This is a genomic window from Caulobacter segnis (assembly GCF_003243465.1).
GTDB classification, from domain to species: domain Bacteria; phylum Pseudomonadota; class Alphaproteobacteria; order Caulobacterales; family Caulobacteraceae; genus Caulobacter; species Caulobacter segnis_A.
In genome coordinates, this window is record NZ_QFQZ01000027.1 from 1 (window position 1) to 51,189 (window position 51,189).

At 68.8% G+C, this 51,189-nt stretch carries 49 protein-coding genes, 1 tRNA gene and 1 pseudogene; 24 read left to right on the plus strand and 27 right to left on the minus strand.

All coding sequences use genetic code 11. The features are described 5' to 3' along the window. From pnp to DI526_RS10415, 4 genes are all read left to right on the plus strand, one after another. Window positions 1–1,645 (plus strand): polyribonucleotide nucleotidyltransferase (gene pnp / locus DI526_RS10400; protein WP_304277322.1); only part of this gene is annotated, 1,645 nt, incomplete at its 5' end. A gap of 122 nt (window positions 1,646–1,767) precedes the next feature. Next, window positions 1,768–1,971, plus strand: a complete 204-nt coding sequence (locus tag DI526_RS10405) for a hypothetical protein (RefSeq protein WP_304277324.1) — start codon at window positions 1,768–1,770, stop codon at window positions 1,969–1,971. 17 nt (window positions 1,972–1,988) lie between these two features. Next, on the plus strand, window positions 1,989–2,837 hold the full coding sequence (locus tag DI526_RS10410; protein ID WP_304277326.1) for a DUF1206 domain-containing protein: 849 nt from the start codon (window positions 1,989–1,991) through the stop codon (window positions 2,835–2,837). Between the two features lie 128 nt (window positions 2,838–2,965). Further along, complete coding sequence (locus DI526_RS10415) at window positions 2,966–3,802, plus strand: alpha/beta fold hydrolase (RefSeq protein ID WP_304277328.1); 837 nt, start codon at window positions 2,966–2,968, stop codon at window positions 3,800–3,802. On the opposite strand, the gene DI526_RS10420 is transcribed toward DI526_RS10415, so the two are convergent. Both DI526_RS10420 and DI526_RS10425 read right to left on the minus strand, forming a co-directional pair. Then, window positions 3,799–3,942 carry a hypothetical protein gene (locus DI526_RS10420; protein ID WP_304277415.1) on the minus strand — a complete coding sequence of 48 codons (144 nt, stop codon included), beginning with the start codon at window positions 3,940–3,942 and terminating at the stop codon, window positions 3,799–3,801. The two genes, DI526_RS10415 and DI526_RS10420, sit on opposite strands and share 4 nt — an antisense overlap. A 2-nt stretch (window positions 3,943–3,944) precedes the next feature. Further along, entirely contained in the window at window positions 3,945–4,658 is a 714-nt protein-coding gene (locus DI526_RS10425) for a ribonuclease T2 (RefSeq protein WP_304277330.1), read from the minus strand. 236 nt (window positions 4,659–4,894) lie between these two features. On the opposite strand from DI526_RS10425, the gene DI526_RS10430 reads away from it, so the two are divergent. From DI526_RS10430 to DI526_RS10445, 4 genes are all read left to right on the plus strand, one after another. Continuing rightward, window positions 4,895–7,219, plus strand: coding sequence for a TonB-dependent siderophore receptor (locus DI526_RS10430; protein WP_304277332.1), 2,325 nt, complete (start codon window positions 4,895–4,897; stop codon window positions 7,217–7,219). Between the two features lie 145 nt (window positions 7,220–7,364). Further along, a complete protein-coding gene (locus DI526_RS10435) occupies window positions 7,365–8,048 on the plus strand; it encodes a Fe2+-dependent dioxygenase (RefSeq protein WP_304277334.1) in 684 nt (227 codons plus the stop codon). 87 nt (window positions 8,049–8,135) lie between these two features. After that, window positions 8,136–10,859 carry a PAS domain-containing sensor histidine kinase gene (locus DI526_RS10440; RefSeq protein ID WP_304277336.1) on the plus strand — a complete coding sequence of 908 codons (2,724 nt, stop codon included), beginning with the start codon at window positions 8,136–8,138 and terminating at the stop codon, window positions 10,857–10,859. A gap of 116 nt (window positions 10,860–10,975) precedes the next feature. Next, entirely contained in the window at window positions 10,976–12,628 is a 1,653-nt protein-coding gene (locus DI526_RS10445; RefSeq protein ID WP_304277338.1) for an MFS transporter, read from the plus strand. Here DI526_RS10445 and DI526_RS10450 read toward each other — a convergent pair. After that, entirely contained in the window at window positions 12,625–13,533 is a 909-nt protein-coding gene (locus tag DI526_RS10450; protein ID WP_304277340.1) for a bifunctional precorrin-2 dehydrogenase/sirohydrochlorin ferrochelatase, read from the minus strand. The genes DI526_RS10445 and DI526_RS10450 overlap by 4 nt on opposite strands. Before the next feature lie 13 nt (window positions 13,534–13,546). Beyond that, the gene (locus DI526_RS10455) at window positions 13,547–13,858 is read right to left on the minus strand and encodes an MliC family protein (protein ID WP_304277342.1); all 312 of its coding nucleotides are present in this window, start codon (window positions 13,856–13,858) and stop codon (window positions 13,547–13,549) included. A gap of 142 nt (window positions 13,859–14,000) precedes the next feature. On the opposite strand from DI526_RS10455, the gene DI526_RS10460 reads away from it, so the two are divergent. The 3 genes from DI526_RS10460 (at window position 14,001) to DI526_RS10470 (ending at window position 16,912) form a co-directional block, all read left to right on the plus strand. After that, entirely contained in the window at window positions 14,001–14,456 is a 456-nt protein-coding gene (locus DI526_RS10460) for a (2Fe-2S)-binding protein (protein WP_304277344.1), read from the plus strand. Next, on the plus strand, window positions 14,453–16,630 hold the full coding sequence (locus tag DI526_RS10465) for a xanthine dehydrogenase family protein molybdopterin-binding subunit (RefSeq protein ID WP_304277346.1): 2,178 nt from the start codon (window positions 14,453–14,455) through the stop codon (window positions 16,628–16,630). Before DI526_RS10460 ends, DI526_RS10465 begins: the two co-directional genes overlap by 4 nt. A gap of 66 nt (window positions 16,631–16,696) precedes the next feature. Next, complete coding sequence (locus tag DI526_RS10470) at window positions 16,697–16,912, plus strand: hypothetical protein (protein ID WP_304277348.1); 216 nt, start codon at window positions 16,697–16,699, stop codon at window positions 16,910–16,912. Window positions 16,913–16,930: 18 nt separating this feature from the next. On the opposite strand, the gene DI526_RS10475 is transcribed toward DI526_RS10470, so the two are convergent. Further along, a complete protein-coding gene (locus DI526_RS10475) occupies window positions 16,931–17,539 on the minus strand; it encodes a nucleotidyltransferase family protein (protein WP_304277350.1) in 609 nt (202 codons plus the stop codon). Between the two features lie 29 nt (window positions 17,540–17,568). Between DI526_RS10475 and moaA the strand changes: the two genes are divergently transcribed. From moaA to moaC, 5 genes are read left to right on the plus strand one after another with little or no spacing between them, the layout of a single operon-like run. After that, window positions 17,569–18,612, plus strand: a complete 1,044-nt coding sequence (gene moaA, locus DI526_RS10480) for a GTP 3',8-cyclase MoaA (protein WP_304277353.1) — start codon at window positions 17,569–17,571, stop codon at window positions 18,610–18,612. A gap of 3 nt (window positions 18,613–18,615) precedes the next feature. After that, complete coding sequence (locus DI526_RS10485) at window positions 18,616–18,855, plus strand: MoaD/ThiS family protein (RefSeq protein WP_304277355.1); 240 nt, start codon at window positions 18,616–18,618, stop codon at window positions 18,853–18,855. After that, window positions 18,852–19,295, plus strand: coding sequence for a molybdenum cofactor biosynthesis protein MoaE (locus DI526_RS10490; protein WP_304277356.1), 444 nt, complete (start codon window positions 18,852–18,854; stop codon window positions 19,293–19,295). The genes DI526_RS10485 and DI526_RS10490 overlap by 4 nt, the downstream gene beginning before the upstream one ends. A gap of 12 nt (window positions 19,296–19,307) precedes the next feature. Next, window positions 19,308–19,862 carry a molybdenum cofactor biosynthesis protein B gene (moaB, locus tag DI526_RS10495; RefSeq protein WP_304277358.1) on the plus strand — a complete coding sequence of 185 codons (555 nt, stop codon included), beginning with the start codon at window positions 19,308–19,310 and terminating at the stop codon, window positions 19,860–19,862. After that, window positions 19,859–20,332: a cyclic pyranopterin monophosphate synthase MoaC gene (gene moaC, locus DI526_RS10500; RefSeq protein WP_304277360.1), complete on the plus strand. Its 474-nt coding sequence runs from the start codon at window positions 19,859–19,861 to the stop codon at window positions 20,330–20,332. Before moaB ends, moaC begins: the two co-directional genes overlap by 4 nt. Here the strand turns inward: moaC and DI526_RS10505 are convergent. From DI526_RS10505 to tsaD, 5 genes are all read right to left on the minus strand, one after another. Further along, the gene (locus DI526_RS10505; protein ID WP_304277362.1) at window positions 20,329–22,128 is read right to left on the minus strand and encodes a methyl-accepting chemotaxis protein; all 1,800 of its coding nucleotides are present in this window, start codon (window positions 22,126–22,128) and stop codon (window positions 20,329–20,331) included. The two genes, moaC and DI526_RS10505, sit on opposite strands and share 4 nt — an antisense overlap. A gap of 138 nt (window positions 22,129–22,266) precedes the next feature. After that, window positions 22,267–22,632, minus strand: a complete 366-nt coding sequence (locus DI526_RS10510; protein WP_304277364.1) for a Rieske (2Fe-2S) protein — start codon at window positions 22,630–22,632, stop codon at window positions 22,267–22,269. Window positions 22,633–22,636: 4 nt separating this feature from the next. Next, complete coding sequence (locus DI526_RS10515; RefSeq protein WP_304277366.1) at window positions 22,637–22,918, minus strand: YciI family protein; 282 nt, start codon at window positions 22,916–22,918, stop codon at window positions 22,637–22,639. A gap of 21 nt (window positions 22,919–22,939) precedes the next feature. Continuing rightward, entirely contained in the window at window positions 22,940–23,938 is a 999-nt protein-coding gene (locus tag DI526_RS10520; protein WP_304277368.1) for an NAD(P)H-dependent glycerol-3-phosphate dehydrogenase, read from the minus strand. After that, entirely contained in the window at window positions 23,935–25,038 is a 1,104-nt protein-coding gene (tsaD, locus tag DI526_RS10525) for a tRNA (adenosine(37)-N6)-threonylcarbamoyltransferase complex transferase subunit TsaD (protein WP_304277370.1), read from the minus strand. Before tsaD ends, DI526_RS10520 begins: the two co-directional genes overlap by 4 nt. A gap of 71 nt (window positions 25,039–25,109) precedes the next feature. On the opposite strand from tsaD, the gene hemC reads away from it, so the two are divergent. The 5 genes from hemC (at window position 25,110) to DI526_RS10550 (ending at window position 29,336) form a co-directional block, all read left to right on the plus strand. Further along, a complete protein-coding gene (gene hemC / locus DI526_RS10530; RefSeq protein ID WP_304277372.1) occupies window positions 25,110–26,078 on the plus strand; it encodes a hydroxymethylbilane synthase in 969 nt (322 codons plus the stop codon). 3 nt (window positions 26,079–26,081) lie between these two features. Then, a complete protein-coding gene (locus DI526_RS10535; protein WP_304277374.1) occupies window positions 26,082–26,768 on the plus strand; it encodes a uroporphyrinogen-III synthase in 687 nt (228 codons plus the stop codon). Between the two features lie 43 nt (window positions 26,769–26,811). Continuing rightward, a complete protein-coding gene (locus DI526_RS10540) occupies window positions 26,812–27,687 on the plus strand; it encodes a COG4223 family protein (RefSeq protein WP_304277376.1) in 876 nt (291 codons plus the stop codon). After that, window positions 27,684–29,219, plus strand: coding sequence for a heme biosynthesis protein HemY (locus DI526_RS10545; protein WP_304277378.1), 1,536 nt, complete (start codon window positions 27,684–27,686; stop codon window positions 29,217–29,219). The genes DI526_RS10540 and DI526_RS10545 overlap by 4 nt, the downstream gene beginning before the upstream one ends. 41 nt (window positions 29,220–29,260) lie before the next feature. Then, window positions 29,261–29,336: transfer RNA gene (locus tag DI526_RS10550), tRNA-Thr, on the plus strand. A 192-nt stretch (window positions 29,337–29,528) separates the two neighbouring features. On the opposite strand, the gene DI526_RS10555 is transcribed toward DI526_RS10550, so the two are convergent. Genes DI526_RS10555 through DI526_RS10580 form a run of 6 tightly spaced genes read right to left on the minus strand, consistent with a single transcriptional unit; the run spans window position 29,529 to window position 37,002 of the window. After that, the gene (locus DI526_RS10555; RefSeq protein WP_304277380.1) at window positions 29,529–32,987 is read right to left on the minus strand and encodes a DEAD/DEAH box helicase family protein; all 3,459 of its coding nucleotides are present in this window, start codon (window positions 32,985–32,987) and stop codon (window positions 29,529–29,531) included. 25 nt (window positions 32,988–33,012) lie between these two features. Then, the gene (locus DI526_RS10560) at window positions 33,013–33,339 is read right to left on the minus strand and encodes a DNA-binding protein (protein ID WP_304277382.1); all 327 of its coding nucleotides are present in this window, start codon (window positions 33,337–33,339) and stop codon (window positions 33,013–33,015) included. 18 nt (window positions 33,340–33,357) lie between these two features. Further along, window positions 33,358–33,726, minus strand: coding sequence for a type II toxin-antitoxin system RelE/ParE family toxin (locus DI526_RS10565; protein WP_304277384.1), 369 nt, complete (start codon window positions 33,724–33,726; stop codon window positions 33,358–33,360). A gap of 25 nt (window positions 33,727–33,751) precedes the next feature. Then, complete coding sequence (locus tag DI526_RS10570) at window positions 33,752–34,285, minus strand: hypothetical protein (protein ID WP_304277386.1); 534 nt, start codon at window positions 34,283–34,285, stop codon at window positions 33,752–33,754. 3 nt (window positions 34,286–34,288) lie between these two features. After that, the gene (locus DI526_RS10575; RefSeq protein ID WP_304277388.1) at window positions 34,289–35,464 is read right to left on the minus strand and encodes a restriction endonuclease subunit S; all 1,176 of its coding nucleotides are present in this window, start codon (window positions 35,462–35,464) and stop codon (window positions 34,289–34,291) included. After that, entirely contained in the window at window positions 35,461–37,002 is a 1,542-nt protein-coding gene (locus tag DI526_RS10580; protein ID WP_304277390.1) for a class I SAM-dependent DNA methyltransferase, read from the minus strand. The genes DI526_RS10575 and DI526_RS10580 overlap by 4 nt, the downstream gene beginning before the upstream one ends. 311 nt (window positions 37,003–37,313) lie before the next feature. Here DI526_RS10580 and DI526_RS10585 point away from each other — a divergent pair, with 311 nt between their 5' ends. Continuing rightward, window positions 37,314–37,613 carry a hypothetical protein gene (locus DI526_RS10585; protein ID WP_304277392.1) on the plus strand — a complete coding sequence of 100 codons (300 nt, stop codon included), beginning with the start codon at window positions 37,314–37,316 and terminating at the stop codon, window positions 37,611–37,613. A gap of 40 nt (window positions 37,614–37,653) precedes the next feature. Here DI526_RS10585 and DI526_RS10590 read toward each other — a convergent pair whose 3' ends face one another. The 7 genes from DI526_RS10590 to DI526_RS10620 form a co-directional block, all read right to left on the minus strand. Further along, entirely contained in the window at window positions 37,654–38,295 is a 642-nt protein-coding gene (locus tag DI526_RS10590; protein ID WP_304277394.1) for a hypothetical protein, read from the minus strand. Window positions 38,296–38,425: 130 nt separating this feature from the next. Further along, complete coding sequence (locus DI526_RS10595) at window positions 38,426–40,627, minus strand: 3-hydroxyacyl-CoA dehydrogenase NAD-binding domain-containing protein (RefSeq protein WP_304277396.1); 2,202 nt, start codon at window positions 40,625–40,627, stop codon at window positions 38,426–38,428. Between the two features lie 132 nt (window positions 40,628–40,759). Continuing rightward, complete coding sequence (locus DI526_RS10600) at window positions 40,760–41,965, minus strand: acetyl-CoA C-acetyltransferase (RefSeq protein ID WP_304277398.1); 1,206 nt, start codon at window positions 41,963–41,965, stop codon at window positions 40,760–40,762. Window positions 41,966–42,031: 66 nt separating this feature from the next. Next, window positions 42,032–42,412 carry a hypothetical protein gene (locus DI526_RS10605; protein ID WP_304277399.1) on the minus strand — a complete coding sequence of 127 codons (381 nt, stop codon included), beginning with the start codon at window positions 42,410–42,412 and terminating at the stop codon, window positions 42,032–42,034. Beyond that, on the minus strand, window positions 42,409–43,572 hold the full coding sequence (locus tag DI526_RS10610; protein WP_304277400.1) for an acyl-CoA dehydrogenase family protein: 1,164 nt from the start codon (window positions 43,570–43,572) through the stop codon (window positions 42,409–42,411). Before DI526_RS10610 ends, DI526_RS10605 begins: the two co-directional genes overlap by 4 nt. A gap of 2 nt (window positions 43,573–43,574) precedes the next feature. Further along, a complete protein-coding gene (locus DI526_RS10615) occupies window positions 43,575–45,368 on the minus strand; it encodes an acyl-CoA dehydrogenase C-terminal domain-containing protein (protein ID WP_304277403.1) in 1,794 nt (597 codons plus the stop codon). A gap of 85 nt (window positions 45,369–45,453) precedes the next feature. Continuing rightward, complete coding sequence (locus DI526_RS10620) at window positions 45,454–45,933, minus strand: MerR family DNA-binding transcriptional regulator (protein ID WP_304277405.1); 480 nt, start codon at window positions 45,931–45,933, stop codon at window positions 45,454–45,456. Between the two features lie 198 nt (window positions 45,934–46,131). On the opposite strand from DI526_RS10620, the gene DI526_RS10625 reads away from it, so the two are divergent. After that, window positions 46,132–46,770 (plus strand): helix-turn-helix transcriptional regulator, encoded by a 639-nt coding sequence (locus tag DI526_RS10625; protein WP_304277407.1) that lies wholly within the window; start codon window positions 46,132–46,134, stop codon window positions 46,768–46,770. A 20-nt stretch (window positions 46,771–46,790) separates the two neighbouring features. Here DI526_RS10625 and DI526_RS10630 read toward each other — a convergent pair whose 3' ends face one another. From DI526_RS10630 to pgm, 3 genes are all read right to left on the minus strand, one after another. Further along, on the minus strand, window positions 46,791–47,000 hold the full coding sequence (locus DI526_RS10630) for a hypothetical protein (protein WP_304277409.1): 210 nt from the start codon (window positions 46,998–47,000) through the stop codon (window positions 46,791–46,793). 137 nt (window positions 47,001–47,137) lie between these two features. Next, a complete protein-coding gene (locus tag DI526_RS10635; RefSeq protein ID WP_304277411.1) occupies window positions 47,138–48,796 on the minus strand; it encodes a lysine--tRNA ligase in 1,659 nt (552 codons plus the stop codon). 263 nt (window positions 48,797–49,059) lie between these two features. Then, complete coding sequence (pgm, locus tag DI526_RS10640) at window positions 49,060–50,700, minus strand: phosphoglucomutase (alpha-D-glucose-1,6-bisphosphate-dependent) (protein WP_304277413.1); 1,641 nt, start codon at window positions 50,698–50,700, stop codon at window positions 49,060–49,062. 153 nt (window positions 50,701–50,853) lie between these two features. On the opposite strand from pgm, the pseudogene DI526_RS10645 reads away from it, so the two are divergent. Continuing rightward, window positions 50,854–50,974: pseudogene (locus tag DI526_RS10645) on the plus strand (hypothetical protein); the annotation flags it as partial. A 1-nt stretch (window position 50,975) separates the two neighbouring features. Here DI526_RS10645 and DI526_RS10650 read toward each other — a convergent pair. Further along, window positions 50,976–51,189: hypothetical protein (locus DI526_RS10650; RefSeq protein WP_304277417.1), on the minus strand; the 214-nt coding region annotated here is incomplete at its 5' end.

Consider the following 51,189-nt stretch of genomic DNA (forward strand, 5'->3'; position numbering starts at 1 on the left):
GCTCGACGAGCTGAAGGACAGCAAGATGGACCTCGTCGTGGCCGGCACGTCCGACGCGGTGATGATGGTCGAAAGCGAAATCAAGGAACTCTCGGAAGAGATCGTCCTGGGCGGCGTCAACTTCGCCCACAAGGAAATGCAGCCGGTGATCGACGCGATCATCGAGCTGGCCGAGCACGCCGCCAAGGAGCCCTTCGCGTTCGAGCCGGAAGACACCGACGCGATCAAGGCCAAGATGAAGGACCTGGTGGGCGCGGACATCGCCGCCGCCTACAAGATTCAGAAGAAGCAGGACCGCTATGAAGCGGTCGGCGCGGCCAAGAAGAAGGCGATCGAAGCGCTCGGCGTCTCGGAAGCCAATCCGGAAGGCTATGACCCGCAAAAGCTGGGCGGCGTCTTCAAGGAACTGGAAGCCGACGTCGTGCGTCGCGGCATCCTGGACACCGGCCTGCGCATCGACGGCCGCGACGTCCGCACCGTCCGTCCGATCCTGGGCGAAGTCGGCATCCTGCCGCGCACCCACGGTTCGGCCCTGTTCACCCGCGGCGAGACCCAGGCGATCGTCGTGGCGACCCTGGGCACCGGCGACGACGAGCAGTTCATCGACGCCCTGGAAGGCACCTACAAGGAATCCTTCCTGCTGCACTACAACTTCCCGCCCTACTCGGTCGGCGAGACGGGCCGCATGGGCTCGCCGGGCCGTCGCGAGATCGGTCACGGCAAGCTGGCCTGGCGCGCGATCCGTCCGGTCCTGCCGGCCAAGGAAGACTTCCCCTACACGATCCGCCTGGTCTCGGAGATCACCGAGTCGAACGGCTCGTCCTCGATGGCCACGGTCTGCGGTTCGTCGCTGGCCATGATGGACGCCGGCGTGCCGCTGGCCCGTCCGGTCTCGGGCATCGCCATGGGCCTGATCCTGGAAAAGGACGGCTTCGCGGTCCTGTCGGACATCCTGGGCGACGAGGATCACCTCGGCGACATGGACTTCAAGGTGGCCGGCACCAGCGAAGGCATCACCTCGCTGCAGATGGACATCAAGATCGCCGGCATCACGCCCGAGATCATGAAGCAGGCCCTGGCCCAGGCCAAGGAAGGCCGCGCGCACATCCTCGGCGAGATGAACAAGGCCATGGAAGCGCCGCGTGAAGATGTCGGCGAGTTCGCCCCGAAGATCGAGACCATCACCATCCCGACCGACAAGATCCGCGAAGTGATCGGCTCGGGCGGCAAGGTGATCCGCGAGATCGTCGCCACCACCGGCGCCAAGGTCGACATCAACGACGAAGGCACGGTGAAGGTCTCGGCCTCGGACGGCGCCAAGATCAAGGCCGCGATCGACTGGATCAAGTCGATCACCGACGAGGCGGAAGTCGGCAAGATCTACGACGGCAAGGTCGTGAAGGTCGTCGACTTCGGCGCCTTCGTGAACTTCTTCGGCGCCAAGGACGGCCTCGTCCACGTCAGCCAGATCAGCAACGAACGCGTCGCCAAGCCGTCGGACGTGCTGAAGGAAGGCCAGATGGTCAAGGTGAAGCTCCTGGGCTTCGACGACCGCGGCAAGACCAAGCTGTCGATGAAGGTCGTCGACCAGGAAACCGGCGAAGACCTGTCGAAGAAGGAAGCTCCGGCCGCTGAAGAGGCGTAAGCCTTCGAAGCGTCGGTCTTTCCGAAGCGAACATGGCGGGCGGCTCCGAAAGGGGCCGCCCGCTTTGCGTTTGGAGCGCGTGGCGGCGTCGGGCGTTGTCCCTTCGAAGAGGGAGCGCCGCCATGGACATCCGCCAGCAAGCCGACCGCGAGATCGACGCCGCGCCGGACAAGACCGTGGGCTTCCTGCTGCCCGAGGATGAGTGGGAGGCCTTCTTGGCCGCGACCGGCGGCGAGGTCCGGGGTGATCCGCCCGAGACCGTCTATCGCGGCGCGCGGTTCCGGCGCGCCCCAGTCACCATGATCACCCACGAGGAAGGGTTCTAGACGCCTTGGTCGGATTGTTGGCGCTTCCTCGACGGCTGCTGGGTCTTCGCCGACTCGATCTCCCGCGTCTGCTGGAATGGGCGGCGCGCCTGGGCTACGCCGCGCGGGGCTTGGTCTATTGCGGACTGGGCGCGATCGCCTTGTTGGCCGCCCTGGACCTGATGCCCCAGGCGAGAGGCGCCAAGGGCGTGCTGGAGACATGGGCGGGTTGGCCGCTGGGGACCGTGCTGATCGGCGCCGTCGGCTGCGGCCTGACTGCCTTCGCCGCCTGGCGAGCGATCGAGGCGGTGTTCGACGCCGACCGCCATGGGACCGCCCCCAAGGCTTGGGCGATCCGCGCGGGCCAGGCGATCAGCGGCCTGGTCTATGGCGGCCTAGCGCTGTCGGCCTTCGAGTTGCTCGACGTCTTCGAGGACTTCGGCGAGGCGGACGAGACAGAGGATCTGCGCCAGACCAGCGCCGCGGTGCTGAGCGCCCCGCATGGTGATTGGCTGCTGATCCTGGCCGGACTGGTGGTCGTAGGTTTCGGGGTGGGAAACGTGATCCAGGGCCTGGCGCAGGATTTCGGCCACCGTCTCGCTTGCGACAAGGTCCTGCGCCGGCGCGTCGAGCCGCTGGCCAAGGTGGGCTATGCCGCCCGCGGCCTCGCCACCTTGCCGGTCGGCGTCTTCCTCGTCCTGGCCGGGCTGCAGGCGAGGGCCGACGAGGCCCGTAGCTGGGGTCAGGCCCTGCAGACCGTCGAGCAGCAGCCGTTCGGCGGCTTCGTGCTCGGCGCCCTGGCGGCCGGGCTGATCGCCTTCGGCCTGTTCGGCTTCGTGGAGGCGCGCTACCGCCGCATCTCGCCGCCACAAGATCTGGTGACTTGATTTAGATCAAAAGACGAAACCATGGGTTTCGATCATTTCTATATCTGCGACCCTGCGGCGAGAGCATTCTGTCTTCATCGGAACAGCGGGACGGGCCGGACGGCCTCCCCAGGCGAGGGATCAGGACCATGAGCAGCGGCTTCTTCACCACTAACGACGGCGCGCAGATCTTCTTCAAGGACTGGGGCCCCAAGGACGCCCAGCCGGTCGTCTTCCACCATGGCTGGCCGCTCTCGTCGGACGACTGGGACGCCCAGATGATGTTCTTCCTGCTCAAGGGCTATCGGGTCATCGCCCATGACCGCCGAGGCCATGGCCGCTCCAGCCAGACCGACACCGGCAACGAGATGGACACCTACGCCGCCGACGTGATCGCCCTGGCCAAGCACCTGGACCTGAAGAACGCGGTCCATATCGGCCACTCGACTGGCGGCGGCGAAGTCGCCCGATATGTCGCCCGCGCCGAACCCGGCCGCGTCGCCAAGGCGGTGCTGGTCGGGGCCGTGCCGCCGATCATGCTGAAGACCGAGGCCAACCCGGGCGGCCTGCCGATCGAGGTCTTCGACGGCTTCCGCTCGGCCCTGCTCGCCAACCGCGCCCAGTTCTTCCACGACGTGGCGGCCGGGCCGTTCTATGGCTTCAACCGCGAAGGCGCCAAGGTTTCGCCGGCGACCGTCGAGAACTGGTGGCGGCAGGGCATGATGGGCGGGGCCAAGGCCCACTACGACTGCATCACCGCCTTCTCGGAAACCGACTTCACCGAGGACCTGAAGGCCATCGACGTCCCGGTTCTGATCCTGCACGGCGAGGACGACCAGATCGTCCCGATCGCCGACAGCGCCGAACTGGCCATCAAGCTGGTCAAGAACGGCAAGCTGATCACCTATCCGGGCTTCCCGCACGGCATGGCCACGACCGAGGCCGAAACGATCAACAAGGATCTGCTGGCCTTCATCGAGGGCTAAGGCTGGTGGGTGTTTCCCTCTCCCCACGCGGGAGAGGGTGGCCCGCGAAGCGGGTCGGGTGAGGGGGCGCTCGGAAATGGCCGGCGCGACCCCTCATCCGTCGCCTCCAGCGACACCTTCTCCCGCAAGGGGAGAAGGATTTTTACCCCCGCCTCGGCGTCACCTTCACGATCGCCATGTCCGGCGCGCCATTGCCGCCCCGGCAGGCGGCCCATTTGAACTTCAGGTCCATGCAGACCCAGACCTCGGTCAACCGCCCGTCCTTGACCCGGACGTTCAGGTCCTCCGGCGCGAGCTTGCGGTTGCGGTCAAGGAAGGCCTTGCGGATCTCGCCGGCTGTCATGACGCCGTCAACGCCGGGATCCAGATCCGGCACGTTCAGCTTCTCGCGGATCTTCCGCGCCTTCTTGAAATAGGCCTCGGGCGTGTCCCACTGGCAGGTCCCATGCGCCTGCCACTCATGCTGCAGCAGCCAGGGCGACGGCGTCATGCACAGATTGGCCTTCACCGTCGCCGGGCTCATCGGCGGGCTGGGCCGGCAATAGCGCGGGTGGACCTTGTCCGGCCCGTTCGGCCACAGGCCATGCACCGTGAAGCCGAAGCGGTTGGCCTGGCACTGGATGGCCTTGTCGGCCTCGGGGATGCCGGCGCGGCACGACTCCGGCGACCAGAACAGCGCCAGCAGATAGGCCGCGATCGGCACGTCGGTGTGGATCTCGTTCGGCGGCGGAACCTCCGAAGGCGCGGGCGACACCGACACGGGGACCGCGCAGGACTTCAGGTCCGAGGCCTGGGCGCCACCCGCCAAGGCCAGCAGGGCGGCGGCGATGAGGGCGGTCTTCATAAGCGGCTCCACAGGGGCTTTCGGCGCGGATAGGGACCCGCGCCGCCTTCGGCGTCAAGGCGGGTTCCGCAGCCCTTGGGCGCGGTCATTCGGCTGGGCTGACGGGCGAGACGCGCCACAGGCCCGACTTTTCAAAGCGAACACCGCTATTGCGAACGATTATCATTGCGACTGCGTCTCAAGGTCGCTAAGAACGCCTCGCAATTTCAGGAAGGGCGAGCAAGCGCCCTCTGGGGAAAGACCAAAATATGCGTAATCCGACCTTCGCCGGCATTGTGAGCCGGCCTCGTCGCGCCCTCGGCGCCGCCGCCGTCGCCGGCCTCGCGGGCCTGAGCCTGGCCCACGCCGCAGGCGCTACGGAAGCGGACGCCGCCGCGCCGATCGCCACGGCGCCGGCCGCCGACAGCACCGAGGTCTCGTCGGTCAAGATCGACGCCAAGCGGGTGGCCGACCCCTCGTCGAGCAAGTTCACCGCCCCGCTGGTCGACACGCCCAAGTCCGTGACGGTCATCCCGTCGAAAATCATCGAGCAGACCGCCGCGACCTCGCTGCAGGACATCCTGCGCACCTCGCCCGGCATCACGTTCGGCGCGGGCGAGGGCGGCCAGCCCCTGGCCGATCGTCCGTTCATCCGCGGCCAGTCCAGCGGCAACAACGTCTTCGTCGACGGCGTGCGCGACAGCGGCGGCCAGGTCCGCGAAGTCTTCAACCTCGAGCAGGTCGAGGTCGTGAAGGGCCCCGACAGCGCCTATAGCGGTCGTGGTTCGGGCGGCGGCAGCATCAACCTGTCGTCCAAGACGCCCAAGGCCGACAGCTTCGCGCGCGGCTCGATCGCCATCGGGACCGACGAATATGTGCGGGCCACCGCCGACGCCAACTACGCGGTCAACGACAGCGTCGCCCTGCGGATCAACGTCATGGGCTCGCAAGGCAACACGCCGGGCCGCAAGTCGGTCGACTTCGACAAGTGGGGCGTCGCGCCTTCGCTGGCGGTCGGCCTGAACGGCGACACCCAGCTGACGGTCAGCTACTACCACCTCGACAGCAACCAGACGCCTGACTACGGCATCCCGCTGATCAGCAAGACGACCCAGCCGCGCACCGAGTCCGGCATCCTGGCCGTCGATCGCCGGAGTTTCTACGGGATCAAGTCGCGCGACTACCAGAAGACCAAGTCCGACATCGCGACCTTCGCCATCGACCACGCGATCAGCGACGCGCTGAGCGTGCGTCAGGTGGTTCGCTATTCGAAGTCGCTGAACGACTACATCGTCACCAATCCGGGCGATGGCGGCGCGGCCCAGCTCGTCAACGGCCAGTGGTGGATGAAGCGCGGCACCAAGACCCGCTGGAACCCCACCGAGAGCGTCGCGATCGTCAGCGACATGCACGGCAAGAAGACCCTGTTCGGTCTGGAACACAGCTTCGACGTCGGCCTTGAGCTGAGCCGCGAGGAAAACCGCAACGCCACCTATTCGACCTACACCACCTCGGGCGCGGCCTGCCCGACCGGCTTCACGATCGCCGCCAGCACCCTGGCCAGCCTGGGCGCCGGCGACTGCACCCTGGTCTACGCGCCGAACGACAAGGACAGCTGGACGGGCGTCGTCAATCGCAGCCCGGCCTCGCGGAACATCGCCAAGACGGCCGCCGTCTACGGCTTCGACACCATCAAGTTCGGCGACAAGTGGCTGCTGAACCTGGGCCTGCGCCACGACAGCTACGACAGCTCGGGCGTCGACGTTTCCACAACCCAGTCGCAAGGCGTCTTCACCTCGGCGACCTACACCCCGCGCAAGGGCTCGTGGGACTTCACCAACTACCAGGCCGGCCTTGTTTACAAGCCGACCGCCAGCTCCAGCCTCTATGTCTCGTACGGGACGTCCTCGACGCCGCCGGGCATCTCGGCCGGCGACCAGAACGGCAACACCGCCACGGGGACGGGCAACCTGGCCACGGTCCAGCTTGAGCCGGAGGACAGCGAGAGCTTCGAGCTTGGCGCCAAGGCCAATGTCTTCCATGACACCCTGGCCCTGTCGGCCGCCGCCTTCAAGACGACCCGCAAGAACGCCCAGATCCAGATCGACGCCAACACCTACGCCCAGGTCGGCGAGGTCGAGGTCAAGGGTTTCGAGCTCGGCTTCTCGGGCAATGTCACGCCCAAGTGGCAGGTGTTCGGCGGCTATACCTACATGGACAGCGAGCTGGTCCGCGGCGCCTACACCAGCGTCAACCAGGGCGATCCGCTGGCCAACACGCCCAAGCACAGCTTCTCGACCTTCACGACCTACAAGGTCACGCGAGACATCTCGCTGGGCGGCGGCGCCTACTATGTCTCCAAGAGCTTCGGCGGCAACCAGGGCGGCGCCGGCGGCGGGACCAACCGGATCTACGCCCCGTCCTACTGGCGCTACGACGCGTTCGCCTCGTGGGCTATCAACAAGACGGCCGACCTGCAGCTCAACATCCAGAACCTGACCGACGAGCGCTACATCGTGCGGACCAACGGCGTCCACCACGCCGACCCGGCCCCCGGTCGCCAGGCCCTGTTGACCCTGAACGTGAAGTACTGATCCTCCCCTCCACGGTGCTTCACGCCAACGCCCCGACCTCGCCGGTCGGGGCGTTTTTCCTGTCTCTCCGGGCGCTGATCTGATCCGGATCAAAGGAAAGTTCGGCCCATCCATCTAGGAACGGTTCGCAAATAGGATGTCCCTGATGATGCTGCAGATCCCAGAGGTTTTGACCAAGGCGCAGGTCGCCGAATGCCGCGCGATCCTCGACGCCGGCCCCTGGGTCGACGGCAACGTCACCTCCGGCTTCCAGGCGGCGATGGCCAAGAACAACGAGCAGCTGCCGCAGGAAAGCGCCGAGGCCAAGCACGTCGGGGCGATCATCGTCCAGGCGCTGGAGGCCAACCCGCTGTTCGTCTCGGCGGCCCTGCCGCACACCATCCTGTCGCCGATGTTCAATCGCTATGGCGAGGGCATGGGTTTCAAGGACCACGTCGACAACTCGATCCGTCGCGATCCGGTGACCGGCCTGAAGCTTCGCACCGACCTGTCGTGCACGCTCTTCCTGGCCGAGCCCGAGGACTATGACGGCGGCGAGCTGGTGGTGAACGACCTTTATGGCGACCACGTCGTCAAGCTAGGGGCCGGCGACGCCATCCTCTATCCCAGCACCAGCCTGCACCACGTGACGACCGTCACCCGCGGCGCGCGGGTCGCCAGCTTCTTCTGGATCCAGAGCCTGGTGCGCGACGACGCCAAGCGCAGCCTGCTGCTGGACATGGACGTCGCCATCCAGCGCCTGTCGCGCAAGACCGGCCAGGACGAGGAGGGCATCCTGTCCCTGACCGGCGTCTACCACAATCTTCTCCGCCAGTGGGCCGAGGTCTGACCGCGTTGGCTTCCCGCCACCCGTCCGGGCGCCAACACAAAGTTTACCGCGCGTACCGCACGATCCGCTAAACCTTGAGGGAAGCGAATGCCGGACTCGGCGGGCAATGCGGGGCTAGGCGATGGGACGACGATCGCCCCGTCGTCCTTCGACGACGCCGCGCGCTGGTTCTTCGACAACGCCCACGATCTTTTCGCCGTGGTCTCGCCCGAGGGGCGCTTCGTCACGGTCAACGGCGCCTGGACGACCCTCACCGGCTGGTCCGCGGAGGACCTGATCGGCCAGCCAACCATCAAGTTCGTCCACCCCGACAGCCAGCCTGAGCTGCTCGACTATTCGCGCCGCCTACGCGAGACCGGCGCCGCGGTCGGCGAGCTGCGCGGACTGTGCAAAGACGGGCGCTGGATCTGGCTGCAGGGGCGAACACGGCTGGGACCGCAGGGCGAGATGATCGGCCTGATGCACGACGTCTCCGCGGAGGTCGAAACCCGCCAGCAACTGGAGGCGGCCCGGCGCACCCACGAGATGCTGGCGGAGGCGGCCGGCATCGGCATCTGGAGCTACGAGCCGGAGACCGGCCTGATCGACTGGACGCCCGACGCCGTCGCGGCGCTGGGCCTGCTGCCCGCCGATATCGGCACGCCGCCGCTGTTCTTCGAGCGGATCGCGCCCGAGCAGCGCGCCAAGGTCGCCGACACCTTCCGGCGCGCGGTCGAGACCGGCCAGGGCGGCGCCATGGAATATCGCCTGCGCGGCGATCACGGCCGCTGGCTGACCTTCCGCAGCACCTTCCGCGCCGAGGCCCGGCCGGGCGGGCGCCATGCGCTGAAGGGCGTGGCCCAGAACATCACCGACGTGGCGCTGATCCGGGACAAGGCGATCTGGAGCGAGCGCCGGGCTCGGCGGCTGGTCGAGGACGCGCCCTTCGCGGTGGCCGTGTACGACGTCGATCTGCGCCTGCGTCTGGTCAGTCCCAAGTTCCTCGAGATTTTCAAGGCGACGGAGGCGCGCGTCATAGGCAGGTCGCTGGAGGACCTGACCAGCGGCGTGCGTCGTCGGTTCGTCGCCGGCGTGGCCCGGGCGCTCGCGGGCGAGACGGTCACGCGCCGGGAGGACCGCCTGTTCGACGCCGAGGGCCAGGAGCACTGCCTGCGCTGGGAGGCGCGACCCTGGCGCGACGTCAACGGCGATATCGTCGGCGTCATCACCTACATGGACGACGTGACAGCGCTGGCGGACGCGCGGCGCGAGGCGCGGATCAACGCTCGCCGCCTGAAGGTCGCCCTCGGCGCGGCCCGGGCCGGCGTCTACGAGATCGACTACGAGCGCGGGAGCTTCTGGGGCTCGCCCGAGTTCCAGCGGATGATGGGCCGGCGGATCGGCTATGAGGACGTGCGCGACGCCGTCTGGCCGATGCTGCATCCCGAGGACCGCGAGAAGCTCTACGCGGTCGCCGCCGAGTGGCGACGCAGCGGCGACAACCCCGCTCAAGAGCACGATGTTCGCCTGCTGCTGCCGGACGGCGAGACGCGCTGGATCCGGGTGTTCCATCAGGTTCGGCGCGACTCCGACCTTCGCCCGCGCAAGGCCTTCGGCCTGGTGCTCGACATCGACGCGCATAAGCGCGCCGAGCTGGCCCTGGTGGCCGCCGAGCGCGCGGCCCAGGCGGCCAGAGAGGCCAAGGCCCAGTTCCTGGCCAATATGAGCCACGAGATCCGCACGCCCATGAACGGCGTGCTGGGGGTGCTTCACGTCCTTCAGCGCGAGCTGCCCGACGGCGAGAACGCCGAACTACTGGGCGAGGCCCTGGCGGCGGGCCAGATGCTGTCGACGCTGCTGGACGACGTGATCGACATCTCGCGGATCGAGGCCGGGCGGCTGGAGCTGAGTCACGAACCGGTCGATCCTTGCGACCTGGCGCGCGGGGTGGTCCGCCTGCTGGCGGGACCGGCGGCGCAGAAGGGTTTGCGGCTCGAGCTCGACATCGTCGACTCGTCCGGCTGGATCATGACCGACGCCACGCGGGTCCGGCAGGCCTTGTTCAACCTGGTCGGCAATGCGGTGAAGTTCACCGCCGCCGGCTCGGTCACCGTGCGCCTGAGCCGGACGTCGTCGCCGGACACGCCCAGCCTGGTCTTCGACGTGATCGACACGGGGGTGGGCGTGCCGCTGGAGGCCCAGGCGCGCCTGTTCGATCGCTTCCAGCAGGGCGACGCCAGCACGACGCGCCGGTTCGGAGGCTCGGGCCTGGGCTTGGCGATCAGCCGCAACCTGGCCCGGATGCTGGGCGGCGACATCACCTTCCAGTCGGAGCCGGGCGTCGGCTCCACCTTCACCCTGACGATCGCCGCGCCACCGGCCGTGGCGCCGGAAGCCTCTGTGGTCGAGGACGACAGCCTCCTGGCCGGGCTGCGGGTGCTGGTGGTGGAGGACAATGCGACCAACCAGCTGGTGGCCCGGCGGATCCTGGAGCAGCTCGGCGCGGCCGTCAGCCTGGCCGGCGACGGCGCTTCGGGCGTCGCCGCGGCCCGCAAGGGCGGTTTCGACCTGATCCTGATGGACGTGCAGATGCCCGGCATGGACGGCCTGGAGGCGGCGCGCCGGATCCGAGCCTTCGCCGGTCCCGCGGGACGGACGCCGATCATCGCCCTGACCGCCAACGTCATGGCCCACCAGCGGGCGGCCTATCTGGCCGCGGGCATGGACGGGGTGGCGGCCAAGCCGATCTCCCCGACCGCCTTGGTCGCCGAGATTCTTCGTCTGTCGCGAGAGGAGCCCTCCCACGCCGACCCCGAGGCCGCCTTGGCCTAGGGCGTGCGTCCGATCGATCGAGCGCGCATCGGATCTCCGAAGCTGGACCGAAGATCCCGCGCCTCTTTCCCCCGCGCGCTGAAGCGCGCTAAACCAAGGCGAAACGGGGGAAACAGATGGCTGGCCAGGGTCAGGAACGCGCGTCGATGCGCACGGTGGTGGCGGCGTCGTCGGCCGGCACGGCGTTCGAGTGGTACGACTTCTTCATCTTCGGCAGCCTGGCCCAGGTCATCTCCAAGACGTTCTTCGCCGGCTTGAACGAGACGGCCGGCTATGTCGCGGCCCTGGCCCTGTTCGGCGTCGGCTTCGCGTTCCGCCCCCTGGGCGCCCTGGTGTTCGGCAAGATCGGCGACCAGGCCGGACGCAAGGGCGCGTTCCTGGCCACCGTGCTGCTGATGGGCGGCGCGACCTTCGCCATCGCCTTCCTGCCGACCTACCAGCAGGCGGGGATCATCTCGCCGATCCTGCTGATCATCATGCGCTGCGTGCAGGGCTTCGCCCTGGGCGGCGAGTATGGCGGCGCGGCGATCTATGTCGCCGAGCATTCGCCGCCAGACCAGCGCGGCTGGTCGACGTCCTGGGTGCAGAGCTCGGCCGCGTTCGGCCTGTTCGGCGCGCTGCTGGTGATCCTGCTGACCCGCTGGCTGCTCGGCGCCCACGTGGGGCCGGACGCCTTCGACGCCTGGGGCTGGCGCATTCCGTTCGCGGTCTCGATCGGGCTGCTGGGCGTATCGGTCTGGATGCGCCTGAAGCTGACGGAAAGCCCGACCTTCGCGGCGATGAAGGCCGAGGGCCAGTCGTCCAAGGCGCCCTACGCCGAGGCGTTCGGCCAGTGGAAGAACCTCAAGCTGGTGCTGCTGGCCTTCTTCGCGATGATGTCCGCGCAAGGGGCGGTCTGGTACACGAGCTTCTTCTACGCCCAGACCTTCATGGAGAAGTTCCTCAAGGTCGATCCGGCCGACATCAACGTGCTGATGATGACGGCCACGGCGATCAGCGCGGTCTTCTACGTCGTGTTCGGCTGGCTGTCGGACCGCATCGGCCGCAAGCCCGTGATGCTGGGCGGCATGACCTTGGCCCTGCTGTTCTACTTCCCGGGCTTCCACCTGCTGGAGAAGGCCGCCAACCCGGCCCTGGCCGAGGCCAGCGCCCGGGCGCCGGTCGTGGTGGTCGCCGATCCCGCCGACTGCTCGTTGCAGTTCGACCCGGTCGGCAAGGCCGCCTTCGTCACCGCCTGCGACATCGTCAAGAGCACCCTGGCCAACGCCGGCGTCTCCTACGCCAACCAGAAGGCTCCGCCTGGGACCCTGGCGATCATGAAGGTCGGCGGCGTCGACGTGGCCTCGCAGAGCGCCAAGGGCTTGCCGAAGGCTCAGGCCAAGGCCGTGAAGACCGCGGTCGAGGCGAAGATCAAGGCGGCGCTCGCCGAGGCCGGCTATCCCGCCAAGGCCGATCCGGCGCGCATGAACAAGCCGATGATGCTGGGCGTGCTGTTCGTGTTCGTGATCGCCGCGACGGCCCTGTTCGGCCCTCTGGCGGCCGCCCTGGTGGAGCTGTTCCCGACCCGCGTGCGCTACACGGCGCTATCTTTGCCCTACCATATCGGCACCGGCTGGGTGGGCGGCTTCGTGCCCTTCTTCGCCTTCGCGATCGTCACCGCGGTCGGCGATATCTATGCGGGCCTTTGGTACCCGGTGGCCTTCACCCTGATCAGCGTGCTGGCGACCCTGTTCTTCCTGCCGGAGACCAAGGGCCGCCCGCTGGATTAGAGCCTCGTCCCTTCGTCTTGGACCACGGGCAGAGCGTCGACCGCGACGCCCGCCTCGGCCAGGGCGTCCAGCACGGCGGTCGAGGCCGCCCGCCCCCGGAGCCAGACGATCTGCTGTCCCCGGGCGACGAGGGCCGCCAGGTGATCGGCGTCGGCGGCCTGCGGCGACAGGCGCTCGACGTCGCGCCTAGCCAGGCCGACGATCTCGGGATCGGCGTCCGGATCGATCACCACGACGTCGGCGGTTCCGAGGGCGCGGACCGCGCGCAGGCTCAGCAGATCGACCGGACCGTCCGCCGCCAGCACCTTCACCGCGCCTGTGCGCGCCACGCCCCTGGCCAGCGCCTCGCGCAGCAAGGCCTCGGCCTGGGCCATGTCGCCGGCCATGGCCGCCCGCGCGGCGGGCCCGCGCGCCGCAGCCCGCAGGAACGCGCGGCGCTCGTGCAGGACCGGCAGGGCCTTGCGAACCTCGTCCTGGAGGCGGGCCAGCAGGGCGGCGACGCGACCCATGCCTTCGGGCACCTGGCTCTCGACGTCGTTGCGCAGCAGCGTCGCCAGCACGGGCGCCGAGCCCCCCGTGCCGATCGCCGCCACCACCTGGCCCCGGTCGATGATGGCCGGCGTGTTGAAGTCGCAAAGCGCGGGACGGTCGACCACGTTGAGCAGCGCGCCCGCCGCCCGCGCGGCTGCTACGGCGGCCTCGATGAAGGCTTCGTCGGCGCTGCCCACGAAGACCAGCACGGCGTCCGCATAGGCCTCGGGCGAGAAGGCCTCGGGCGCGTGCAGGCGGACGACCGTGGCGGGCGAGCCCTCGAACAGCCGGGCCTTGGCCTCGGCGGGTTCGCCGGAGCCGGCGATCACCACCCTGCGGCCGGCCAGGGGAAAATAGGCGGGAAAGGAGTCCACGTGGGTCCTCGAACTATTGGGAGTCGCACGCTCGATAGGGACCGCCGGGGAAGCCCTTGAGGGTGGCGGCCGTCCCCTTGCCCCAGATTTCGGCGTCGCCGGCCGTATAGCGCGCGCCCGAGCCGGAGCGGGCCAGCTTCAGGGTGCGCGTCACCCCGCCGGCGGTGACCACGACATGCTTGCCGTGCAAGGCGTAGGCGGCGGTGAAGCTCTTGCCCGCCTGGCAGCGATAGCGGACCGCCGAGTCGGTGGCGTCCGGCGCCAGGGTCGCGCAGCCCGCCGCCGTCAGGGCCAGCAGGGCGAGAGGGACGAGGGCGCGCCGCATCGGAGCCTCCGGGTGATCAAGGCGGCGAGCATAGCGGGTTTACGGCGCGCCGATCCAGGCGGTCACGATTTACGCTGGGATGTGAACAGTGTTAGCTTTGCTGTCGGACCAACGAGTCCGTCCTCGCGGGGAGGCGAGAGGCATGGCGACCACGCTCGATATCAATGGCAAGTCGGTCACGGCCCAGGCGGCGCCCGACACCCCATTGCTCTGGGTGCTGCGTGACGAGCTGGGCCTGACCGGCACGAAATTCGGCTGCGGCATGGCCCAGTGCGGGGCCTGCACGGTCCACCTGGACGGTCAGCCGATCCGCGCCTGCGTGACGCCGATCGCCGCGGTCGGCGCCGGCAAGATCACCACGATTGAAGGCCTTGGTGGCGCCCATCCCGTGCAGCAAGCCTGGGTCCGTCACGACGTGCCCCAGTGCGGCTACTGCCAGTCCGGGCAGATCATGTCGGCCGTCGCCCTGCTGGCCGCGACGCCCAAGCCGTCCGACGAGGACATCGACGGGGCCATGGCCGGAAACCTCTGCCGCTGCGGCGCCTATCAGCGCATCCGCGCCGCCATCAAGGACGTCGCCGAGGGAGGCGCCCGATGAACGCCCCCTTCAAGCCCGAGGGCCCGAGCCGCCGCGACCTGGTGGTCGGTTCCGCCCTGGTCGGCGGCGCATTGCTGGTCGGCTGTTCGCCGGCCGACCTGATGAGCCTGGGCTCCAAGGTCGAGGTCGGCGCCTTCGGTCCCTTCATCAAGATCGCTCCCGATGGCGCGGTGACGGTCATCTCCAAGCACATCGAGTTCGGCCAGGGCAGCCACGCGGGCCTGGCGGCGATCGTCGCCGAGGAGCTCGACGCCGACTGGAGCCGCATCCGGGTCGAGTTTGCGCCGGCCAACGCCAAGCTCTATTCCAACGGCTCGGTCGGGGCGCAGCTGACCGGCGGCTCGTCCGCGATCTCCAACTCGTGGGACCAGCTGCGCAAGGCGGGGGCCACCGCGCGGGCCATGTTCGTCCAGGCCGCCGCCAATGGCTGGAACGTCCCGGCCGGCGAGATCAAGGTGAAGGACAGCGTCGTGACCCACGCCTCGGGCAAGACCGCGACCTTCGCCGACCTGCTGGCCGACGCGGCCAAGGTCCCGCCGCCGAAGGACGTCAAGCTGAAGGACCCGAAGGCCTTCACCCTGATCGGCACGGACCGGGTCCGCCGCAAGGACGCCCAGGCCAAGAGCGACGGCACGGCGCGCTACACCCAAGACGTCCGGCTGCCCGACATGCTGACCGCCATGGTCGCCCACCCGCCCAGGTTCGGCGCCAAGGTGAAGAGCTTCGACGCCACGCAGGCCCGCAGGGTCCCAGGCGTAGTCGAGGTCTTCCAGATCCCGTCCGGCGTCGCGGTGGTCGCCCAGAACACCTACGCCGCCAAGCTGGGCCGCGAGGCGCTGAACATCGTCTGGGACGAAGAGAAGGCTGAAAAGCGCGGCTCCGCCGCCATCGCCCAGCAGTTCAAGGCGATCGCGGCGGGCGACGACGCCTCGGCCAAGTGGGAGCCGTTCGACCAGCGCGGCGACGCCGCCGTCCTCGCGTCGGCCAAGGGCGACCAGGTGCTGGAGGCGACCTACGAGTTCCCGTACCTCGCCCACGCCACCATGGAGCCGATGAACTGCGTCGCTTCGGTCAACGGCTCGAAGGTCCAGCTGACGTTCGGCTCGCAAGGCCCGACCCTCGACCAGCTGAACGCCGCCAAGGTGGTCGGCTGCCTGCCGGGCTCGGTCGAGATCGAGACCCTGCTGGCCGGCGGCTCGTTCGGGCGGCGGGCGACGTTCGAGTCGGACTACGCGGTCGAGTGCCTTTACATCGCCAAGACGATCGGCGGCGGCCGGCCGGTGAAGCTGGTCTGGACGCGCGAGGACGACATGCGGGCCGGCTACTACCGGCCGATCGTCATCCATGCGGTCAAGGTCAGGCTGGACCAGGACGGCTACCCGGCCGCCTGGCGCCACCGGATCGTCACCCAGTCGATCATGAAGAACTCGCCGATGCCGGCGGGCAAGGGGCCGGATGGCAGCGCGATCGAGGGGGCGGCGGGCTCGCCCTACCTGAAGGCCACGCCGATCGTGGACTGTCAGGTCGCCTTCCCGGACGTCGGCGTGCCCGTGCTGTGGTGGCGCTCGGTCGGCGCGACCCATACCGCCTTCGTGATGGAGCACACGATCGACCAGCTGGCCCGCAAGGCCGGCAAGGATCCGGTCGACTATCGCCGGGCCCTCTATCGCAAGGCCGGCGCCGACCGGCACCTGGCGGCGCTGGACCTCGCGGTCGAAAAGGCGGGGCCGGCGCCGACGCCCGGCTGGGCGCGCGGCGTGGCGGTGCACGAGAGCTTCGGCTCGGTCGTCGCCCAGGTGGCGGAGGTCAAGCTCGAGAACGGCGTCCCCCGCGTCGGCCGCGTGGTCACCGCCGTCGACTGCGGTGTGGCGGTTTCGCCCGACCAGATCGCGGCCCAGATGGAGGGCGGGGTCTGCTACGGCCTGTCGGCGGTCCTGTTCGGCGAGGTGACCTTGACCGACGGCAAGGTCGATCAGGGCAATTTCGACACCTATCGGGTGCTGCGCATCAACGAGGCGCCGACGGTGGAGACCCACATCGTTCCGTCCGGCGATCCCCCCAGCGGGGTGGGCGAGCCCGGCACGCCGGTGATCGGACCGGCGGTCGCCAACGCCTTGCTGGCCTTGGATCAGCGCGTCACTGATCGCCTGCCGATCATCCGTACGGCGACGTAGCGGCAAGCTGGACGGAATCGACCTATCCGCGCATTGTGACCTTGTTCGCCAGTGCGTGGGGTTTTCATGGCAGAGCTGTCCGGCGCCTCGGAAGATCAGGCGGAGGACATCGCGGCGTTTCGCGCGGCGTTGTCGAAGCTGGGCGAGGACCATCGTAGGGTCCTCCAGGTTCTTTTCCCGCGGATCGCCGCGTTGCAGGAACGGGGCGACACGGACGGCGCCCTGGCGCTGGTGGCCAAGATCAAGGCCATCCTCAGCGATCCCGAGCGCCGGCCTCAGTAACCGCCGGAGCCTGTAGACCTAGAACCGGGCGAGATCTTCTGGCCGGTCGATGTCGAGCAGGACGCCGCGATCATCCACCTCGACAAGGCGCAGGCTGGATCCGGCCGCCGCGATCAGCGCGCGAGCCCCCTCGTCGCCCTTGAGCGTCTTGAGCGCCGGCAGCCAGGCGCGGCCGAACAGCACCGGATGGCCGCGCCGTCCGGCATGGACCGGCGCGACGATGCGGTCGGGTGCGTCCAGGGCCGCCGCCAGCCTGACCGGCGTGTCGGGCGCGATCGTGGGCATGTCGCCGAGAAAAACGAACACGCCCTCGGCCGCCGCGGAAACGGCGCTGGCGGCGGTTCTCAGCGAGGCTCCCATGCCTTCGGCGGCTTGAGGGACGGGGACGAGCACAAGGCGGTCCGCCCGGTCGGGCGTCGCGAAGGCTTGAACCGCGTCGACGAGGCGCGGATCATCGCCAACGGCCACCAGGACCCGCCGGACCGGTGCGGCGAGCGCGGCGGCCAGGGCCCCAGTGACCAGGGGCGCGCCGTTCAGCGCGGCCAGCAGCTTGTCGCCGCCGAAGCGGACTCCCCGGCCCGCCGCCAGGACGATCGCTTCCAAGACCGGGGTATGGCTTTGCGTCATGGGCTCCAGCGCCTATCTTGCGGCCAGACATGACGCCCTATGACGACAGCGCCGCGCAAGCGGTCTTAGCCGCGCCCAGCCCGCCCGTCCTGGTGGACGGTTTCGGCCGCGCCGTCACCTATCTGCGCGTCTCCGTCACCGATCGCTGCGACCTGCGCTGCGTCTACTGCATGGCCGAGCACATGACCTTCCTGCCGAAGGCCGAGGTGCTGACGCTGGAGGAGCTGGACCGCCTGGCCTCGATGTTCGTGGCGCTGGGGGTGCGCAAGCTGCGCCTGACCGGCGGCGAGCCCCTGGTGCGCAAGGGCTTCATGACGCTGGTCGAGCGCCTGTCGCGCCACCTGGCGTCGGGCGCTTTGGACGAGCTGACCCTGACCACCAACGGCGCGCAGCTGGAGCGCTACGCGGCGGACCTGGCCCGGTTCGGCGTGCGGCGGATCAATGTCTCGCTCGACACCCTGGACCCCGCCGTCTTCCGCCGGCTGACCCGCGGCGGCGATGTGGCGCGCGTGATCGCCGGGATCGACGCGGCCCAGGCGGCGGGCCTGGCGGTCAAGCTGAACGCCGTGGCGCTGAAGGACGACAACGCCAAGGCCCTGCCGGACCTGATCGGCTGGGCCCACGCGCGCAGCTGCGACGTCAGCCTGATCGAGACCATGCCGCTGGGCGAGGTCGAGCAGGACCGCACCGACCAGTTCCTGTCGCTGGCGCAGGTGCGCCGCGACCTGGCCGCGTTCTGGACGCTGGAGGACATCCCGCTGACCACGGGCGGACCGGCGCGCTACGTCCGGGTCGCTGAAACAGGGGGGCGGCTCGGTTTCATCACCCCGCTCAGCCACAATTTCTGCGACGCCTGCAATCGGGTGCGCCTGACCTGCACGGGTACGCTGCACACCTGCCTGGGGCGCGAGGACGCCAGCGACCTGCGCGCCGTGCTGCGGTCGGGCGCGGACGAGGCGGGCCTGCGGGCGGCGATCTACGCGGCCATCGGCGCCAAGCCCCAGGGTCATGATTTCCAGATCGCCGCGGCGCGTCCGGCCGTGGCGCGGCACATGTCGACCACGGGGGGCTAGGCGATGGCGCGGGTGCTGCTGTTCGGACGGCTGGCCGACCAGGCCGGCTGGCGCGACCGTCGGATCGAGGCCGTCGATCTGGCCGCCCTGCGCGCGGTCATCGCCGCCGAGGATGCGGGGCTGGGCGAGGCCCTGGCCGCGCCCGGCGTGCAGATCGCCGTCGACAAGGTGCTGGTGCGCGGCGAGTCGGCCTTGGCGGCCGGCGCCGAAGTGGCCTTCCTGCCGCCGATGAGCGGCGGATGACGGTCGCCCTGACCGACCGGCCGTTCGAGCCGGGCGCCTTGGTCACGGCCTTCTGCGCCGACCGGGGCGAGACGGGCGCGGTGGCCAGTTTCGTCGGCCTGGCGCGCGCCGAGCAGGGCGCCGCCATCGCCCTGGAACTGGAGGCGTATCCCGGCTTCACCGAAGCGGCGATCGGCGAGATCGCCGGCGAGGCCATGGCGCGCTTCCAGCTGCAGGACGTCCACATCGTCCACCGCATCGGGCGGATCGCGCCGGGCGAGGCGATCGTCTTCGTCGCCACCGCGGCCGCCCATCGCCGCGCGGCGTTCGAGGCCTGCGACTTCCTGATGGACTACCTGAAGAGCCGCGCGCCCTTCTGGAAGAAGGAGCACGGCCCGGACGGGGCGCGCTGGATTGAGCCGACGGACCGCGATCGGACCGACGCGCAACGCTGGGACTGAGAGGAGAAACGGATGTCGGACGCGGGCCTCAAGCCGGGCGGCGGGATCAAGCCGGAGCTGCCGTTCACGCCGGTGCGGGTGGCGGTGCTGACCGTCTCCGATACGCGCGACGCGGCGAGCGACACCTCTGGCCAGATCCTGGTCGAGCGCATCCAGGCCGCCGGACACACCCTGGCCGACCGCGCCCTCGTCCGTGATGACGTCGAGCGCATCCGGACCCAGGTCCGCGCCTGGGTCGATAGCGGAACCGTCGACGCCGTCGTCACCACCGGCGGCACCGGCCTGACGGGGCGGGACGTGACGGTGGAGGCGCTGGAGCCGCTGTTCGACAAGAAGATCGACGGCTTCTCGGTGGTCTTTCACCTGGTGTCCTACGCCTCGGTCGGCCTTTCGACCCTGCAGTCGCGGGCCACGGCCGGCCTGGTCGGCGGCGTCTTCGTCTTCTGCCTGCCGGGCAGCAACGGGGCGGTGAAGGACGGCTGGGACAAGCTCATCTCCGCGCAGTTGGACAGCCGCCACAAGCCCTGCAACATGGTCGAGCTGATGCCGAGGCTGCTTGAGCAATGAGCAAGCTGACCCACATCGACGACCAGGGCCGCGCCCGCATGGTCGACGTTTCCGACAAGCCGGCGACGACTCGCGAGGCGGTGGCGAGCGGCTTCGTGCGGATGGCGCCCTCGACCCTGGCGCTGGCGGTTTCCGGTTCGGGCCGAAAGGGCGACGTGCGCGCCGTGGCCGAACTGGCCGGGGTCATGGCCGCCAAGAAGACCTCGGACCTGATCCCCCTGTGCCACCCTCTGGCGCTATCGAAGGTCGAGGTGTCCGTCGAGCCGGCCGAAGGCGGCCTCAAGGTCACCGCGCGGGTCAAGACCACCGGCCCCACGGGCGTCGAGATGGAAGCGTTGACGGCGGCGTCGGTGGCCTGCCTGACGATCTACGACATGCTCAAGGCCGCCGAGAAGGGCATGGTCATCGAGGCCGTGCGCCTGCTGGAAAAGACCGGCGGCAAGTCGGGCGACTGGTCGGCGGGCGGTTAGGCCGCCGCCGCCGTTCGCGCTTCGCTGCTGATCCGCAGTTCGGCCATGCGCTGCGCCAGGCGAGTCGCCTCCTGGGCGAGGGCGTGGCTGGCGGCGGTGGTCTCCTCGACCATGGCCGCGTTCTGCTGGGTGACCTGGTCCATCTGGGCGACGGCGCCATTGACCTCCACCAGGCCCCGCGCCTGCTCTGCGGCCGAAGCGGCCATGTCTCGCACCAGGCCGTCGATCTGCTGGACCTCCGAGGCGATGGCGCGCAGCACCTCGCCGGTGCGGCCGACCTGCTGGACGCCGTGTTCGACCTCGGCGGAGCTGGTGGCGATCAGGTCCTTGATTTCCCTGGCGGCGTCGGCCGAGCGCTGAGCCAGCGCCCGCACCTCCTGGGCGACGACCGCGAAGCCGCGGCCCGCCTCGCCGGCCCGGGCGGCCTCGACCCCGGCGTTCAGGGCCAGCAGGTTGGTCTGGAAGGCGATTTCGTCGATCACCAGGATGATCTGGCCGATCCGCGCCGACGATTTCTCGATCGCTTCCATGGCGCCGACGGCCTGGTCGACGAGATCGTCGCTGCCGCCCGCCGCTTCGCGGGCGCGCGCCACCACCGTTCGGGCCTGGCCGGTGCTCTCGGCGGTCTGGCGGACCTTGGCGGTGATCTGGTCCAGCGCGGCGGCGGTCTCTTCCAGGCTGGCGGCCTGCTGCTCGGTGCGGCGCGCCAGATCGTCGGCGGCCGAGGTGATCTCGCGCGAGCCGCCATGGATCATGTTGGTCGCTTCCAGAGAGGCGGCGATCACGCCCGACAGCTTCTCGACCGCAGCGTTGTAGTCGACCCGCAGGCGCTCATAGCCCTCGGGGAACGTGCGGCTGATGCGATGCGACAGGTCGCCGTCGGACAGATGGTCCAGGGCGTCGGCCAGGCTGCTGACCACGGCCTTCTGGACGGCCTCGGCCTCGTCGCGGCGACGTTCGGCTTCCCGCCGCTCGATCTCCAGCGCCTCGCGCACGTCGGCGGCCTCAAGGTCCTTCTGGCGAGCCTGGATCGTATCGTGGAAGGCGCGCAAGGCGTGGGTCATCTCGCCGATCTCGTCGCGCGTCTTGATCACCGGCAGGGCGACATTGACGTCGCCGCTGGCCAGGGCGCGCAGGGCCTTGGTCACCGAGATCAGCGGCAGGATCAGGCCTTGGCGGGCCGCGAAGATCAGCAGGCCGGCGAAGATGGCGGAGGCCAGGAGCAGGGCCGCCATCAGGCCCTGGCCCATGACGCCCAGCGTCTTGGCCTCGTCGGCGTCGCGGGTGGCGGCGGCCTCGATCTTTTCAGACGCGGCCTCCATCTTGCCCTCGAGCGCCGAGAACTGGGCGGCGAAGTCGGGCAGGCGGGCTCGCGCGCCGGCGGGATCGGTGTCGGCGACGGCGACGAGGCCGTTGGCGGCGCCGATATAGGCGGCCAGCGGCGCCTTCACCTCGGACAGGGCCGCGCTGACCGCCGGGTCCTGGGCCAGTCGCCCGCCCTCGGCGATGTCCTGCTTGAAGGCGGCCGTGTGCTCGGCCAGATCGGCGCGCACGGCCTTCAGGTCGACGCCCAGGCCGGGATCGCTGGACATGACGGCGCCCATGACGTCGGCGCGAAGGGCGTCGTGCATCATGTCGGCGTGCATGTGCAGGCGCAGGATGCGGGCCGAGCCTTCGGCGCGAACGAGGGCCGAATCGAGGCTGTGAGCCACCCAAAGCCCCGTGCCGGCCGTCGCTGCGCACAGCAGGGCCGCGCCCGCCGCCGCGCTCATGACCTTCCGTCCTAGGGAAGCCATATCCGATTTCTCCGCCTCGCTTGATCGAAGCAGATTGCCGGAGAACTTGCCTAACGAGACTTAACCGCGTCGGCCAACCGACAGTGGCATAGTGTCGCGCGGCCCGTCTGACGGGCGCAGGCGAGGCCTTTCGCGTCCTTAGGCGGTGACGATCAGGCCGTCCAGAAGCGCTACGGGCCAGGTCGTCAGAGCCTGGCCGGGACAGGGGCCGGCGACGCAGGCGCCGCCGTCGATCTTGAACAGCGCCCCATGGCCCGCGCACAGGATGTAGTCGTTCTCGCGCGTCAGGTAGCGCCCGGCGAAGCCGGCCAGCGGCCAGCCCGCGTGCGGGCAGCTGTCGACATAGCCGACCAGCGTCTCGCCCTGACGGACCACGAAGCCGGCGAACAACGCGTCGCCCTCGCGGAACCGGAACCCCTTGGAGCCGGGCGAGGGGATCTCGTCCAGCGCGCAGAGCACGGTTCCGGTGGCCGGACGGGCGCGATTGTCGGGATCGCCGCGCAAAGCGCTAGAGCGAGCCGACCGCCACGCGCCAGGGCCGGACCTCGACGCTTTCGAACACGCCGGCGGCGGTGAAGGGGTCGTTGTCGGCCTGGGCCTGGGCGGCCGCCAGGTCCTCGGCCTCGACGATCAGCAGCGAGCCGATCGGATTGCCGTCGTCGCCCAGTAGAGCGCCCGCCAGCTTCAGCCCCGCGGACTGGTTCAGATAGTCCAGGTGCGTGGGGCGCGTGGCCAGCCGGGTGTCCAGCGCGCCGGGCTTGTCCTTGCAGAGGATGGCGAAGAGGGCCATGCGGCGATCCTTTTTGAGAAACTAGAAGCCTTCGGATTTCAGAGGGCGGGCCAGCAGGGCGGCGATGGCGGCGTCGACCGCCAGCTCGCCGTCGAGGATGGCGGCGACCGCCTCGCAGATCGGGACCTCGACGCCCAGCTTGCGGGCCAGGGCGCGGACGGCCGGGGCCGAGGCGACGCCTTCGGCCACCGACAGCTTGCCGGCCAGGGCCTGCTCCAGGGTCAGGCCCTGGCCCAAGGCCAGGCCGACGCTCATGTTCCGCGACTGCGGGCTGGAGCAGGTCAGGACCAAATCGCCCAGGCCGCACAGGCCGTTCAGGGTCTCGGCGCGAGCCCCCAGGGCGACGGCGAAGCGGGTCAGTTCGGCGAAGCCGCGGGTGATCACCGAGGCGTGGGCGCTGCGGCCCAGGCCCTTGCCCTCGACGACGCCGCAGGCGATGGCCAGGACGTTCTTCACCGCCCCGCCGGCCTCGGCCCCGATCATGTCGTTCGCCACATAGGGCCGGAAGGTCGGGGTGGCGATCGCGTGGGCGATGGCGCGGGCCAGGGCTTCGTCGTCGCAGGCCAGGGTGACGGCGGTCGGCAAGCCCCGGGCGACCTCGCCGGCGAAGCTGGGGCCCGACAGCACCGCGATCGGCGCGCCGGAGACCGTCTCGATCGCGACCTCGGTCATCAGCTTCAGCGAGCCCTGCTCGACGCCCTTGGCGCACAGCACGACCGGAACGTCGGGCTTCAAGTGCGGGGCCAGGGCGGCCAGGGCCGAGCGCAGGTGCTGGGCGGGCGCCACGGCCAGGATTAGGTCGCAGGCGGCCAGGTCCGCCATGGCCGAGGCGGCGTGGATCGTCGGCTCCAGCGCTACGCCGGGCAGGAACAGGGCGTTCTCGTGACCTTCGTTGATCGAGGCCACGACCTCGGTCTCGCGCGCCTGCAGGGTGACCCGCAGTCCGGCCCTCGCGCAGACCTGGGCCAGGGCGGTGCCCCAGGCGCCGGCGCCGATCACGCCCGCATGGTGGAAGGTCATGCCTTGGCTCCCTTGCGGCCGTAAGCGTTGGCGGGGTTGGCGAGCGCGGCGGCCTCGTCGAGCGGCCAGCGCGGACGGGCGACGGCGTCGAGGTCGTCGGAGAGGCCCAGGGCCAGGCGCTCGGCGCCGGCCAGGGCGATCATGGCGGCGTTGTCGGTGCAGTAGGCCAGGGGCGGGGCGGCGAAGCTGAAGCCGTTCTTCTCGCAATGGGCCAGCAGGGCCGCGCGCACCGCGCCGTTGGCGGCCACGCCGCCGGCGACGACGAAGCGCAGATCCTCCGGCCCGTGACTTTCCTTGTAGAGCTTCATGGCGCGATCGACCCGCTCCGACAGCTGCCGGGCGATGGCGGCCTGGACGCCGGCGGCGAGATCGCGGCGCTCCTCGTCGGTGGTCAGGGTCTCGGCGATCCGCGCGGCGGCGGTCTTAAGGCCCGAGAACGAGAAGTCGCAGTCCTTGCGGCCCAAGAGGGCGCGCGGCAGCGGGTAGCGATCGGGGTTTCCGCCGACGGCCAGCTTCTCCAGGGCCGGACCGCCGGGATAGGGCAGGCCCAGGCTCTTGCCGATCTTGTCGAAGGCCTCGCCGGCGGCGTCGTCGATCGTGGTGCCTAGGCGCTTGCAGGCCCCGACCCCGGCGACCTCCAGTAGCTGGCAGTGCCCGCCGGACACCAGCAGCAGCAGGAACGGATAGGCGACGTCCGCGCCCAGGCGGGCCGAGACGGCGTGGCCTTCCAGGTGGTTGACGGCCACCAGCGGCACGTCGCGCGCCAGGGAGACGGCCTTGCCGAACGCCAGGCCGACCATGACCCCGCCGACCAGGCCGGGGCCGGCCGTGGCCGCCACCCCGTCCAGCGCGTCGAAATCCAGGCCCGCCGCCCGCATGGCCTCGGCCGCGATGGCGTCGATCGACTCGACATGGGCCCGGGCCGCGAGCTCCGGCACGACCCCGCCGAACGGCGCGTGCTGCTCGAACTGGGTGCCGATGATCGACGACAGGACCTCGACCGTTCCGTCCTCGGCGCGGCGCACGACGGACGCCGCGGTCTCGTCGCAGCTGGTCTCCAGGCCGAGGATCGTGAGCCCCGAGGGCTTAAGGGTGGTCATTCGGTTGCGGGCCTTTCGCCGCTCCTGTAGCAGCGAGGATGAATTTCGCATCCGCAGGTAACGTTCCGACCGTGTCCCGGCAACCTCCCATCCGCATCGGCGCGCGCGGCTCCAAGCTCTCGCTGGCGCAATCTGGGCTGATGCAGGCCCGTATCGCCGCCGCCCTGGGCGCGCCCGCCGGCGCTTCCAAGGACGAGATCGAGGCCGTCGCCCCGCTGATCCCGATCGTCACCAGCGGCGACCGCATCCAGGACCGTCGTCTCATGGAGATCGGCGGCAAGGGCCTCTTCACCAAGGAGATCGAGGAAGCCCTGCTGGACGGCCGCATCGACTGCGCGGTCCATTCGCTGAAGGACATGCCGGCCGAGCTGCCGCCGGGCCTCGTCCTGGCCGCCACGCCCGAACGGGAAGATCCCCGCGACGCCTTCATCAGTCACATCTGCGAGCGGCTTGAGGATCTGCCCAAGGGCGCGCGCCTCGGCACCGCCTCGCTACGCCGCCAAGCCCAGGCGCTGCACGTCCGCCCGGACCTCGAGATCGTCATGCTGCGCGGCAATGTCGACACCCGCCTGGCCAAGCTGGAGCGCGGCGAGGCTGACGCCATCCTGCTGGCCCAGTCGGGCCTGAACCGTCTGGGCCTTGGCCACGTGACCAAGAGCTGGATCGATCCCGACGCCTGTCCGCCGGCGCCGGGCCAGGGCGCCCTGGTCATCGAGACGCGGGCCGAGGATGTCGGCGCGCCGTGGCTCGACGCTGTCCGCTGTCGTCCGACCACGATCGCCGTCGCCGCCGAGCGCGGGGCGTTGCTGGCCCTGGAAGGCTCTTGCCGCACCGCCATCGGCGCCCGCGCGATCCTGGATGGCGCGCGGCTGTCGATGGTCGTCGAAGCTCTGACCCCCAACGGGTCCCAGCGCTTCCGCCGCCACGGCGAGACCACGCTGTCAGGCGCGGACGACGCCGGCGAGGCCCTCGCCCTTGGCCTCAAGCTGGGCGGCGAGGTGCGCGCCGAAGGCGGCGACGCCATCCTGCTGCCGGAATAGGGCATGGGCCAGGGCGCGCCGGTCTGGATCACCCGCGCCCGGCCCGGCGCCGAGGCCACCGCCGCCAAGGTCGCGGCCCTGGGCTTCCTGCCGATCGTCGACCCGCTTTTGGAGATCGCGCCGATCGCGGCGCCCATCGAGCTTTCGGGCGTGACGGCCCTGGCCTTCACCAGCGTCAACGGAGTGCGGGCGTTCTCGGCGCTGTCGGAGGCGCGTGACCTGCCGGTCTTCACGGTTGGCCGCGCGACGGCCGCCGCGGCCGGCGAGGCGGGCTTTGGGCGGGTGGCCGACGCCAATGGCGATGTCACCGATCTTGCGAACCTGATCCTCGCGACCCGACCGGCCTGCGTGCTCTGGGCGGGAGCGCGTGAGCCGGCGGGCGACCTCGTCGGCGTCTTGAACGGAGCGGGCGTGGCCGCGCGAGGCGTGGCGGTCTATGAGACGGTGGCGCGCGCGCCGTCCGAGGCCACGCTGGCCCTGCTCGCCCAGCCGCTGACCGTGCTGCTGCATTCGCCGCGCGCGGCTCGACAGCTGGCGGACATCGCGAGTCGCCGCCCCGTTCGCGCCCTCCGCGCCCTCTGCCTGTCGCCGGCGGTCGCCGCCGGGCTTCCACCGTTGGAAAGCCCGAGTTCTGTGGCCTGCGCGCCGCGTCCGGACGAAACCGCGCTGCTGGCCCTGCTTACAGCTTAAGCACGACGTTGCGCGGCGCGTCGGGCTGGGGCACGAATGGCGCATGAACGCCGCTCCCGATCCCGCTGAAATCGTCGCTCCCAGCGATCCGGCGCTGTACGCGCGCAAGAGGGTGATGGGCCCTGGCGTGTGGATCTGGCTGTTTCTCTGCCTGCTCTGCGCCTTGCTGGGCGCGGCGGTGGCCTGGTTCGGACCGACGCTGCTTCCGGCGCGATCGGCGCCGAGCGCCCCGATCTCGGCGGCCCCCAACCCCAAGCCTATCGTCGAAACGGCCCCGCCGACGCCCGCCCCCGAGGCGGCGCTCGCTGTCGTTCCGGCCGCGCCTGCCGAGGATGTGGCCAGGCTGGACGGCCGCGTCGTCGCCTTGGAGACCGGCCAGCAGGCCGTGGCGGACGCCGCCGCCGCCGCCTTGGCGGTGTCGGCCCTGGCCGAGGCCGCCGACGGAGCGCGGCCGTTCGCCGAGACGCTGGCGGGGCTGCAGCGCGTCCTGCCCGCCTCGCCGGGCCTGACGGGCCTTGAGCTGCTGGCTCGCCTGGGCGCCCCGACCCGGGCGGGCCTGGCCGCGCAGTTCGCCAATCTCGCCGGCCGGGCCGCCAGCGCCGCGCGCAATCCGGGGGCTGACGCCGACCTGTTCGCGCGCCTCCGCTACGCCCTGTCCAGCATCGTCTCCATCCGCCACGTCGGCTCCACCAAGGGCTCCACGCCGGACGCCATCCTGGCCCGCGCCCAGCTGCTGCTGGACGAGGGCGACGTCGAGGGCGCCCTCGCGGCGCTGGAAGCGCTGCCAGAGCCGTCGCGCGAGGTGCTGGCCCCGTGGTTCGCCGCGGCCAACCGCCGGATCGAAATCGACCGCCGGGTGGCCTCGATCCGGACCGACGCCTTGTCCGCGCTGTCGCGAATCGCGCGAGCGACCCCATGACCCGCGTCCTCTTCGCCCTCTTCCTGGTCGCCTCGGTGGCGGTCAGCGTCCTGGCTTTGACCGGGGAGCCCGGCCGGGCCTCGCTGGAATGGATGGGTTGGCGGATCGAGATGACCGCCGCCGCGGCGGCCTTGCTGACCCTGTTCCTCGCCTTGGCGTTCACCCTGCTTTGGCGCGGCGTGATCTGGATCGTCGAGGCGCCGCGCCGCGCCGCCCGCGCCCGCGCCGAGGCCAAGCGCAAGCAGGCGATCGAAGCCCTGACGCGCGGCTTCCTGGCCGTGGCGGCCGGCGACGGCTCGGAAGCCCGGCGCCTGGCCCAGAAGTCCGCCGAACTGGCCGAGGACGCTCCCGGCCTCGTCCGGGTCCTGGCTGCCCAGGCGGCGGAAGCCGCGGGCGATCGCGGCGCGGCGGCCAGCGCCTACAACGCCATGCTGGGCTTTCCCGAGATGCGCCTGGCCGGCCTGCGCGGCCTGATGCAGGCGGCCCTGGCGGACGGCGACAAGGTCGCGGCCCTGCGTTACGCCGAGACCGCCTACGGCTTGGCGCGCACCGCCCGCTGGGCCTGGAGCGCGCTTCTGGAGGCGCGTCTGGAGGTCGGGGACTGGGCCGCGGCCCTGCAGCTGGTCCAGGGCGGCCTGGAGCGCAAGATCGTCTCGCCCGTCGTGGCCGAGCGCAGCCGCGCGGCCCTGCTGGCCGCCTCGGCCGCCAGCCTCGAAGAGTCGCCGGACCCCAAGGCCCGCGCCCAGGCGCTGGACTTCGCCAACCAGTCGGTCAAGCTCAAGCCCGATTTCGCCCCGGGCGTGATCATGGCCGCGCGCCTGCTGGCCGACGAGGGCAAGACCGCCAAGGCCGGCCAGCTGATCGAGACGGCCTGGAAGGCCCAGCCGCATCCGGCCCTGTGGCTGGCCTATCGCGACCTGAAGACCAACGAGACGCCGAAGGCCCGCGCCCAGCGGCTCGCGGCCCTGGCGGCGCTGCGTCCCGAGGTGCGCGAGAGCCTGATCCTGCGTGTCGAGGCGGCCCTGATCGGCGGCGACCCGATCGCGGCGCGCGCGGCGGCCCGCCTGCTCGACGACACCGCGCCCACCGCCCGCTTCGCCGGCCTGATGGCCCGCGTCGCCGCCGCCAACGGCCAGGCCGACGAGGCCCGCGCCTGGATCGCCCGCGGGATCGACGCGCCCCGCGAGCCTGACTGGTCGGATCTCGACCCCGAAGGCCGCGCCTTCGCCTACCAGCGCGAGGACTGGGCTCGCCTCGCCGTCAGCTACGCCGAGACCGGCCAGCTGATCCACCCGCGCCACGAGCGGCGCGAGCGCACGATGAACGATCTGCCGGAGGTCCCGTCGGCTTATGTCGAATCGACGCCGTTCATCCGCGCGGCCGAGACGGGCGGGGCCCTGATGCCCATTCCCGACGACCCCGGCGTGTTCGACGCGCTCCCGCTTCCGGACCCGCCGGAACCCGCTCCGGCGCCGCGTCGCAATTCTGGTGCAAGACGGCGCTTGGCAAGCGGCTCGCGCCCCGCTAAATAGGCGCTCCCTCCGCTTCGGGACCATCCCCGAAGCGCCCGTGGGCCGCCTTAGCTCAGCCGGTAGAGCGGCGCATTCGTAATGCGTAGGTCAGGTGTTCGAGTCACCTAGGCGGCACCACTTTCCTCAATAAAATCAGCATATTTTAGAGCCGGCTTCGGTCGGGTCACAGCGCCTGGGTCGAGCGTGGAACCAAGGTGGAAACACCGCGCGACAGTGATCTTGCCCACAGACACGTGCGCCGCCGCGCGGCCTGCGCGCCTGAACGTGTTCAGCTCGGACTCTTGAATCGGGTCCTACAGCCTCAACGAACTATGCGGCGGCGCGCGCCTTTACGGTCTCCAGGATGTCGATCACAGCATTGGTGTCGTCCAAGCTGAAAAGTCCCGCGACGCCCAGTGGATTGAAGTCCGTGAACGGGCTTTCGTAAAGCAGCCAGGGCTCCATCTGGCCCCGCTCGGTCAGGTGGGTGATGACCATGTTCAGAAACTCGATCTGGCTGGCGGAGAGGTTTCGGCCCGCCATGAAGCTCGCAAACGCGGAATTCGCCGCCTCGCGATCGAGGCCGACCAGCGAGCGGACGAAGAGCCCCAGGCCGCCTTCCGCGCGAACCCGCTCGATATCATCCGGCTCCGCGACACCGGCGTGCACAAATATCCGCTCGAGCTCGGCGAGATCGGTCGCGGTGAGCGGCTCGTTCCGGCGGAGCTTCAGCACCGCGATGTGGTTGGCGTTCTCCTGAAGGAAATGCTGAGCCTTTCGCCGGAAGCGTTCCATGTCGGCGCCGACATGGGTTCCCTTCAGCTCGATCTCGGTCCCGACGCCGATCTCGTCCTCGAAGTCGGTCCGGACGATCGCGCGGGGTTTCGCCTCGATCAGCTTGATCAGGCCGCGCAGGCGACGCCGCAACGTCTCCAGCATGGGGACGGTGACGTCTTGCCAATAGTCGTCGGACTGGATCTCGAGGATCAGCGCCATCTCATGGGCGACCATGGGAATGGTGCGCTTCTCCTCGAGCAGGCCCGCCAGGCCGACGATCTTTTCCCGCAGCCCCTGGAAGCTGGCTTCCGTGCGAAGAAGCGCCAGCTGGGCGCGCAGCACGAGAAGGTCGAACTGCTTGGCCGCCACGTCATCGTCGGTGACGCTGCTGGGAAGCGCCGCGATCTGATGGGTCAGCTCGGCTTGGTCGTCGAGGCCTAGCCGGCGCCATGCCTCCGCGGCGGCGTACTTCTCGACCAGGCGCCGCCTAGGCCGGACCAGGAAGTTGTCCAGGCTCATGCCCTGGACGATCTCGCGCAGCCCTTCGGCCAGGTCGTCGCGCAGCGCCTGCGCTTCGTCATGGCCTGGGTCGCCTTCGGCTACGCCGGAGACATCGGTTCGCCCCTCCGGGAAAACCCCGGGCGGCGTGGGCCGGGGCAGGCCGTCCAATGCGCCGATCAGCTCGACGCGGCTGGCGAATAGCCGCTCGCTCAGCGAGGCGCCGATCGCGCCGTCCGTGACATTCGGGTTCTGGTTGAAGAACTCCAGGTTCTGGCAGAAGTCGAAGATCGTGAAGAACGCCTTGTCCTGCCCAGGGCCAAAGAGGTCGGGGCACAGACGCGTTCCGCGTCCCACCATCTGCCAGAACTTGGCCTTGGACCGCACGATCTTGAAGAAGACGAGGTTCACCACCTCCGGCACGTCGATGCCGGTGTCCAGCATGTCGACCGAGACGGCGATATGCGGGGCCTTGTCGGCCTGGGAGAAGTCGTCGATCAGGGTCTGCGCATAGGGATCGCTGGAGATCACCACCCGCGCGAAGCTGCCCGCCAGCGCGGGATAGGCCAGATCGAAGCGCTCGACGATGAAGCGCGCATGGTCCTGGTTCTTGGCGAAGATGATGGTCTTGCCCAGCCGGTCGCCGTCGGCGACGCGCTGGCCGTGCGTCATCAGGTGTTCCAGCACCTTGTCGACGGTGTCGGCGTTGAACAACCACTTGTTGACGGCGGCGGGCTCGACGATCGCCGGCACATTGCCGTCTTCGTCCCATTCGACGGCGTCCCAGGCTTCCTTCTCGTCGTCGGAGAGGTCGTCGTAGCGGATGCCCTGCCGCTCGAAGCGAAGCGGCACCGAGATCGCCCTGGGCGGCACGAGATACTTGTCGCCGACGGCCTCATCCAGGCCATAGGCGTCGGTCGGAACCCCGCTTTGCAGGTTGAACAGCCGGTAGGTGTCGCGGTCGATCTCGTCCTTGGGGGTCGCCGTCAGCCCGACCAGCAGGCTGTCGAAATAGTCGAAGATCGCGCCGTACTTGCGGTAGACCGAGCGGTGGGCCTCGTCGACGATGATCAGGTCGAAGTGACCGGGGCCAAAGCGCCGCGCCTCGCTGTCGTCCTTGCCGTCGATCAGCCCCATCATCGTCGGATAGGTCGAGACATAGACCCGCCCGGTCGACTCCCGATCGCTCATCAGATTGACCGGCGCGGACGAAGGCAGGAATTTCTTGAAGGCGGCGGCGGCCTGGTTCACCAGCGCCCGCCGGTCGGCCAGGAACAGAATCCGCCGCGCCCAGTTGGCCTTCATCAGAAGGTCGGCCAGGGCGATGACCGTCCGCGTCTTGCCCGAGCCCGTCGCCATGACCAGCAGGGCGCGGCGCTGCCTGTCGACCTCGAAGGTCTCGGCCACCCGCCGGATCGCCCGCGTCTGGTAGTAGCGGTCGGCGATCTCGCCATCGATCGGGCTGTCGGCCAGACGGCGCAGGCTGGCGCGGCGGCGGATCGCCAGCGCCAGCTCGTCCTTGGTCAGGAAGCCGGCGACGGGACGCGGCGGATAGCGCAGGTCGTCCCAGATCCAGTGCTCGTAGCCGTTGGTGTAGAAGATGATCGGGCGCTGGCCCGTTTCCGCTTCCAGGCAGTCGGCGTAGAGTTCGGCCTGGCGCTGGCCGACGCGGGCGTCCTTGCGGGTGCGCTTGGCCTCGACCACCGCCAGGGGCTTGCCGTCGTCGCCGCGCAGCACGTAGTCGACGAAGCCGACGCCCGGCCCGTTGGGCATCCCGGCGACCTCGACCTCCAGGGCCAGATTGCCGGCCTCCACCGACCAGCCGGCCTCGCGCAGCAGCTTGTCGATGAAGAGGTCGCGGGTCTCGGCTTCGCCATAGTCGTGAGGGTCGGGCCGGGCGCTGTTCTGCGCCTTGGCGGCGGCGGCCGCGGCGCGAAGCGCGGCGTTTTCCGCCTCGAGGGCCAGCCGCCCCTCCTCGCTGGCCCGCGCCCGGGCCTCGGCGGCCTCGCGCGCCTTGACCGCCTCGACGAAGCGCTCGGCGGCGGCGTTCAGCTGCTCCAGGCGCTGGGCGGGCACGGCGCGGTTCAGCGGCAGGGCGTCGGCCGAGAAGGCGATCGACCCGTCCGGCTTGGCGCCCCGGCCATAGGTGCGGACCAGCCAGTAGCAGACGTGGAACAGCTCGCGCGCCGCCGCCACCCCGTTCGACGCGGGCGTGGCGCGCGACTCATGCGCCGCCTTGTTCCCGAAATCCTTCAGGATGCTCGCCTTGGCCACCAGCGCCGGACCCACCAGCGCCTTGAACGTCGGCTCGTGGATCCGCGCCGCCAGGGTGCGCTCATAAGGCGACCTCAGGCTGGCGTCGTGGCGGTACAGCCAGTCGACGATCGTCTCCAGGGTCAGGCGGGCGTAGAAGCAGGCCCCCCGCGCGTCGGTGCGCGCCAGGCTCTCGACCCGCGCCGCAAGCGCATGGACTTCGGCAAACTCCGGCGCGAGGAAGGCGAATTGTGAGGTCATCCGGCTCCCCCGCCCAGGTTGATGCTCAAGCTACAACCGCCTGGGCGCGAACTTCCAGGTGCACGCCGGTCTTTTCCTGCAGCACGCCGATCACCCCGAACAGATTGTCGGCGGTGGGGTTACCCTTGGGGCCGAACATCCGCATCAGGCTCTTGGGCGGGGTCTTGGTGGTCTCGGCCAAGGCGTCAAAGCCGATGGTGGCGTTGATGTAGTCGCGCAACACCGAGCGGCCGCCGTCGGTGTCGCCCTCCAGCAGGCACTGCACCGCCTCCTGAAACAGGGCCTGGCGAAAGGCCAGATCGCGTTCGGCGCGGGCGCGAACGGTCGCCTTGAAATCGCGGGTCAGGGCCATGAGTCTCTCCAGGGTCTTCTACTTGTTCTTCTTCTTTTTCTTCGTCGTATCGGGGCCGGCGACGAGGGCCGCCTTCCGCGCCTTGTAGTCACGCCAGCACGCCAGGGCCGCGTCGATGTCGCGTTGCTGGCGCTGCTTGGTTCCGCCGCCCAGCAGGATCACCAGGGTCTTGCCGTCCCAGCCGAAATAGATCCGGTAGCCGGGTCCCCGGTCGATCTTGATCTCCGCCGCGCCCTCGCCAATCGGCTCGACGCGCGAGGTGTTGCCGTCGGCCAGTCGCGTCAGCGCCACGGTGATGATCGCCGCCGCCGTCGAATCCAGCCCATCGAACCAGGCGCCGAACGGACTGCGTTGGGCGCTGTCCTGATATTCTTCGATCCGGATCAATTGGTGCCGTTTGCGTTACCAAATGTCAAGCGCGATGACGAGCGGTCAGGGGGGGCGGAATGGCGTTCAGTTCGGGAAAGTGCTCGGCGAAGGCCGCGCGGACCGGCGCCCAGAGCGCGGCGTCGAGCCGCCACTTGCAGTGGACGGTGTTCACCACGGCGTAGCCCGCGGCGGACAGGCCCTCGGCCAGGGCCTTTTCCATGGCCCCGACGATGTCGCGCCGGGGCGTGTGCGCCGCCATCAGCGCCGCGCGGGTCGCGCCGTCCGCCTTGGCGACCTCGTCATAGAGCGGGCCGTGGCTGACCAGGTGGAAGTCGCAGGCCTCCAGGGGCAGGCCGCGCTTTTCGAGATGCCTGCGCAGGGCGTTCTGGGTGGCGACCGAGCCCAGATGCTGGCCCATGCGGGTATAGGGCGCGCTGGCGTGCGGGCTGGAATTGTCGCCGGTGCGCCCGACGTACAGCAGCTCGCCCGCCGGCGTCTCGACCCGCCACACATACAGCCAGAACCCCCGGCGCAGCATCGGGCCGGGCAGGGTCAGGACGTGGGTGGCGGGCGCCATGGCTCAGAGCTCTCCCCGGAACGCGCGGTGCTGGAGCGAGGCGAAGAGGGCGTCGAGGTGGGCGAGCTGGATATCTCCGGCGCTGCGGTTGAGTTGAACTTCTTTGTAAAACTCAGCGAAGTTGTCTTGCTCCCGCTTCGGAGGGACCAAGACGGGGAATTTCTTCAGGTCACCGAGGTTAATCCCCTGGACGGCGATCCCTCGAGTCCTTTCAGCCATCCATCTCTTGCTAAGCGGATGTTCCATTAAAGCGCGGACAAAAATCGGATTTGCGCCAACAATAGCTAAGCGCGCGGTATCTTGTGTGATGTTGGCTCCGGCGGCCTCCGGGGGCACGAGCGCCATTCTGCCGACATGGCCCCGAATACTCATCAACACATCTCCAGTGCGCAACGTGGAGCGCCGGTATTGATGTGCGATTTCTGGACTCGTGCAGCGCAGCTGATCAGTAAGTACTCGCCCGTCTTTGATATCCACAACGCGCACATAAGGCACGCCGTTGGGTAGGTCGGGTCCCGGTTTCAGAATGCCGTAAGTTATTGGCCTGCTGGGGTCTATCAGTGACGCAAGCTCCACTGCCGGGTGCAGGAGCTTGGTTCCAATGGGATCGCCGAACATCGCTTGGAATTTTGCACTCACCAGTGCCGCTATACGCGACGCGTGGTCCCGCCGCTTGCGGCGCAGGGCGTCGGCTTGGTCGAGGATCGCCGCGATCCGCCGCTGTTCGTCGAGCGGCGGGAGGGGGATTTGGACGCGGGAAACAACGGCCTTCGAAACCTCCTTAAAGGTTGCGCCATTTCCCAGGCCTTCAAGAAAGCGCCTGTTAGCCTTGAGCCACCAGTAAAGGTACCCGGCCGTTACAAGCGTCGTGTTAGGAATGAAGCTCTTGAAACCTTGGTTCGTGGCCATGGGCGCGGTTGTTATCGCAACGTGACCGATAGGCGCCCTGGAGCTGAACAGAACGGAACCGGTAGGCAGCACCTCCGCGGCGCAGCTTTTGAGACCGACTTCAGTGATCTTGCGCGGGGTCTGGCTGATGTAGATCGAGTCTAGGTCGCTAAGATCCTTAGGTGTCGCCCAGTTGATCTCGCCATCCCAGTTTTCAGTGACGGAAGTCGACGGTGTCGCGCCGCCGACGACGCGGGTGCATTCATCGAGGCGCACAGTAGGCCAGCTCACCCCACCATCTCCTCAAGCTTCGCCAGGCCCTCGGCGATCTCGGCCTCCAGGCGCTTGAGGTCGGCGATGATCTCGGCCGGGCTCTGGTGCTCGACGGCCTCGTGGACGGTTTCCTTGTAGCGGTTGATCGACAGGTCATAGGCCCCGTCGGCGGCGATGGCGGCCTTGTCGACCGTAAAGCTCTGGGCGGTGCGCGAGCGCTCGCGCTCGGCGCCGTCGCGCTGGCTCCAGCGCGCCAGGACGTCGGGCAGGTTGTTCTTGTCGTGCTCGGCCTCGGTCAACGGGGTCCTGGGCGCGACGCCCAGCCGGTCTTCGGCCAGCAGGGGCTGGCGCTTGTCGTCCAGCGACCAGCCGTCGGCCTTCATGTCGTAGAACCAGACCTTGTCGGTGCCGCCGACGCCGGTCTTGGTGAAGATCAGGATGGCGGTCGAGACCCCGGCATAGGGCCGGAACACGCCCGACGGCAGCGAGATCACCGCGTCCAGCTTGTGGTCCTCGACGATCATCCGGCGCAGTTCCTTGTGCGCCTTGGACGAGCCGAACAGCACCCCGTCGGGCACGATCACCGCCGCCCGCCCGCCGGTCTTCAGCAGGCGCAGGAACAGGGCCAGGAACAGCAGCTCGGTCTTGCGGGTCTTGACCACCCGCTGCAGGTCGACGGCGGTCTGCTCGTAGTCCAGCGAGCCGGCGAACGGCGGGTTGGCGAGGATCAGGTCGTAGCGGTCCTTCTCGCCGGCGATGTCCTCGGACAGGGCGTCGCGGGCCTCGATCACCGGGCTGTCGACCCCGTGCAGGATCATGTTCATCGAGCCGATCCGCAGCATGGTCGGGTCGAAGTCGAAGCCGTGGAACGCCTTGGTCTGGAAGTGCTCGCGCAGATCCTTGTCGCGGAAGATTTCCGGGTGATGAGCGCGTAGATACTCGCCCGCCCCGACCAGGAAGCCGCAGGTGCCGGCGGCGGGGTCGCAGATGACTTCCCTGGGCTTGGGCTGCATCAGGGCCACCATCAGGTTGATGATGTGGCGCGGCGTGCGGAACTGGCCGTTCTGGCCGGCGCTGGCGATCTTGCCCAGCATGTACTCGTAGACGTCGCCCTTGGTGTCGCGATTGTCCATCGGCACCCGGTCGAGCTTGTCGACGACCTTCGCCAGCAGCGCCGGCGTCGGGATGGCGAACCGCGCCTCCTTCATGTGCTGGGACACCGCGCTCTCGGCGGCGACCTTCTCGCGGATGAACGGGAAGACGTGGCGGTCGACGATGCGGAACATCTCGCGCGCCTCCATCGCCTTGAACCGCGACCAGCGCAGGTTGTCGTAGGGCTCGCCGTCGTCGTCGACGCCTTCGGGGAAGATGCGTCGGGAAATAGGCTGCTTGGTCGCCTGGGCCTTCAGCTCCTCGACGGTCTGCAGCTCGTCCAGGCGGCGGATGAACAGCAGATAGGTCAGCTGCTCCATCACGCTCAGCGGGTTCGAAACCCCGCCCGACCAGAAGTCATTCCAGATTCCGTCGATCTGGTTCCGGATATCGCCGACCAGCATGAGACGCTCCCCCGCACTAAACCCTTGGCGCCGGCCAGCGCCAAGGCCTCTTCTCCAGGTGGTAAAGCAGAGCTTCGCCCACGGAAAGCGCCACCGTACCCGTTGGCCGGTCTTGCGTCCGGGCCACGGCGTCCTGTTGGCGGGTCGAGAGCGCCGGGTCAATTCCGGACCGTCTTTCCGCGCGCTTCCCGCCATGACGGGAAGGATTGTCGTCGCGATGCGCTATCGTCAGGCGCTGAGCGTTGCGGGGTGGCCGCCGGCTCGGAACCTGCGCCGGCGCGCGCCCGTTTCTTGCGGGCAAGGAGACGCCCATGCCAGACATCGTCGACGACGAAACCGCGCTCGAAGAAGTGATCGCCTTCCTGGACGCGCCGCCGCAGGCCGGTTCGGCGGAGGACGAGCGGTTCGCCTCGCGCCTGCGTCAGGTGATCGCCGCTTCGATTCCCGCCGCCGAGGACGACGATCCCGAGGACGCGCCGACGCTACGGCTGGACGACGACCTGCGCGACCGGCTCGAGGCGCTGGCCAAGGCGCGGGCCAGCCACAACTATTTCGGCGAGCATCCCGACGGCATCGGGCCGACCCTGGGCATGGACGTGTCCAAGGCCTAAAGCGCGGTCGGCTTGAGGGTGAGCGGTTGAGCCGCTCGCCCTAATCGTCCCAGCCCTTGCGCTTCTTTTTCTTGCCGATGGCGAAGAGGCCCGGATAGGGGCCCTTGCCGACCCTGTAGAGGCACCATTCGTCGTCCTTCTTGCAGTCGCCGTCGAAGGCGGCCTTCTTGTCGGGATCGATGGCGGCGTACATCGGGGCGGTCAGGGCGCGTTTGCCGTCGGCCTCGGCGCAGGCGAGCTTCTCGGCCCGCGTCAGGGCGGCGACCTTCTCGTGGCGGCAGCCGAGGCTGTCGCGCAGGCTCTTGCGGGTCTCGTCGCTTTCCTCGACCAGCCTGCGGGCGGTGAAGCCCGGCGGGGCGACGATGGCGGGCGGACCCGCAGGCGTTTCCTTGGGAGAGGGCTGGCTGGCGGAAGGCGCCGTTGCGAAGCGCGTCGTCTGAACCTTTCGCAAGGGTGACGGCTTAGGCTTCGCCGGCTCAGCCGGGGTCGCGGCGGGCGCCTCGACCAGCTGCGCCTCGATGATCGGCGGCTCGACCAGGACCGGCAACCAGCGGGAGCCGGCCACCAGGGCCAGCAGCACGAAGGCGTGAGCGCCGAGGACCAGGCCCAAAGCGACAAGGTTGCGCCGCAGCGCCTTCCGTGAGGGCGCGCGCCAGGTTCCAATGGCGATCGCCGTACTCATGGTGTCTCCAGGCGCTGCGGCGCCGGATCTGCCTAGGCCCGCCATGCGGCGCAAGCGTGGCCTTATGCGACAACAAAAAGGCCCGGCGTCGCCGCCGGGCCTTTCCGTGTTTCAGGTCTGAGGCTCAGCCTTACGCCGCGGCCTTCGCCTTGGCGCCGAAGCGGCCGTAGAAGGTCTCGCCCTTCTCGGCCATCTCGCGCAGCAGGGCCGGCGGGGCGAACCGCTTGCCGTACTTCTGGGCCAGGCCGTCGCAGGTCTCGACGAAGGCCTTGGCGCCGACGGCGTCGATCAGGCTGATCGGGCCGCCGGTCCAGGGCGCGAAGCCCCAGCCCAGGATCGCGCCGACATCGGCTTCGCGCGGGTCGGTGATGACGCCTTCCTCGAAGCAGCGGGCGGCTTCGACGGCCTGGCGGTACAGCAGCCGGGTGCGGATCTCCTGGATCAGCGCCTGGTCGGCCTCGGCGATCTTCACCGGAGCCAGGTCCGACAGGCCCTTCCACAGGGTCTTGGGGCCATTCTCCGGATAGTCGTAGAAGCCCTTGCCGTTCTTGCGGCCGAAGCGCTGCAGCTCGACCACCATCTTCTCGATGATCGGGGCGAACGGACGATCCTCGAACTTGTCGCCGAGGTCCTTCTTGGTCTGCTGGGTGACCTTGTAGCCAAGGTCCAGAGCGACATCGTCGTTCATCTCCAGCGGACCGCGCGGCATGCCCGTGGCGCGACCGACATTGTCGATGATGGCCGGCGCGATGCCGTCGGCCAGCATCTCAAGGCCTTCCTGCACGAAGGTGCCGAAGCAGCGGCTGGTGTAGAAGCCGCGGCTGTCGTTGACGACGATCGGCGTCTTCTTGATCTTCAGGACGTAGTCGATCGACTTGGCCAGGGCCTCGTCGGACGTCTCCTCGCCCATGATGATCTCGACGAGACCCATCTTGTCGACCGGCGAGAAGAAGTGGATGCCGATGAAGTTCTTCGGACGCACCGAGGCCTTCGACAGGCCGGTGATCGGCAGGGTCGAGGTGTTGGAGCCGAAGATGGCGGTCTCGGCCAGCTGGGCCTCGGCCTTCTTGGTGACGTCGGCCTTGATCTCGCGGTTCTCGAACACCGCCTCGATGACGAGGTCGCTGCCCTTGACGTGATCGTAGTCGGTGGTCGGGGTGATCAGGCTGAGGACCTTGTCGGCCTTCTCCTGGGTCATCTTCCCGCGCGAGACGGCCTTCTTCAGCAGGCCCTCGGCGTAGGCCTTGCCCTTTTCGGCGGCCTCTTGGCTCTGGTCGATCAGGACCGTCTCGATGCCGGCCATGGCTTGGACATAGGCGATGCCCGCGCCCATCATGCCCGCGCCCAGAACGGCGACCTTCTTGGCCTCCGACGGCGGGACATTGGCCGGACGGCCCGAACCCTTGCCCAGCTCCTGAAGGGACAGGAACAGGGTGCGGATCATGCCCTTGGCCTGGGGCGACATCATTGTCTTCAGGAAATAGCGGGTCTCGATGCGGATGGCCGCGTCGAACGGCACCTGCGTGCCCTCATAGACCGCCTTCAGGATGTTCAGCTGGGCCGGGTAGTTGCCGTAGGTCTGCTTGCGCAGCATGGCGTTGCCCATGACGAAGACCTGGCTGCCGGTCGGGGTGTAGGGACCGCCGCCGGGCAGCTTGAAGTCCTTCTTGTCCCACGGTGCGACGGGATCGCCCTTGGTCTTGACCCAGGTCTTGGCCGCCTCGACTTCCGAGCCCGGGGCGACCACCTCGTGGACGACCTTCAGGGCGAGAGCCTCCTGCGGCTTCATCGACTTGCCTTCCAGCAGGTACGGCGCGGCGGCCATCACGCCCATCAGGCGCGGCAGGCGCTGGGTGCCGCCGGCGCCTGGCAGCAGGCCGACCTTGGCTTCCGGCAAGGCGAGCTGGGTCTTCGGATTGTCGCCGACCACGCGGTAGTGGCAGGCCAGGCAGATCTCGAGACCGCCGCCCATGGCCAGGCCGTTGATCGCCGCCGCGACCGGCTTGCCGCAGGTCTCCAGGGCGCGGAAGGCCTTGTTCAGGGCGAAGCCGGCGTCGAACGCCGCCTTCAGGCCGGCTTCACCGCCGGCCGAGCCGCCGCCCAGACCGCCATTGCCGCCCAGTTCACCCAGGTCCGCGCCGGCGCAGAAGCCGCTGGCCTTGCCCGAGGTGATGACCGCGCCCTTGATGGCCTCGTCGGTCTTGATGCGTTCGACGATCTCGCCGATTTCCTTGATGACCGAAGCGGTCAGGGTGTTCATCGAGCGGCCGGGCACGTCGAAGGTGACGAGGGCCACGCCGTCGGAATCGACCTCGATCTTGAAGTTTTCCATGTTCGTTTCTCCATCTCCTCCCCTTTCGGGGGAGGTGGTCCGGAGGACCGGAGGGGGCAGCGCGGCCTATGCCGAGTAGGCACCCTCAGTCGCTCCGCGACAGCTCCCCCAGCGGGGGAGCATAGGTTTCCGTTAGACGCGTTCGATGACGGTGGCGGTGCCCATTCCGGCGCCGACGCACAGGGTGATCAGGGCGGTTTCCTTGTCCGAGCGCTCCAGCTCGTCGAGGACGGTGCCCAGGATCATCGCGCCGGTGGCACCCAGCGGGTGGCCCATGGCGATGGCGCCGCCGTTCACGTTCATCTTGTCGTGCGGAATATCCAGCGCCTGCATCATGCGCAGCACGACCGAGGCGAAGGCTTCGTTCAGTTCGTAGAGGTCGATGTCGCCGACCTCCATGCCCAGTTTCTTGAGCAGCTTCTCGGTGACCAGCGCCGGGCCGGTCAGCATGATCGAGGGCTCCGAGCCGATGGAGGCCGCACCCTTGATCTTGGCGCGAGCCTTCAGGCCAAGCGCCTCGCCCATTTCCTTGGTGCCGATCAGCACGCCCGCGGCGCCGTCCACGATGCCCGAGCTGTTGCCGGCGTGGTGGACGTGGTTGACGCGCTCGACCTGCGGATAGCGTTGGGTGACGACGGCGTCGAAGGCCATTTCACCCATGCCGGTGAACGAGGGGTTCAGCGACGCCAGGGTCTGCATGGTGGTCGAACCGCGGACGGTCTCGTCATGATCGAGGATGGTCAGGCCCAGCTGGTCCTTCACCGGGATCACCGACTTCTTGAATCGACCGTCGGCCCACGAGGCGGCGGCGCGCTTCTGGCTTTCGACCGCGTAGGCGTCGACGTCGTCGCGGCTGAAGCCATACATCGTGGCGATCAGGTCGGCCGAGACGCCTTGCGGGGCGAAATAGGTCTTGAAGGCCGAGGACGGATCGGTCGGCCAGGCGCCGCCGTCGCTGCCCATCGGCACCCGGCTCATGCTCTCGACGCCGCCGCCGATCGCGAGGCCGGCCTCGCCCGAGGCGACCTTGGCCGCGGCCATGTTCACGGCTTCCAGGCCCGAGGCGCAGAAGCGGTTGATCTGCACGCCGGCGACGCTCTCGGCGTAGTCGGCGGTCAAGACGGCGGTGCGGGCGATGTCGGAGCCTTGCTCGCCGACCGGGGCGACGCACCCCAGGACGACGTCGTCGACCTTGCTAGTGTCGAGGCCATTGCGGTCGCGCAGGGCTTCCAGGACCTGGGTGGACAGGGACAGGGCGGTGATCTCGTGCAGAGACCCGTCCTTCTTGCCCTTGCCGCGCGGCGTGCGCACGGCGTCGAAGATGTAAGCGTCAGCCATGGAATGGCTCCTTCCTGCGAAGCGTTGTTCGTGTTGTTCGCGCGCCCTTTTGGACGGGGCGCGTCGTTAGGGTTTCCAGTTGCCGATCGGGTACTTGCCGATCGGCTCGCACTTGAGGCCTCGGGCCGAGACCTTGGCGCGGTAGTAGAGGCGCGAGCCGAACTCTGGCGGCGGCAGCGTGCAGGCCGTGAAGCCCGAGGTGGTCACCTCCAGCTTCCACTCGGCGACCTTGGAGCGCAGCAGGGTGCTGCAGATGTCCTGGCCGGCCGGCTGCAGCGGCAGCTTGAAGGCGCCGGGCTGCGGGCTCTTGCCGACCAGTTCGCCGGAGAAGGTGAGGGAGCGGGGGCTCTGGACGGCGCGCACGCAGACCACGGCCGAGCGGGCGTCATTGGCTGGTGGGGCGGCGGCCGGGCCCGCGAGCAGGGCGATCAGGGGAAGCGCGATCACAGGGTCCTCGCGATCAGCAGTTTCATGATCTCGTTGGTGCCGCCGTAGATGCGCTGGATGCGGCTGTCCTTGTACATGCGCGCGATCGGGTACTCGTTCATGAAGCCATAGCCGCCGAACAGCTGCAGGCAGCGGTCGACGATCTTGTTCTCCAGGTCGCTGACCCAGTACTTGGCCATCGAGGCGGTGGCGGCGTCGAGCTTGCCGGCCAGGTGCTGCTCGATGCAGTGGTTGACGAAGACGCGGGCCACGGTCGCCTCGGTCTTGCATTCGGCCAGGACGAACTGGGTGTTCTGGAAGTCGATGATCGCCTTGCCGAACGCCTTACGGTCCTTGACGTAGGCGATGGTCAGCTCCAGCGCCCGCTCGATGGTGGCCATGCCCTGGACGGCGATGTTCAGCCGCTCCTGCGGCAGCTGGCCCATCAGCTGGAAGAAGCCTTGGCCTTCGTCGGTTCCGAGCAGGTTCTCGGTCGGGATCTTCACGTCGTTGAAGAACAGTTCCGAGGTGTCCTGGGCCTCCTGGCCCAGCTTGTCGAGGTTGCGGCCGCGCTCGAAGCCCTCGACCTCGTCGGTCTCGACGATCAGCAAGCTGGTGCCGCGCGCGCCGGCCGTGGGGTCCGTCTTGGCGACGACGATGATGAAGTTGGCCGTCTGGCCGTTGGTGATGAAGGTCTTGGAGCCGTTGATGACGTAGTGGTTGCCGACCTTCCGGGCGGTGGTCTTCACCCCCTGAAGGTCGGACCCGGCGCCGGGCTCGGTCATGGCGATGGCGCCGACCAGTTCGCCGGTCGCCATCTTGGGAAGCCAGCGGCGCTTCTGCTCATCCGTCCCGTAGTGGACGACATAGGGCATGATGATCGCGTTGTGCAGGCTGATGCCGAAGCCGTCGACGCCCTTCAGGCCCAGCTGCTCCATCAGCACGACCTCGTGCCGGTAATCGCCGCCGGCGCCGCCGTATTCCTCAGGGGTGGAGAGGCCGAGCAAGCCCGCCTCTCCCGCCTTGGTCCACATGTCGCGGTCGACGCAGTGGTTCTTGCGCCACTTGGAGACGGTCTCTTCGGGGGCGTGCTCGTCGAAGAATTTGCCGACCGCGTCCTCGAAGATCGCGATGTCTTCCTCGGCCATGAAGGCCGGCTTTTCAACGTTGAGCACGCTCATGATCAGAAAGCCTCCGCAGGCAGCGCCATCAGGGTCGCCGAACCGGTTTTCAGCTTGGCCAGATGCGACGCAGCGTCAGGCAAGATGCGTTCGATGAAATATCGGCCGGTCGTCAGCTTGGTCGTGAAGAACGGGTCCGACGAGCCGGCGGCGATCTTGGCCTGGGCGGCCTTGGCCATCAGCGCCCACATGTACGCCAGGCCCGTCAGGCCGAAGAGGTGCATGTAGTCGGTCGAGGCCGCGCCGGCGTTGTCGGGGTTCTGCAGGCCGTTCTGCATCAGCCACATGGTGCCGTCCTGCAGTTGGCCCTTTGCGGCGGCCAGGGCCTCGATGAACGGCTTGATCGCCTCGTCGGCGTCGTTCTCGCCGATGAACTGATCGATTTCCTGGAAGAAGGTCATGACCGCGCGGCCGCCCTTGGCCGCCAGCTTGCGGCCGACCAGGTCCAGGGCCTGCACGCCGTTGGTGCCCTCGTAGATCAGGGCGATGCGGCAGTCGCGCATGAACTGGCTGACCGGGAAGTGCTCGGTGAAGCCGCTGCCGCCGTGCACCTGCACCGCGTTGGAGCAGACCTGGAAGCCCTTGTCGGTCAGATAGCCCTTCAGAACCGGCGTCATCAGGCTCATGTAGTCGGCCGACTTCTCGCGGACCTTCTCGTCCGGGTGGACGTGCGAGAGGTCGCCGTGCAGAGCGGTCCAGAACAGGAAGGCGCGGCCGCCCTCGATCAGGGCCTTGCTCTCCAGCAGCATGCGGCGGACGTCCGGATGGACGATGATCGGATCGGCGGGCCCGTCGGCGTTCTTCGGGCCCGTCAGCGAGCGGCCTTGCAGGCGGTCCTTGGCGAAGGCGACGGCGGCCTGGTAGGCGGCCTCGCCCTGGGCCACGCCCTGCATGCCGACGCCGAGACGCGCCTCGTTCATCATCACGAACATGATCTTCAGGCCGGCGTTCTCCTCGCCGATCAGGTAGCCGACGGCGTCGTCATACTGCATCACGCAGGTGGCGTTGCCGTGGATGCCCATCTTCTCTTCGAGACCGACGCACTTGACGCCCTCGTTGCGCGGACCGACCGAGCCGTCAGCGTTGGGCATGAACTTCGGCACGATGAACAGGCTGATGCCCTTCACCCCGGCCGGGGCGCCTTCGATGCGGGCGAGGACGAGGTGGACGATGTTGTCCGACATGTCGTGCTCGCCGGCCGAGATCCAGATCTTCTGGCCGGTGATGCGATAGCTGCCGTCGGCCTGCGGGACCGCCTTGGTGCGCAGCAAGCCGAGGTCCGTGCCGCAGTGCGGCTCGGTCAGGTTCATGGTGCCGGTCCATTCGCCGGTCACCATCTTGGGCAGATAGGTCTCTTTCTGCTCGTCCGTGCCGCCGAAGTGGATGGCCGAATAGGCGCCGTGTGCCAGGCCCGGATACATCGAGAAGGCCATGTTGGCCGAGCTCGACATCTCGCTGAAGGCCAGGTTCACGACATAGGGCAGGCCCTGGCCGCCATAGGCCGGATCGGAGCCGATCGCGGTCCAGCCGCCCTCGCACAGCTGCTTGTAGGCGTCCTTGAAGCCGGGCGGGGTGGTGACGGTGTTGGTGGCCGGATCCAGATGGCAGCCGTTCTTGTCGCCGACCGTGTTCAGCGGGGCCAGGACCTCGCCCGTGAACTGGGCGGCCGCGTCCAGGATCTGCTCGACGACGTCGAACGGCGCGTCGGAGAAGCCGGGCAGGTCGCCGTGCTGATCGATATTGAGCACGTCGCGCAGGATGAAGGCGTGATCGCGAACGGGCGGCTGGTAGGTCATGAAGCGGTCCTGGCTAGGATCGGGGAGGGAAGGGGGCTGGGCCCGCCCTCCGAACGCAGGGCGTCCGGAGACGGCGCCGCCGGGCTTACTTGCCCAGCATGGCCTCGGCGTGACCGTCCAGGCGGGCGCGCAGCACCTGCTCGTAGTCGGCCGCGCGGGGCAGCAGGTCGGGGCGGATTTCGGCGAGGCGCTTTTCGAGCCGATCGCAGGCCTCGCGCAGCTCGACCAGGGCGTTGTCGATGTCGTCGCGCTGCTGCTCCAGCGCATTGGCGCGTTCGCGGAACTTCTTCAGCGAGCGGGCCATCTGGGCCGCGCCCTGGTCGTTCTCATCATAGAGGTCCAGCAGTTCGCGGATTTCCGACAGCGACAGGCCCACGCGCTTGCCGCGCAGGATCAGCTGCAGGCGGACGCGATCCTTGTGGGAATAGACGCGGTTCAGGCCCTCGCGCGCGGGGTTTAGCAGGCCCTTGTCCTCGTAGAAGCGCAGGGCCCGCGGCGTGGCTTTGAATTCGTTGCAGAGCTGGCGGATCGTGAAAGTCCGCTCGGGGCGACGCAGGTCGGCCATGGTTTAAACCTCCCAATGAAGAGGGCCTGGCTACCGCGGCCGGGCCGCTTAGTTATCGACGATCACCCTAAACCCGATATCGGGCGACCGTCAACGCTTACGTAAACGTCAATCTACGCGGCGAGCGTAGGTTTACTTTCCTAGGGTTGGCGGCGTATTTTCGGGATCGAAGGCCACGACCGTCAAAGGAGACGCCTGATGGCGACCCTCTCTCACGGCGAAATCTGGCGGGCCATCGACGCCCTGGCCGAGCGCTTCGACATGACGCCGTCCGCCATGGCCCGGATGGCGGGTCTCGACCCCACCAGCTTCAACCGCTCCAAGCGCGGCTCGACGGAGGCCGACGGCCGCGCGCGCTGGCCCTCAACCGAGAGTCTCGCCAAGCTGCTCGAGGCGACGGGGGTCAATTTCTCGGAATTCGCCGCCCTGACCGAGCAGTCGGCAAGCGCGGGGGGCAAGCGCGGCGCGCCGCTGATCGGCCTGGCCCAGGCGGGGCAGGAGGGCTTCTTCGACGCGGCGGGCCTGCCCGTGGGGACGGGCTGGGACGAGGTCGCCGCGCCGGATCTCGGCGCGGGCCTGTTCGCCCTGGAAATCTCGGGAGACGCCCTGACGCCGGTCTATCGCGACGGCGACCGCCTCTTGGTCTCGCCCACGGTCGAGCCGCGCAAGGGGGATCGCGTCGTGGCGCGGACCCATGCCGGCGAGGTCCTGGTGCGGGAGCTGGGCCGGGTCACGGCCAGGACGATCGAGCTCCTGGCGCTGGGGCGCGAGGGCGAGCGCCTGCTGTCGCGGGACGAGGTCGCCTGGATCGCGCGGATTGTCTGGGCCAGCCAGTAGCCGGCCCGATCCAACCTAGATTACGTGCGCGGGCAGTCGCCGTGGGTGTCGATCAGCCACGCGATCAGCGGGCCGGCTGCCGGGTCGGCGCACGACACGTCGACGCGGTACGACTGCCAGGTGTCGTTGTGCGCGGCCTCGACCTGGGCGTCGGGGAACTGCTGAACGATGCCGCCGAGCAGAGAATCGAACTTCTGTCGATCGGTCGGGCGAAGGGTGAACGAAGCCATGATCTGACCTTGAAGACTGTCCTAGTCCTGATGATCGGACCTTAGACTCGGAAAGGTGGTCAGACCCTTAATACCGAATTCAGGTCTCGTTCATCTGCCGGGCAAGGTGTCGCAGGGCCATTCCGCCGCACCAATACCTAGCCCAACTTTTCCTCGATCAGCGCCACCGTCCGGTCGATCCCGAAGATCGCCGCGAACGAGCCAAAGCGCGGGCCCTGGCTCTGGCCCAGCAGCACTTCGTAGAGCGCCTGGAACCAGGCGCGCAGCGGGTCGAAGCCGTGCGCCTTGCCCACCTCGAACACCTCGTTCTGGATCAGCTCGGCGTCCTGCGTCCCGGCCGGCATGGCCTTCAGCTTGGCCAGCAGGTCCAGCATCGCCGCGCGTTCCTGGTCGCTGGGCGCGCGGAACACCTTCGAGGGCTTCACGAAGTCCTCGTAGTAGTTGATCGCGTAGCCGGCCAGGCGATCCAGCAGCGGCTGGCTTTCCGGCGTCGCGCCCGGAATGTAGCGCGACAGGAAGCCCCAGAGGATCTCCTTGGTCGAGGCGTCAGCGGCCGAGACCAGGTTCAGCATCAGGCTGAACGACACCGGCGAGCCGTGCTGCGGCGGACGGCCCGTGTGGATGTGCCAGACGGGGTTGTCCAGCTGCTTGGCAGGCTCCTGGCGCGGATAGGCGTCCAGCTGCTGCAGGTATTCGTCCGTCGCCTTAGGGATGACGTCGAAATAGAGCTTCTTGGCCGACTTGGGGCTCTGGAACATGTAGTACGACAGGCTCTCGGGCGCGCCGTACCGCAGCCAGTCTTCCATGGAGAGGCCGTTGCCCTTGGACTTGGAGATCTTCTGGTTGTTCTCGTCCAGGAAGAGCTCGTAGTTGAAGCCTTCCGGCGGAACCCCGCCCAGCGCCTTGCAGATCGCGCCTGAGGCCTTGACCGAGTCTATCAGGTCCTTGCCCGACATCTCGTAGTCGACGCCCAGAGCGGTCCAGCGCATCGCCCAGTCGGGCTTCCACTGCATCTTCACGTGGCCGCCGGTGACCGGGACCTCGACATTGCGGCCGTCCTCGTCCTGGAAGACAATCGTTCCCTTCTCGACGTTGCGCTCCAGGGTCGGGACCTGCAGCACCCGGCCGGTGGTCGGGCTGATCGGCAGGAACGGCGAATAGGTCGCGCGGCGCTCTTCGCCCAGGGTCGGCAGCATGACCTTCTGGATCGCGTCGAAGCGCTCCAGGGCGGTCAGAAGGGTCGCGTCGAACATCCCGCCCTTGTAGCAAGCGGTCGAGGACACGAACTCGTACTCGAAGCCGAAGCTGTCGAGGAAAGCGCGCAGGCGGGCGTTGTTGTGGGCGCCGAAGCTGTCGTGGGTGCCGAACGGGTCGCGGACGACGGTCAGGGGCTTGCCCAGGTCCTCGATCAGCGGCTGCTTGTTCTCGATGTTCTCGGGAACCTTGCGCAGGCCGTCCATGTCGTCGCTGAAGGCGATCAGGCGGGTCGGGATGGCCTCGTCGGTCAGGGCGCGGAAGGCGCTTCGGACCATCGTGGTGCGCGCGACCTCGCCGAAGGTGCCCAGGTGCGGCAGGCCCGACGGACCATAGCCGGTCTCGAAGATCACGGCCTTGGAGAGGGCCGGATAGGCTTTCACCGCCTCGTCGGTCTTGCCCGCGTCGATCAGGGCCTTGGCGGCTTCCTGGTCGGCGCGATCGGGGAGGCGCACGCGCAGGACGCGGGCGATCGTGGCGCGCGCCTGCTCGAAGGGCCAGGAGCGGGCGTCGCGGGCGAGGGGGGAGAGGCCTTCAAACATGCGGGGCGGTATAAGCGCTGACGCGGCGAAGGGCTAGGGTGGCGCCGATATTCAAAACGGCAAACAACCCCGCCTTCCTGGGCCCTGTGCCCAGGACCCATCGTTCCGCAGCCGCAGAGGTTGACCGGTGTCCCGGAGCGTTCAGCCTCGGCTCGCCTCAAGGTCCGGGCCTGCCGCAAGCCTGGGTCCTGGGCACAAGGCCCAGGAAGGCGAGCTATAGGTTTCAAATTCAGGGCTGAGTTTCGAACCCGACCTCGTGCGGATCAGCCCTTCAGCGCCCCCGCCACCACCTCGCGCGCCTCGGCCTGGACCTGCTTCAGGTGATCCGGGCCCAGGAACGACTCCGCATAGACCTTGTAGACGTCCTCGGTGCCCGAGGGGCGCGCCGCGAACCAGGCGTTCTGGGTGCACACCTTTAGGCCGCCGATCGCCTCGCCGTTGCCGGGGGCGGCGGTGAGGATGTCGGTGATGGCCTCGCCGGCCAGGGTTTTGGCCGAGACGTCGCTGGGGCTGAGTTTGGCGAGGCGCGCCTTCTCCTCGCGGCTGGCCGGGGCGTCGACGCGGGCATAGGCCGGCGCGCCGTACGTCTCGGTCAGGCCGGCGTAGAGCTGGCTGGCGCTCTTGCCCGTCACCGCCTGGGTCTCGGCGGCCAGCAGGGCCAGGGTGATGCCGTCCTTGTCGGTGCTCCAGACGCCGCCGTCATGGCGCAGGAACGAGGCGCCGGCCGACTCCTCGCCGCCGAAGCCGACCGAGCCGTCCAAGAGGCCCGGCACGAAATACTTGAAGCCGACCGGCACTTCGAGCAGGCGACGGCCAAGGCCGGCGACCACGCGATCGATCATCGAGGACGAGACCAGCGTCTTGCCGACGGCCGTGTCCGCGCCCCAGCCCGGGCGGTGGCTGAACAGGTAAGAGATCGCCGCGGCCAGGTAGTGGTTGGGGTTCATCAGCCCGCCGTCGGGCGTGACGATGCCGTGGCGGTCGGCGTCGGCGTCGTTGCCGGTCGCGACGTCATAGGCAGCGCCGCCCTTCATGATCCCGATCAGGTTGGCCATGGCGCTGGAGGACGAGCAGTCCATGCGGATCTTGCCGTCGGTGTCGAGCGGCATGAACGCCCAGCGCGGGTCGACGGCGTCGTTGACCACCGTCAGGTCCAGGCCGTGGCGCTCGGCGATCGCGCCCCAATAGGCGACGGCCGCGCCGCCCAGCGGGTCGGCGCCGATCCGCACCTTGGCCGCGCGGATCGCGGCGATGTCGATCACCGCCGGCAGGTCGTCGACATAGCGACCGAGGAAATCATAGCTTCCAACGGCCTTGCGGGCGGTCTCGAACGGAACGCGCTTCACGCCAGCCAAACCTTGCGCGAGCAGTTCGTTGGCCCGGGCGGCGATGGCCGAGGTGGCGTCCGAACCGGCCGGACCGCCGGACGGCGGATTGTACTTGATGCCGCCGTCGCGCGGCGGATTGTGCGAGGGCGTCAGCAGCAGGCCGTCGGCTTGCGCGCCGCCTTGGCGGTTGTGGGTCAGGATGGCGTGCGACACCGCCGGGGTCGGGGTGAAGCCGTCGCGGGAGTCGACCAGCGTCTCGACCCCGTTGCCGGCCAGGACTTCCAGCACCGAGCGCCAGGCGGGTTCGGACAGGCCGTGGGTGTCGCGGCCGACGAACAGGGGGCCGGTCACGCCCTGGGCGGCGCGGTATTCGACGACCGCCTGGGTGATCGCCAGGATGTGGGCCTCGTTGAACCCGCCGTCCAGGCTCGAGCCTCGGTGACCCGACGTGCCGAACACGACCTTCTGGGCAGGATTGGAGACGTCCGGCTGGATCTCGAAATAGGCCCCGATCAGGGCGTCGAGATCGACAAGATCTTCGGGAAGAGCGCGAAGTCCGGCGCGGTCGTGCATCAAGTCACCTGATCGAGTTTGGGCTTATCGATAAGCGCAAAGTCCTAAAGGGCGCGGGAGACAATTTCACGAACTATCTGCCGGGTTCGCCAGCTCTTGCGCAAAGGTCGGCCAACGCCGCAGGCCCCTACCTGACCACGGAGGGGCGTGAGCCCAAATCCTCCCCCTCGCAGGGGAGGTGTCCGCGCAGCGGACGGAGGGGGAAGTCTTGCTGACCCTGCCTCTTCCCCCTCCGTCGTCTCTTCGAGCCGACACCTCCCCCGCCAGGGGGAGGATTTTTACGAGCGTTCGCGGCGCTCTATGATCCGCGTATCCAGAATCGAAGCGAACGATTTCAAGCACTTCTCACTTTTACACGCCGCTGGATCATCCGCGTCTAAACCGCCGCCATACTCTTCCTTACCCGATGGCGCGGAAGGGACGTCCGGCCGGCGATCGTGACGGCTGTCGGGGGTGGTCGAGCGGGAAGCGCTCGCCGGTCTTCTTTCGGGA

What these genes read in the sequence shown, in the direction of transcription:
- DI526_RS10540 (WP_304277376.1), top strand. Translation starts at nt 26,812, where the DNA reads ATGAACGCCGCTCCCGATCCCGCTGAAATCGTCGCTCCCAGCGATCCG.
- DI526_RS10610 (WP_304277400.1), bottom strand. Translation starts at nt 43,572, where the DNA reads ATGAGCGTGCTCAACGTTGAAAAGCCGGCCTTCATGGCCGAGGAAGAC.
- DI526_RS10485 (WP_304277355.1), top strand. Translation starts at nt 18,616, where the DNA reads ATGGCGCGGGTGCTGCTGTTCGGACGGCTGGCCGACCAGGCCGGCTGG.
- DI526_RS10520 (WP_304277368.1), bottom strand. Translation starts at nt 23,938, where the DNA reads ATGACCTTCCACCATGCGGGCGTGATCGGCGCCGGCGCCTGGGGCACC.
- DI526_RS10615 (WP_304277403.1), bottom strand. Translation starts at nt 45,368, where the DNA reads ATGACCTACCAGCCGCCCGTTCGCGATCACGCCTTCATCCTGCGCGAC.
- DI526_RS10505 (WP_304277362.1), bottom strand. Translation starts at nt 22,128, where the DNA reads ATGGCTTCCCTAGGACGGAAGGTCATGAGCGCGGCGGCGGGCGCGGCC.
- DI526_RS10475 (WP_304277350.1), bottom strand. Translation starts at nt 17,539, where the DNA reads ATGACGCAAAGCCATACCCCGGTCTTGGAAGCGATCGTCCTGGCGGCG.
- DI526_RS10635 (WP_304277411.1), bottom strand. Translation starts at nt 48,796, where the DNA reads ATGTTTGAAGGCCTCTCCCCCCTCGCCCGCGACGCCCGCTCCTGGCCC.
- moaB (WP_304277358.1), top strand. Translation starts at nt 19,308, where the DNA reads ATGTCGGACGCGGGCCTCAAGCCGGGCGGCGGGATCAAGCCGGAGCTG.
- DI526_RS10560 (WP_304277382.1), bottom strand. Translation starts at nt 33,339, where the DNA reads ATGGCCCTGACCCGCGATTTCAAGGCGACCGTTCGCGCCCGCGCCGAA.
- DI526_RS10415 (WP_304277328.1), top strand. Translation starts at nt 2,966, where the DNA reads ATGAGCAGCGGCTTCTTCACCACTAACGACGGCGCGCAGATCTTCTTC.
- DI526_RS10455 (WP_304277342.1), bottom strand. Translation starts at nt 13,858, where the DNA reads ATGCGGCGCGCCCTCGTCCCTCTCGCCCTGCTGGCCCTGACGGCGGCG.
- DI526_RS10405 (WP_304277324.1), top strand. Translation starts at nt 1,768, where the DNA reads ATGGACATCCGCCAGCAAGCCGACCGCGAGATCGACGCCGCGCCGGAC.
- DI526_RS10430 (WP_304277332.1), top strand. Translation starts at nt 4,895, where the DNA reads ATGCGTAATCCGACCTTCGCCGGCATTGTGAGCCGGCCTCGTCGCGCC.
- DI526_RS10595 (WP_304277396.1), bottom strand. Translation starts at nt 40,627, where the DNA reads ATGGAAAACTTCAAGATCGAGGTCGATTCCGACGGCGTGGCCCTCGTC.
- DI526_RS10440 (WP_304277336.1), top strand. Translation starts at nt 8,136, where the DNA reads ATGCCGGACTCGGCGGGCAATGCGGGGCTAGGCGATGGGACGACGATC.
- DI526_RS10535 (WP_304277374.1), top strand. Translation starts at nt 26,082, where the DNA reads ATGGGCCAGGGCGCGCCGGTCTGGATCACCCGCGCCCGGCCCGGCGCC.
- DI526_RS10545 (WP_304277378.1), top strand. Translation starts at nt 27,684, where the DNA reads ATGACCCGCGTCCTCTTCGCCCTCTTCCTGGTCGCCTCGGTGGCGGTC.
- tsaD (WP_304277370.1), bottom strand. Translation starts at nt 25,038, where the DNA reads ATGACCACCCTTAAGCCCTCGGGGCTCACGATCCTCGGCCTGGAGACC.
- DI526_RS10570 (WP_304277386.1), bottom strand. Translation starts at nt 34,285, where the DNA reads ATGGCGCCCGCCACCCACGTCCTGACCCTGCCCGGCCCGATGCTGCGC.
- DI526_RS10555 (WP_304277380.1), bottom strand. Translation starts at nt 32,987, where the DNA reads ATGACCTCACAATTCGCCTTCCTCGCGCCGGAGTTTGCCGAAGTCCAT.
- DI526_RS10630 (WP_304277409.1), bottom strand. Translation starts at nt 47,000, where the DNA reads ATGGCTTCGTTCACCCTTCGCCCGACCGATCGACAGAAGTTCGATTCT.
- moaA (WP_304277353.1), top strand. Translation starts at nt 17,569, where the DNA reads ATGACGCCCTATGACGACAGCGCCGCGCAAGCGGTCTTAGCCGCGCCC.
- DI526_RS10460 (WP_304277344.1), top strand. Translation starts at nt 14,001, where the DNA reads ATGGCGACCACGCTCGATATCAATGGCAAGTCGGTCACGGCCCAGGCG.
- DI526_RS10590 (WP_304277394.1), bottom strand. Translation starts at nt 38,295, where the DNA reads ATGAGTACGGCGATCGCCATTGGAACCTGGCGCGCGCCCTCACGGAAG.
- DI526_RS10580 (WP_304277390.1), bottom strand. Translation starts at nt 37,002, where the DNA reads ATGCTGGTCGGCGATATCCGGAACCAGATCGACGGAATCTGGAATGAC.
- DI526_RS10515 (WP_304277366.1), bottom strand. Translation starts at nt 22,918, where the DNA reads ATGGCCCTCTTCGCCATCCTCTGCAAGGACAAGCCCGGCGCGCTGGAC.
- DI526_RS10490 (WP_304277356.1), top strand. Translation starts at nt 18,852, where the DNA reads ATGACGGTCGCCCTGACCGACCGGCCGTTCGAGCCGGGCGCCTTGGTC.
- DI526_RS10445 (WP_304277338.1), top strand. Translation starts at nt 10,976, where the DNA reads ATGGCTGGCCAGGGTCAGGAACGCGCGTCGATGCGCACGGTGGTGGCG.
- DI526_RS10465 (WP_304277346.1), top strand. Translation starts at nt 14,453, where the DNA reads ATGAACGCCCCCTTCAAGCCCGAGGGCCCGAGCCGCCGCGACCTGGTG.
- moaC (WP_304277360.1), top strand. Translation starts at nt 19,859, where the DNA reads ATGAGCAAGCTGACCCACATCGACGACCAGGGCCGCGCCCGCATGGTC.
- DI526_RS10585 (WP_304277392.1), top strand. Translation starts at nt 37,314, where the DNA reads ATGCCAGACATCGTCGACGACGAAACCGCGCTCGAAGAAGTGATCGCC.
- DI526_RS10600 (WP_304277398.1), bottom strand. Translation starts at nt 41,965, where the DNA reads ATGGCTGACGCTTACATCTTCGACGCCGTGCGCACGCCGCGCGGCAAG.
- DI526_RS10620 (WP_304277405.1), bottom strand. Translation starts at nt 45,933, where the DNA reads ATGGCCGACCTGCGTCGCCCCGAGCGGACTTTCACGATCCGCCAGCTC.
- DI526_RS10625 (WP_304277407.1), top strand. Translation starts at nt 46,132, where the DNA reads ATGGCGACCCTCTCTCACGGCGAAATCTGGCGGGCCATCGACGCCCTG.
- DI526_RS10435 (WP_304277334.1), top strand. Translation starts at nt 7,365, where the DNA reads ATGATGCTGCAGATCCCAGAGGTTTTGACCAAGGCGCAGGTCGCCGAA.
- DI526_RS10470 (WP_304277348.1), top strand. Translation starts at nt 16,697, where the DNA reads ATGGCAGAGCTGTCCGGCGCCTCGGAAGATCAGGCGGAGGACATCGCG.